This window comes from Exiguobacterium sp. UBA3968 (assembly GCF_002385115.1).
GTDB lineage: Bacteria > Bacillota > Bacilli > Exiguobacteriales > Exiguobacteriaceae > Exiguobacterium_A.
This window is the reverse complement of the sequence record NZ_DGCW01000005.1, coordinates 1,273,863-1,331,533: the sequence shown is the minus strand read 5'-3', so window position 1 is coordinate 1,331,533 and position 57,671 is coordinate 1,273,863. Positions and strand designations below refer to the sequence as shown.

Annotated in this window: 58 protein-coding genes, 2 pseudogenes and 1 other annotated feature (2 of these 61 cut by a window edge); of the genes and pseudogenes, 54 read left to right on the top strand and 6 right to left on the bottom strand. The window is 47.9% G+C overall.

The window, feature by feature from the left end:
- Window positions 1–83, top strand: the final stretch of a protein-coding gene (locus B3S86_RS08745) for a hypothetical protein (RefSeq protein WP_035406757.1). Its footprint begins 175 nt before the window's first position; only the last 83 of its 258 coding nucleotides appear in the window; its start codon lies off the left edge, out of view; it ends in the stop codon at window positions 81–83.
- Window positions 84–226: 143 nt separating this feature from the next.
- Here B3S86_RS08745 and B3S86_RS08740 read toward each other — a convergent pair whose 3' ends face one another.
- Complete coding sequence (locus B3S86_RS08740; RefSeq protein WP_035406760.1) at window positions 227–577, bottom strand: YugN family protein; 351 nt, start codon at window positions 575–577, stop codon at window positions 227–229.
- A gap of 110 nt (window positions 578–687) precedes the next feature.
- Entirely contained in the window at window positions 688–1,464 is a 777-nt protein-coding gene (locus B3S86_RS08735) for an ATP-grasp domain-containing protein (protein ID WP_035406763.1), read from the bottom strand.
- Window positions 1,465–1,556: 92 nt separating this feature from the next.
- Between B3S86_RS08735 and B3S86_RS08730 the strand changes: the two genes are divergently transcribed.
- Genes B3S86_RS08730 through B3S86_RS08710 form a run of 5 tightly spaced genes read left to right on the top strand, consistent with a single transcriptional unit; the run spans window position 1,557 to window position 4,393 of the window.
- Complete coding sequence (locus tag B3S86_RS08730; RefSeq protein ID WP_035406766.1) at window positions 1,557–1,997, top strand: YlbF family regulator; 441 nt, start codon at window positions 1,557–1,559, stop codon at window positions 1,995–1,997.
- A gap of 24 nt (window positions 1,998–2,021) precedes the next feature.
- Window positions 2,022–2,279, top strand: a complete 258-nt coding sequence (locus tag B3S86_RS08725; RefSeq protein ID WP_035406768.1) for a YlbG family protein — start codon at window positions 2,022–2,024, stop codon at window positions 2,277–2,279.
- Window positions 2,280–2,325: 46 nt separating this feature from the next.
- On the top strand, window positions 2,326–2,907 hold the full coding sequence (gene rsmD / locus B3S86_RS08720; RefSeq protein ID WP_081780349.1) for a 16S rRNA (guanine(966)-N(2))-methyltransferase RsmD: 582 nt from the start codon (window positions 2,326–2,328) through the stop codon (window positions 2,905–2,907).
- Complete coding sequence (gene coaD / locus B3S86_RS08715; protein WP_056062364.1) at window positions 2,904–3,398, top strand: pantetheine-phosphate adenylyltransferase; 495 nt, start codon at window positions 2,904–2,906, stop codon at window positions 3,396–3,398. Before rsmD ends, coaD begins: the two co-directional genes overlap by 4 nt.
- Window positions 3,395–4,393, top strand: coding sequence for a SepM family pheromone-processing serine protease (locus B3S86_RS08710; RefSeq protein ID WP_290751570.1), 999 nt, complete (start codon window positions 3,395–3,397; stop codon window positions 4,391–4,393). Before coaD ends, B3S86_RS08710 begins: the two co-directional genes overlap by 4 nt.
- On the opposite strand, the gene B3S86_RS08705 is transcribed toward B3S86_RS08710, so the two are convergent.
- A complete protein-coding gene (locus tag B3S86_RS08705) occupies window positions 4,366–5,517 on the bottom strand; it encodes a tRNA(Met) cytidine acetate ligase (RefSeq protein ID WP_290751567.1) in 1,152 nt (383 codons plus the stop codon). The genes B3S86_RS08710 and B3S86_RS08705 overlap by 28 nt on opposite strands.
- Window positions 5,518–5,673: 156 nt before the next feature.
- Here B3S86_RS08705 and B3S86_RS08700 point away from each other — a divergent pair, with 156 nt between their 5' ends.
- From B3S86_RS08700 to B3S86_RS08530, 35 genes are all read left to right on the top strand, one after another.
- The gene (locus B3S86_RS08700; protein ID WP_023468813.1) at window positions 5,674–6,198 is read left to right on the top strand and encodes a YceD family protein; all 525 of its coding nucleotides are present in this window, start codon (window positions 5,674–5,676) and stop codon (window positions 6,196–6,198) included.
- Window positions 6,199–6,244: 46 nt separating this feature from the next.
- A complete protein-coding gene (rpmF, locus tag B3S86_RS08695) occupies window positions 6,245–6,418 on the top strand; it encodes a 50S ribosomal protein L32 (protein WP_012370841.1) in 174 nt (57 codons plus the stop codon).
- Between the two features lie 84 nt (window positions 6,419–6,502).
- Window positions 6,503–7,312, top strand: a complete 810-nt coding sequence (locus tag B3S86_RS08690; RefSeq protein ID WP_035409503.1) for a ketopantoate reductase family protein — start codon at window positions 6,503–6,505, stop codon at window positions 7,310–7,312.
- On the top strand, window positions 7,309–7,665 hold the full coding sequence (locus B3S86_RS08685) for a DUF3397 family protein (protein ID WP_035406782.1): 357 nt from the start codon (window positions 7,309–7,311) through the stop codon (window positions 7,663–7,665). The genes B3S86_RS08690 and B3S86_RS08685 overlap by 4 nt, the downstream gene beginning before the upstream one ends.
- Before the next feature lie 29 nt (window positions 7,666–7,694).
- Complete coding sequence (gene bshC, locus B3S86_RS08680; RefSeq protein ID WP_290751560.1) at window positions 7,695–9,257, top strand: bacillithiol biosynthesis cysteine-adding enzyme BshC; 1,563 nt, start codon at window positions 7,695–7,697, stop codon at window positions 9,255–9,257.
- A gap of 161 nt (window positions 9,258–9,418) precedes the next feature.
- Window positions 9,419–10,357: a 16S rRNA (cytosine(1402)-N(4))-methyltransferase RsmH gene (gene rsmH / locus B3S86_RS08675; protein WP_056062348.1), complete on the top strand. Its 939-nt coding sequence runs from the start codon at window positions 9,419–9,421 to the stop codon at window positions 10,355–10,357.
- Window positions 10,358–10,370: 13 nt separating this feature from the next.
- Window positions 10,371–10,757 (top strand): cell division protein FtsL, encoded by a 387-nt coding sequence (gene ftsL, locus B3S86_RS08670; protein WP_023468808.1) that lies wholly within the window; start codon window positions 10,371–10,373, stop codon window positions 10,755–10,757.
- A gap of 122 nt (window positions 10,758–10,879) precedes the next feature.
- Window positions 10,880–12,892 carry a penicillin-binding protein gene (locus B3S86_RS08665; RefSeq protein ID WP_290751555.1) on the top strand — a complete coding sequence of 671 codons (2,013 nt, stop codon included), beginning with the start codon at window positions 10,880–10,882 and terminating at the stop codon, window positions 12,890–12,892.
- A 108-nt stretch (window positions 12,893–13,000) separates the two neighbouring features.
- On the top strand, window positions 13,001–14,320 hold the full coding sequence (locus B3S86_RS08660; protein WP_290751551.1) for a UDP-N-acetylmuramoyl-tripeptide--D-alanyl-D-alanine ligase: 1,320 nt from the start codon (window positions 13,001–13,003) through the stop codon (window positions 14,318–14,320).
- Window positions 14,321–14,342: 22 nt separating this feature from the next.
- A complete protein-coding gene (mraY, locus tag B3S86_RS08655; RefSeq protein ID WP_035406797.1) occupies window positions 14,343–15,305 on the top strand; it encodes a phospho-N-acetylmuramoyl-pentapeptide-transferase in 963 nt (320 codons plus the stop codon).
- Window positions 15,306–15,338: 33 nt separating this feature from the next.
- Window positions 15,339–16,685, top strand: coding sequence for a UDP-N-acetylmuramoyl-L-alanine--D-glutamate ligase (gene murD / locus B3S86_RS08650; RefSeq protein WP_290751545.1), 1,347 nt, complete (start codon window positions 15,339–15,341; stop codon window positions 16,683–16,685).
- Window positions 16,682–17,776: an undecaprenyldiphospho-muramoylpentapeptide beta-N-acetylglucosaminyltransferase gene (gene murG / locus B3S86_RS08645; protein ID WP_035406803.1), complete on the top strand. Its 1,095-nt coding sequence runs from the start codon at window positions 16,682–16,684 to the stop codon at window positions 17,774–17,776. Before murD ends, murG begins: the two co-directional genes overlap by 4 nt.
- Before the next feature lie 60 nt (window positions 17,777–17,836).
- Window positions 17,837–18,616: a cell division protein FtsQ/DivIB gene (locus B3S86_RS08640; RefSeq protein ID WP_290751541.1), complete on the top strand. Its 780-nt coding sequence runs from the start codon at window positions 17,837–17,839 to the stop codon at window positions 18,614–18,616.
- A gap of 229 nt (window positions 18,617–18,845) precedes the next feature.
- On the top strand, window positions 18,846–20,150 hold the full coding sequence (ftsA, locus tag B3S86_RS08635) for a cell division protein FtsA (protein ID WP_290751537.1): 1,305 nt from the start codon (window positions 18,846–18,848) through the stop codon (window positions 20,148–20,150).
- Between the two features lie 48 nt (window positions 20,151–20,198).
- Window positions 20,199–21,353, top strand: coding sequence for a cell division protein FtsZ (gene ftsZ / locus B3S86_RS08630; protein ID WP_029342137.1), 1,155 nt, complete (start codon window positions 20,199–20,201; stop codon window positions 21,351–21,353).
- A gap of 84 nt (window positions 21,354–21,437) precedes the next feature.
- A complete protein-coding gene (pgeF, locus tag B3S86_RS08625) occupies window positions 21,438–22,214 on the top strand; it encodes a peptidoglycan editing factor PgeF (RefSeq protein ID WP_290751534.1) in 777 nt (258 codons plus the stop codon).
- Window positions 22,201–22,872, top strand: a complete 672-nt coding sequence (locus B3S86_RS08620; protein WP_035406814.1) for a YggS family pyridoxal phosphate-dependent enzyme — start codon at window positions 22,201–22,203, stop codon at window positions 22,870–22,872. Before pgeF ends, B3S86_RS08620 begins: the two co-directional genes overlap by 14 nt.
- A 193-nt stretch (window positions 22,873–23,065) precedes the next feature.
- Window positions 23,066–23,392 (top strand): cell division protein SepF, encoded by a 327-nt coding sequence (locus B3S86_RS08615; RefSeq protein ID WP_231496839.1) that lies wholly within the window; start codon window positions 23,066–23,068, stop codon window positions 23,390–23,392.
- A 2-nt stretch (window positions 23,393–23,394) separates the two neighbouring features.
- Window positions 23,395–23,670 carry a YggT family protein gene (locus B3S86_RS08610; RefSeq protein ID WP_035406819.1) on the top strand — a complete coding sequence of 92 codons (276 nt, stop codon included), beginning with the start codon at window positions 23,395–23,397 and terminating at the stop codon, window positions 23,668–23,670.
- Window positions 23,667–24,437 carry an RNA-binding protein gene (locus tag B3S86_RS08605; RefSeq protein WP_035406822.1) on the top strand — a complete coding sequence of 257 codons (771 nt, stop codon included), beginning with the start codon at window positions 23,667–23,669 and terminating at the stop codon, window positions 24,435–24,437. The genes B3S86_RS08610 and B3S86_RS08605 overlap by 4 nt, the downstream gene beginning before the upstream one ends.
- A gap of 24 nt (window positions 24,438–24,461) precedes the next feature.
- On the top strand, window positions 24,462–24,983 hold the full coding sequence (locus B3S86_RS08600) for a DivIVA domain-containing protein (RefSeq protein ID WP_023468794.1): 522 nt from the start codon (window positions 24,462–24,464) through the stop codon (window positions 24,981–24,983).
- Window positions 24,984–25,224 (top strand) — a binding site (T-box leader).
- A gap of 57 nt (window positions 25,225–25,281) precedes the next feature.
- Window positions 25,282–28,017 (top strand): isoleucine--tRNA ligase, encoded by a 2,736-nt coding sequence (ileS, locus tag B3S86_RS08595; protein ID WP_035406825.1) that lies wholly within the window; start codon window positions 25,282–25,284, stop codon window positions 28,015–28,017.
- 72 nt (window positions 28,018–28,089) lie between these two features.
- The gene (lspA, locus tag B3S86_RS08590; protein WP_056062334.1) at window positions 28,090–28,566 is read left to right on the top strand and encodes a signal peptidase II; all 477 of its coding nucleotides are present in this window, start codon (window positions 28,090–28,092) and stop codon (window positions 28,564–28,566) included.
- Window positions 28,563–29,486, top strand: coding sequence for an RluA family pseudouridine synthase (locus tag B3S86_RS08585; protein WP_290751524.1), 924 nt, complete (start codon window positions 28,563–28,565; stop codon window positions 29,484–29,486). Before lspA ends, B3S86_RS08585 begins: the two co-directional genes overlap by 4 nt.
- 248 nt (window positions 29,487–29,734) lie before the next feature.
- Window positions 29,735–30,265 (top strand): bifunctional pyr operon transcriptional regulator/uracil phosphoribosyltransferase PyrR, encoded by a 531-nt coding sequence (gene pyrR, locus B3S86_RS08580; protein WP_035409506.1) that lies wholly within the window; start codon window positions 29,735–29,737, stop codon window positions 30,263–30,265.
- Between the two features lie 51 nt (window positions 30,266–30,316).
- A complete protein-coding gene (locus tag B3S86_RS08575) occupies window positions 30,317–31,639 on the top strand; it encodes a uracil-xanthine permease family protein (RefSeq protein WP_056062331.1) in 1,323 nt (440 codons plus the stop codon).
- Window positions 31,640–31,759: 120 nt separating this feature from the next.
- Complete coding sequence (locus B3S86_RS08570; protein WP_035406837.1) at window positions 31,760–32,695, top strand: aspartate carbamoyltransferase catalytic subunit; 936 nt, start codon at window positions 31,760–31,762, stop codon at window positions 32,693–32,695.
- Window positions 32,679–33,950 carry a dihydroorotase gene (locus B3S86_RS08565; protein WP_290751517.1) on the top strand — a complete coding sequence of 424 codons (1,272 nt, stop codon included), beginning with the start codon at window positions 32,679–32,681 and terminating at the stop codon, window positions 33,948–33,950. The genes B3S86_RS08570 and B3S86_RS08565 overlap by 17 nt, the downstream gene beginning before the upstream one ends.
- Complete coding sequence (locus tag B3S86_RS08560; RefSeq protein WP_056062324.1) at window positions 33,943–35,031, top strand: carbamoyl phosphate synthase small subunit; 1,089 nt, start codon at window positions 33,943–33,945, stop codon at window positions 35,029–35,031. The genes B3S86_RS08565 and B3S86_RS08560 overlap by 8 nt, the downstream gene beginning before the upstream one ends.
- A complete protein-coding gene (carB, locus tag B3S86_RS08555; RefSeq protein WP_290751507.1) occupies window positions 35,024–38,233 on the top strand; it encodes a carbamoyl-phosphate synthase large subunit in 3,210 nt (1,069 codons plus the stop codon). The genes B3S86_RS08560 and carB overlap by 8 nt, the downstream gene beginning before the upstream one ends.
- Window positions 38,230–38,961, top strand: coding sequence for a dihydroorotate dehydrogenase (locus B3S86_RS08550; protein ID WP_035406850.1), 732 nt, complete (start codon window positions 38,230–38,232; stop codon window positions 38,959–38,961). The genes carB and B3S86_RS08550 overlap by 4 nt, the downstream gene beginning before the upstream one ends.
- Window positions 38,961–39,890, top strand: coding sequence for a dihydroorotate dehydrogenase (locus B3S86_RS08545; RefSeq protein ID WP_056062795.1), 930 nt, complete (start codon window positions 38,961–38,963; stop codon window positions 39,888–39,890). Before B3S86_RS08550 ends, B3S86_RS08545 begins: the two co-directional genes overlap by 1 nt.
- A complete protein-coding gene (pyrF, locus tag B3S86_RS08540; RefSeq protein WP_290751502.1) occupies window positions 39,865–40,566 on the top strand; it encodes an orotidine-5'-phosphate decarboxylase in 702 nt (233 codons plus the stop codon). The genes B3S86_RS08545 and pyrF overlap by 26 nt, the downstream gene beginning before the upstream one ends.
- Window positions 40,560–41,195 carry an orotate phosphoribosyltransferase gene (gene pyrE / locus B3S86_RS08535; RefSeq protein ID WP_290751499.1) on the top strand — a complete coding sequence of 212 codons (636 nt, stop codon included), beginning with the start codon at window positions 40,560–40,562 and terminating at the stop codon, window positions 41,193–41,195. The genes pyrF and pyrE overlap by 7 nt, the downstream gene beginning before the upstream one ends.
- 81 nt (window positions 41,196–41,276) lie before the next feature.
- The gene (locus B3S86_RS08530) at window positions 41,277–42,086 is read left to right on the top strand and encodes a GNAT family N-acetyltransferase (RefSeq protein WP_035406859.1); all 810 of its coding nucleotides are present in this window, start codon (window positions 41,277–41,279) and stop codon (window positions 42,084–42,086) included.
- Between the two features lie 111 nt (window positions 42,087–42,197).
- On the opposite strand, the gene B3S86_RS08525 is transcribed toward B3S86_RS08530, so the two are convergent.
- Window positions 42,198–43,169 carry a zinc-binding dehydrogenase gene (locus B3S86_RS08525; RefSeq protein WP_290751495.1) on the bottom strand — a complete coding sequence of 324 codons (972 nt, stop codon included), beginning with the start codon at window positions 43,167–43,169 and terminating at the stop codon, window positions 42,198–42,200.
- A 29-nt stretch (window positions 43,170–43,198) separates the two neighbouring features.
- Window positions 43,199–43,661, bottom strand: a pseudogene (locus B3S86_RS08520) (VOC family protein).
- A gap of 282 nt (window positions 43,662–43,943) precedes the next feature.
- On the opposite strand from B3S86_RS08520, the gene B3S86_RS08515 reads away from it, so the two are divergent.
- The 4 genes from B3S86_RS08515 to B3S86_RS08500 all read left to right on the top strand — a co-directional run bounded on the left by B3S86_RS08515 (window position 43,944) and on the right by B3S86_RS08500 (window position 46,802).
- Entirely contained in the window at window positions 43,944–44,078 is a 135-nt protein-coding gene (locus B3S86_RS08515; protein WP_349677888.1) for a winged helix-turn-helix transcriptional regulator, read from the top strand.
- Between the two features lie 19 nt (window positions 44,079–44,097).
- On the top strand, window positions 44,098–44,787 hold the full coding sequence (locus B3S86_RS08510; protein ID WP_290751492.1) for a metal-dependent hydrolase: 690 nt from the start codon (window positions 44,098–44,100) through the stop codon (window positions 44,785–44,787).
- Between the two features lie 204 nt (window positions 44,788–44,991).
- The gene (locus tag B3S86_RS08505) at window positions 44,992–45,894 is read left to right on the top strand and encodes a DUF4097 family beta strand repeat-containing protein (RefSeq protein ID WP_290751489.1); all 903 of its coding nucleotides are present in this window, start codon (window positions 44,992–44,994) and stop codon (window positions 45,892–45,894) included.
- Entirely contained in the window at window positions 45,891–46,802 is a 912-nt protein-coding gene (locus B3S86_RS08500) for an FUSC family protein (protein WP_290751486.1), read from the top strand. The genes B3S86_RS08505 and B3S86_RS08500 overlap by 4 nt, the downstream gene beginning before the upstream one ends.
- 63 nt (window positions 46,803–46,865) lie before the next feature.
- On the opposite strand, the gene B3S86_RS08495 is transcribed toward B3S86_RS08500, so the two are convergent.
- Complete coding sequence (locus B3S86_RS08495; RefSeq protein ID WP_035406875.1) at window positions 46,866–48,557, bottom strand: Rqc2 family fibronectin-binding protein; 1,692 nt, start codon at window positions 48,555–48,557, stop codon at window positions 46,866–46,868.
- A 169-nt stretch (window positions 48,558–48,726) separates the two neighbouring features.
- On the opposite strand from B3S86_RS08495, the gene gmk reads away from it, so the two are divergent.
- The 9 genes and pseudogenes from gmk to pknB all read left to right on the top strand — a co-directional run.
- On the top strand, window positions 48,727–49,344 hold the full coding sequence (gene gmk / locus B3S86_RS08490; RefSeq protein WP_174316772.1) for a guanylate kinase: 618 nt from the start codon (window positions 48,727–48,729) through the stop codon (window positions 49,342–49,344).
- 1 nt (window position 49,345) lies between these two features.
- Window positions 49,346–49,549: a DNA-directed RNA polymerase subunit omega gene (rpoZ, locus tag B3S86_RS08485; RefSeq protein WP_029342114.1), complete on the top strand. Its 204-nt coding sequence runs from the start codon at window positions 49,346–49,348 to the stop codon at window positions 49,547–49,549.
- A 56-nt stretch (window positions 49,550–49,605) separates the two neighbouring features.
- The gene (gene coaBC / locus B3S86_RS08480; protein WP_035406877.1) at window positions 49,606–50,796 is read left to right on the top strand and encodes a bifunctional phosphopantothenoylcysteine decarboxylase/phosphopantothenate--cysteine ligase CoaBC; all 1,191 of its coding nucleotides are present in this window, start codon (window positions 49,606–49,608) and stop codon (window positions 50,794–50,796) included.
- Window positions 50,793–53,117: a primosomal protein N' gene (priA, locus tag B3S86_RS08475; protein ID WP_290751479.1), complete on the top strand. Its 2,325-nt coding sequence runs from the start codon at window positions 50,793–50,795 to the stop codon at window positions 53,115–53,117. Before coaBC ends, priA begins: the two co-directional genes overlap by 4 nt.
- 9 nt (window positions 53,118–53,126) lie before the next feature.
- Window positions 53,127–53,564 (top strand): annotated as a pseudogene (gene def, locus B3S86_RS08470) (peptide deformylase); the annotation flags it as partial.
- Window positions 53,565–53,588: 24 nt separating this feature from the next.
- Window positions 53,589–54,509 (top strand): methionyl-tRNA formyltransferase, encoded by a 921-nt coding sequence (fmt, locus tag B3S86_RS08465; RefSeq protein ID WP_035409509.1) that lies wholly within the window; start codon window positions 53,589–53,591, stop codon window positions 54,507–54,509.
- Window positions 54,506–55,837 carry a 16S rRNA (cytosine(967)-C(5))-methyltransferase RsmB gene (gene rsmB / locus B3S86_RS08460; RefSeq protein ID WP_035406883.1) on the top strand — a complete coding sequence of 444 codons (1,332 nt, stop codon included), beginning with the start codon at window positions 54,506–54,508 and terminating at the stop codon, window positions 55,835–55,837. The genes fmt and rsmB overlap by 4 nt, the downstream gene beginning before the upstream one ends.
- Before the next feature lie 18 nt (window positions 55,838–55,855).
- A complete protein-coding gene (locus B3S86_RS08455) occupies window positions 55,856–56,590 on the top strand; it encodes a Stp1/IreP family PP2C-type Ser/Thr phosphatase (protein ID WP_290751472.1) in 735 nt (244 codons plus the stop codon).
- A 2-nt stretch (window positions 56,591–56,592) separates the two neighbouring features.
- A protein-coding gene (pknB, locus tag B3S86_RS08450; protein ID WP_214854573.1) for a Stk1 family PASTA domain-containing Ser/Thr kinase crosses the window boundary here: on the top strand, window positions 56,593–57,671 show its 5' portion. The gene runs 856 nt beyond the window's last position; the window shows 1,079 of its 1,935 coding nt (coding positions 1–1,079); the start codon lies at window positions 56,593–56,595; the stop codon falls past the right edge of the window.

Sequence of the window (57,671 nt, the reverse complement as noted above, 5' to 3'; positions counted from 1 at the left end):
CGCTCTATCAACATGTACGTCAACAACTTAAGATTCAACTCGGCGATGACGTCGTATCTTACGTACAATTCGTCACGCGCTAAGATAAAACACACGAACGCTGCGCAATCACTATACAGATAGGTAATGAGCCGATGACTTCATAAGTAGTACGAAGTCATCGGCTTTTTTATTGGAAAAAAGACCGAAAAAAATAGAGGTCCCGATTGGAACCTCTACGTGTAGCTTATTTTTCAAGTGTTTCAAGCAGTGCTGCTAAACGACGTTCGCAGTCCTTGACGATTTCCGGTGGGAACGTCTCATCATACTCGACGCCGTGTGGATAGTAATGTTTCCCTAGAAGTGGTGTCATCATACGGACGACAGCGTGACGGTCTTCGATCTCACCTTGGATCGCATAGACTGGAACACGGAGATAGAATACTTCGCCTGTTGATTGTTTTTCGTATTTCATGTCGTACATCGCACGTTCGTAATCCCATTGCCCTTCGCGAACGAAACGGTGATGATCCATAATTGTTTCAAGAAGACCGAACTTCAGTTCCTTGCCTTCGATGCCATATTGTTCAAACTTCATGTTTGAATCCCCCTATACCCCAGTTTGCTAGTAGATACTAGTCTTTCCAAACTATCATACCATAATGAATGAAACGATGACGTAAAAGTTGTGAAGTCATTTTGAAGAATTCATGAACTTCCGTATTTTCGTTCAACGTACTCAAGGATCGTATCTGGTGCATGAATGCCGAGGTGATTAAGTCCTTCACCACCAAAGAAGACGTTGAACTCGAGAACGTACCATTGTCCGTCGCGGATGATAAGATCAAAACCAGCGTGATCGATATCAAGCTGTTTCGCAAGCGCGAGCACGAAATCAATTGCACCTTGAGGCACATCATCGAAATCAAGGACGCCACCTTGAGCGACGTTATTTAAGAACTGTGCACCACCGACGCGCCAATATGCCGCGAGGACTTGATCACCGACAACGACGACACGTAAATCCTTTTCGTTCGGAATGTACTCTTGGATGTAGAACGTCTCGTGTGTATCCGTGTATTTCTTCCAGTCCGCTTCATTTTTGATGAGATGAACACCTTGCCCCATCGAGCTACGGACTGTCTTAGCGACGAACGGAAACGAAAATTCACGTAAGACTCGATCGACCGTGAACTCATTTTTCCCGTAGATGCCTGTCCGAGGGATATTGTCCGGAATGACGGTCTGAAAAATCCGAGTCATCTCGATTTTGTCATGACCTAGGTGGAACGTAGCGGCAGATGGAAAAATCGGCTTCTTCATTCCATAGATGATCGAGTGGATTTGCCAGTATTCCGGGAACAAGACGACGTCCGCCTGTTCAATCTTTTTCAAGGAATCAAAGTGATAATCTGATTTGGCATGTTCCGTCTTGATTCCAATCGTCCGGAACATATTAAAAGAGAGCAGTTGCATAAAGTTCATTCCTTCCTTCTGAACAAATTATACACAATTCAACGGGCTAGGAGGGAGAGAAATGTTATGATAAGATGGTAAAGTTAAGGAGGAGATTCGTTGTGATATATACCGATAAGACGATTGACCTCATCAACGCAGCGGAAGACCTCATTCGATCTCTCGCTCAAAGTGAAACGGGGCAAGCATATAGATGTGCGAAACAAGCACAGCAAGAGTCAGTGGAGGCACAGTCCGTCATTCGAGACTTTCATCAAGTCAAAGAAGATTACGAACTCGTGCAACGATTTGGACGGTACCATCCGGACTATCAGACGATCACAAAAAAGGTCCATGAAGTCAAACGTCGACTTGATCTACAAGAGGAAGTCGCGCAGTTTAAAAAAGCAGAAAAACAACTCGAGACGCTACTTGGACAAATTAGTCTGAAACTCGCTGGTGAAGTATCACCGCAAATCAAAGTACCAACGGGGAATCCATTCTTTGACCAAGGATGTGCCGGAGGCTGTTCGACCGGTGGAAGTTGCAGTTGTAGCGGATAATGAAGATGAAGGGGGCAGGCTGGCGTGATCAAGGAACGAGTGGGACTCATCGTCTATGTCAATGCGATGAAAGCATCCCGTCAATTACGCCGTTACGGGAACGTCTACTTTACGTCTAAACGTGAACGATACGTGCATCTGTATGTCGATTTAGATCAGCATGAACAGGTGATGGAAGTCATTTCGACTCTTCCGTTCGTCGAATCGATCAAACGTTCAGAACGACCGTTCATCACGGAGACGTTCGCGAATAAAAAAGGTAAAATGCAAGAAGAAGCATAATCCAAGGAGCGATGAGGACATCCTCGTCGCTTCTTTGTTGAAAGGAATGAAGGAAATGCGAGTCATTTCAGGGGAACGGAAAGGAACGCGGCTAAAAGCAGTACCAGGGGATCAGACACGACCGACGACGGATAAAGTAAAAGAATCGTTGTTCAACGTCATCGGTCCCTATTTCAATGGAGGACGAGCGCTTGATCTGTTTGCGGGTAGTGGTGGTCTTGGCATCGAGTCTCTTTCGAGAGGATGCGATGAGGCGGTATTCGTCGACCAACACCATAAAGCCATTCAGACCATTCAAGATAACTTGCAGACGACGCACTATACGGATCAAGCACGTGTGTTGAAAAAAGACGTTACGATCGCCTTGACGGAACTAGCCTCCGAAAAGCCATTTAAATTAATTTATTTAGACCCTCCCTATGCAAAAGAACGACTGACGGAACACGTCACGTACATAGAGCAACACGACATGCTGACAGACAATGGTGTCATCGTGTGTGAACATGACTCTGCTGTTGTATTACCGGACCGGATCGGACGGCTAGAGGTCGTTCGTCGACTTCGTTATTCCGCTGTCATCTCAATCACGTTATATGAATTTATGGAAGCGGAGGAAGACCACGTATGAAACGAATCGCCATTTGCCCAGGGAGCTTTGATCCAATCACGAACGGACATTTAGACATCATTGAACGGGCTGTTCCGATTTTTGATGAGATCATCGTTGCCGTATTGAACAATTCTTCGAAGCAACCGCTCTTTTCTGTTGAGGAACGGATGGAGTTGATTGCAGATGTGACGTCGCATCTACCACATATCAAGGTCGATTCCTTCAATGGTTTGCTCGTCGATTACGCAGCGGAAGTCGGCGCAACCGCGATCGTCCGTGGTCTACGGGCGGTCTCGGACTTTGAGTATGAAATGCAGGTCGCATCCATCAACAAAAAGATGAACGATCAAATCGAGACACTGTTCATGATGACGAATAACCAGTATTCCTTCTTAAGTTCTTCGATCGTCAAGGAAGCGGCCAAATACGGTGCTTCCGTCGTTGATCTCGTGCCATCTTCCGTCGAAGAGGCGCTACGTCAGAGATATACGAGAGGAGAACTGCGATGAAAGCTTGGAAACCCGCCTTAGCAGCGGTCATTGCTGCCTTGCTCGTGTTTTTCGTGCCACTTCCGTATTTTATCTCCTATCCAGGTGATGCGACATCGACTGAAGATTTGATTGATGTGTCTGGGGGTGACAAGGAGCCAGGCGATTTGATGATGCTGACGATCGCCCAACGTCGAGCAACCCCTTACTTCCTCGTAGAAAGCCTCTTCCTACCGTTTTCCGAAACGTCGAGCGTAAGTGATTATTTGTACGACGGAGAGTCAGATGCACAGTATGAAACACGTCAGAAACTATACATGGAAGAAGCACAACATAATGCGACGATCGAGGCCTATGAATTAGCTGATAAAAAGGTCGATATCGACTTTAAAGGAGTCTATGTGTCCGGTGTCATTCCAGGTGGTCCAGCCGAAGGGAAACTGAAAGCTGGAGACCGGATCACGGGCGTCGATGGGAAATCGATTACGTCATTTGATGGCTTCATGAAGACGATTCAATCGAAAAAAGCAAAAACAGCCGTTCCAATTCAGTTCACGCGTAAATCGGAAGTCAAGAAGACGACGATTCGAGTGGATCAGTTGTCGAAAGAAGTCAAACGTGTCGGACTTGGTATTTATGAACCATTACCGATCTCAAACGTAACGACAGACCCCGCTATTAAGTTTCAGATCGAGGATGTCGGTGGTCCTTCTGCAGGAATGATGTTCACGCTTGAAATCTATGATCAATTGACGCCGGGTGATTTGGCGAAAGGACATAAGATTGCCGGTACAGGAACGATTGAAGAAGGCGGTAAAGTTGGACCGATCGGTGGTGCGTGGCAAAAGGTAGTCGCTGCTGACGAGGCAGAAGCTGAAATCATGTTCGTACCAGCAGGAGAGAACTACAAAGAAGCAAAACCATCCATTAAAAAACTCGGAACGAACATGAAGCTCGTTCCGATCAAGACAGTTGAAGATGCGATTGATTATTTGGAAGAACTTCCAGCGAAATAAGGAAAACGACGGTGTTCGAGCAACGCGTCGTAGCGAGCCAAGGGCAGTGCGTATGCAGCTGTCACTTGGCTTTCTTTTGTTAGCCAAGGATGGCTCGTGAACGTACTTAAAACAGGGACACGCGTTTTGATACTCTTAAGTGCCAGTCGTCCTTGTTCTGAAAAAGCGAGGGGGCGAACGAAATCAACATGATCATAATCAATCCGTGCGACCTCTTCCGTTGTCGTTGAAGTCAACAGATAGACAATGGCACGCTGCAGGCTTGTACGCGTATAACGACGTGTTTTGACGTGATTTAAAAAGAAATCGAACGTCTCTGCTTGTTTGGCACCTTCGATGAGACGAGGAGCTAGTGAAGCATCAATTCCGGCGATTCGTATCAACTCAGATACGGGAGTCGTCAATAGGCGTTGTCGAATCCATGGATAATAGTGCGAAAAATGAGCGAAAGAAGCGTTTGTAAGGACGTCCTCCGTCTGTTCGGGAAGTGCGAGCAGCTGACCGTGCGTCTGGTAATGGGCGCGTATCGCAGTGGCGCTCATGATAGCTCCGGTTGATAGGTCATGATAGCCACTTCCAATTCGTTTTGTCGTATGAAGCGAAACGGTCTTCGCGGCGCGAGCATAATAATAACCAAGTGTATTGTTCGGTTGTGTCAAATCAAGCGTCTGTGAGACACTCTTGAACGCTTGACTAGCAGCGTGAGCAGAAGAAAGACCAGCTGTTAATCCGTCACGTAACGCTTGCTTATATGCAAGAGTCTCTTCAATTTGTTCCGATGCCGCATGCAAAAAGGGATGGATGTCTCCACATTCGCTTCCGAACGAAAGTGACTCACAACCAATCGTCTCAGCGATCGTCACCCCACCGAGCGCAAACCGATCTGCGCGTTGGACGGCAAAATAAAAGGGGAGTTCAAGAACGAGATCAACGGCACCACTTGCGACTGCTGCTTGAGCACGTGTCCATTTGTCTGTAAAAGCGGGCTCACCACGTTGCATGAACGTCCCGCTCATGATGGCGACGATGACGTCGGCATCCGTTTCCCGTCGTGCTGTCGTCGCTTGATAATAGTGTCCATTATGAAACGGATTGTACTCTGAAATGATAGCTGTCATCCTCATGAAAACTTTCTCCTTTGCAAACCGAATTAAGTGCGGTAATATGGATAAAGACGTCCAAAAGTGTTCGTTCTCTAGCGATTTCAGTGTAAAGAAAAAACATTGACAAAACAAGATGTCCTCTCTATAATTCATATTGTTGCAATTGAGGTGATTCGGATGAAATGGTCCCTGATGCAATTGAATAAATTGCGCAATCTGGGTCAACTTCAGGTTAACGAGACGATCGAGCTCAATGAGCTAGTCGCCCTCCATCCGGATATCCGGGCGGTGCAACCTGTGCACGTTCGTGCAAATGCATCGTTTACATCGAATCAATTAATATTCAATCTCCGGATTACCGGCGAAATGACGCTTCCGGATGCCCGGACGCTAAATGACGTCGCTTATCCATTCGAGATTGAATCCATCGAGCCATTCCTGCTCGAGGTTGATGCTGTTTCGAACGAAGCAGATGACATCAACGTGCCGATCGGGAATACGGTCGATCTTCGACCGCTCGTGCAAGAATTGATTTTACTTCATGTGCCAGTGCAAGTGCATGGGGATGATGAAGAGAATCAGTTGGTTGAGGGGGAAGGCTGGACGATTCTTTCTGAAGAGGATCCAGAGGAAACCGAACCAAAAATCGATCCGCGACTCGCGGGTCTCGCTCAGTTCTTTAAAAAAGATCAGGATTCCTGATTTCTGAAGTAAAGGCGAGTGTATTTTTTCAAGGAGGTGGACAACGATGGCAGTACCATTCCGCAGAACGTCGAAAACACGCAAACGTCTTCGCCGTACTCATTTCAAACTCCGTGTACCAGGTATGGTCGAGTGCCCAAACTGTGGTGAAATGAAACTTTCACACCGTGTTTGTAAAGCATGTGGCTCGTACAAAGGTAAAGAAATCGTCAGCAAGTAAGCTGATTGATCGGTATAAAAGCGACCTTCGAATCGAGAAATCGGTTTTGGGGTCGCTTTTTTCATGAAAGGGGAAATGATGAAGATGAACGTTGGAATCATTGGCGCGGGAGCCATCGGTTTATTGCTTGCCTCTTATTTATCGGAAGAGCATGCAGTCACGCTCTATACTCGACAAGAACAAGAAGAGGAACGTTCGATCATTCGCGATGGACAGGCAAGTCGACTTGTACGAATCCGGAAGATTGATCGACTCGAGTCAGAAGACTTGGTGTTTGTAGCGACAAAGTCGTATGATATAAAAAGTGTGATTCCATTCCTCAAACGGCTGACGTGTCCCGTCATGTTCCTGCAAAATGGAATGGATCATTTGAAATGGAAAGAGCAATTGCCGCAAGTCTTATTCGGTGTCGTCGAACATGGAGCCATGCGCACTGCGCCGTTTGAAGTCAGGCATACTGGACAAGGACGTATTCGATATGGAAATCAAGAAATTTCGAACTTGTCGTCAATACAGCTCCGTTTTGAATTCGAGTCGGATATGGAAGCGGTCTTATTGACGAAACTGTTCATCAACGTCGTCATCAATCCAGTGACGGCATATTACGGTGTTGAGAATGGATCCTTGTTAGAAATGCCTTATCGACAAGAAGCACGTCAATTATTTGACGAAATGCAGACGATTTTTCCGAATCATAGCATTACTTATTCCGAAATCGAGCGAATCATGGAGAACACGAGTAAAAATCGTTCTTCGATGTTACGAGATCTTGAGCAAGGACGCCAAACAGAAGTGGAACCGATACTTGGATACGCGTTACGTCAGGCGACGACTGCGACGCCACGTTTATCTTTTTATTATGAACAGATCAAACAGAGGGAGGGTCCGCAGTGACGGTCTTCATCATTTTTCCTTTATTCAGCCTACTTGCGTTGTATCTCATCTTTTTACTTCTGTTTCGAAAACACGGGAAGGCAGTCCGATTCGCACTCGACGTTGGGACATTCATCGTTCTATATGCCATTCATGTCGCATTGATTGCCTTGACCGGAACAAATTACTTAGGATGGATCGTCATCGTCGTGTTGGTAGTGTTTGCGTTGAACGCGCTCTGGCAACGGATTCGGCAACTTGATGTCGATTTAAGACAAATGATTCGGCACAGTTGGCGGATCATCATCTTGCTAGCGTTACCCGTTCATTTCGTGTTGTTCGTGCTCGGTATACGTCAACTGTTCATCAGCTGACGAGTTAGGTAAGAAAGAAGGGATTTTGTTTGAAGGTACAACCATTTGAAGCCTTATATGATGACAACTCGCTGATGCATCGTGCTTCACGAGAAGAATTCTTAACATATGTCGATCACCTCGGAACGAGTGGTTTAGCGTCGAGAAGCCGCTTACTTGAAGAGCGTCACTATCCGCATCTTGCGGCGCTAACGGACGAACTCGAACGCCAAAATCCAAATATGACGGAGCGATTGCGGGAGCGTGTCGCGAAACTTCGTACAGGTGAGGCACAAGCTGTGGTCACAGGGCAACAAACCGGCATCTTTGGCGGACCATTATATGCCATCTATAAACTGTTGACCTGTCTTAAGGTCGCGCAGCAGGCGGAAGCGACACTTGATCGCCCTGTCGTTCCAATTTTTTGGCTCGCGACCGAAGATCACGATTTTGATGAGATCAATCATGTTTATGTTCCGACAGCAGATTTTCAAACGCGAAAAATCGCAGTCGCCCCTGCGGAAACGATTGCCCGCTCGGTCAGTCGCTTGTCTTTTGATCAGCCGGCACTTCTAGAAATCATTGAAGAAACGTTCCGGGCAATGCCGGAGACGATCCACACGAAACGATTAGTTGCGCGGCTGAAACAACTCGTTGAAGAATGTACATCGTATGGCATGTTTTTCTCACAATTAATCGGCGAATTGATCGATTTCGATATCGTCTTCTTTGATGCTGATACACACCCTGTCCGTGAACTCGAGATTCCGTTTTTTGAACGGTTGATTCAAGACAATGCGGAATTCAGACAGGCATTGACGGACGGAATAACACAGACGAAAGAATTACCCGACACATTCTTGAACGAGGAGGCCGCGCATCTTTTCATCGATGATCACGGTCGTCAGTTGCTTTATCCGACAGCAAGCGGATTTGAGACGAAACAAGGGAAGCAGTATACAGAACTTGAATTAATCGCGTTACTGTACGCCAGTCCGGAACGATTCTCAAACAGTGTCGTGACCCGACCATTGATGCAGGATTATCTGTTCCCGACGCTTGCCTACATTGGTGGACCGGGAGAATTAGCTTACTGGACGCGCTTACGCCCACTGTTTCACCATCTGAAGTGGACGATGCCGTTATTGATCCCTCGTATGGGCGGATTACTCGTGCGTCATAGCGATGAAAAACGGCTTATGAAACTCGACGTATCACTCGAAGAGATCGTCCGGTCAGGCGTTCCGATTCCCGTCTATTCGGAAGAGCAGATGACAGGGCGCCTGCAGACGGCAGCGATGCTGAAAGATAGCTTCGTCTCCGAGTTTCTTTCGCTCGAACATCAGCTACTGCGAACTTCGAGTAAGAGTGAGAAAATCAAGAAACAACTCGAACAATCGATTGCTAGTTTGTTAGCAGAAGATCGACGTCAATTTGATCGACAGACGCGACAGTATAAAGAAACGGCCTATCATTTGCTACCGGATGGAGCGCCACAAGAAAGGATTCACTCCATCTTACCGTGGTTGAATCATCATGGTCCTGATTTTGTTCGGGACTTAAGGAACGCTTATGAGGCAAATGCGGCTGAACAACTGAAAATTTTCCTTTAAACCTGCTGAAACAAGCAGGTTTTTTTGATTTTTTAGCGAAAATTACACAAAAGTTAAATAAATCAAGGAAACTGTCTCATTTTCGTAACGTTTTCATGAGAGAATGTGATACATTGAAAAAGAGTAACGTCCTTCAAGGACAGTGAAAGGTGAGGCAGGACATGTTTGAGCATGAAACGGTATTGAAATGGGAGTCAATCGAAGGACTCGCGATTAAACCCGACGGTATTTACGTCGATTGTACATTAGGTGGAGCAGGACATAGCGAAGAGATCGTCAAACAACTGACGACAGGTCATCTATACGCATTTGATCAAGATGATGTCGCCCTTGCTCATGCAGCAGAACGTCTCGCGGCGTATGAAGGTCGCTTTACTTTAATAAAGAGTAATTTTGCTTATCTAAAAGAGCAATTAGCAGCACATGGCGTCGAGAAAGTAGACGGCATCTTATTCGATCTTGGTGTCTCTTCACCACAATTAGACGAAGGGGAACGGGGATTTAGTTACAATCACGATGCACGTCTCGACATGCGCATGGATCAATCTTCTCCACTTTCTGCCTACGAAGTCGTCAATGAATGGTCTTACAATGATCTCGTACGTATCTTCTTTACATACGGGGAAGAGAAGTTCTCAAAACAAATTGCACGCAAAATCGAAAAAGCGCGGGAAGAGCAACCAATTGAGACGACGTTCGAACTCGTCGAATTGATCAAGGATGCGATTCCAGCACCAGCACGACGTAAAGGTGGTCACCCTGCGAAACGGACGTTCCAAGCGATCCGAATTGCCGTCAATGACGAATTGAACGTCTTTGACCGTGCGGTACACCAAGCAATTGATGTATTACGGGTTGGTGGACGTTTATGTGTCATTACGTTCCATTCACTTGAAGATCGTATGTGTAAACAGGCGATCAAAGAAAAATCATCACTACCCGAGCTTCCACCGGGCTTGCCGATGATACCGGTCGAGATGGAGCCCGAACTCCGACTCGTCACACGCAAGCCGATTACAGCTGGTGTCGAAGAGCTGGATGATAATCGTCGCGCTCGATCGGCAAAATTACGAATCGCTGAAAAAATGAAAGAATCTTGAGAGGAGCATTCCAATGGCAGAACCACTTCGTAAATCGGTCCAAACGGTTCAACCCGTTCGTCAACAACCTGTTCAGGAACCACGGAAGACGGAAGATATCGCACGTCGCGTCGCCGTCCGTCCGAAGTATCGCTTGTATCCCTTTGAAAAATTCTTATACAGTGCGATGATTGGTGGTCTTGTGTTATTTGGGAGTTTGACGATCAGTACGCACAACGAGGCGTACAATGTCAGTCGTGACTTAGCGAAAGAAAACCAAGTCACACAGTCACTCAAAAAAGAAAATGAACGTTTACAACTAGAGGTCACGAACTTAAGCTCTCCGGAACGGATTTATAAGATTGCAAAAGAACAGGGTCTTGATATGCGTAAAGGGAACATCAAGGTGATTCCTAAATGAATCCACTGAAAAAATCCCGTTGGAGAGTAGCCTTTATCATGGTGATATTTGCTACTCTCTTTTTTGTGTTTATTGGCAGATTTTTATACTTAGCGACAACTAAACAATTCCATGGGGAAGATATGATTGCCTATGCTGAGAAAAAGCGATGGGAGTCCCAGGAGACGCTTGGGGCAGAACGCGGTGAAATTTTTGACCGTCTCGGTTCTCCAATCGCCATTAATGTTCCGTCGTATCACCTGATTGGTATTTACCGACTAGGTGGCGTCAAGGATCCGGATGAGACGATCGTCGACTTCAAAAAGACGGCTGAAGGTCTTGCACCGATACTTGGAATGACGGCGAAAGAACTGGAAACCTATTTGATTGAGAACAAAGAACGTTCGCAAATCGAATTCGGAAAAAAGGGAAATGACTTAACACTCGATCAAAAAGAGAAGATCGACAAGTTAAAACTCCCTGGAATCCGGATGATCGAAGAGCCAAAACGATACTATCCGAACGGTATCTTCTTGTCCGATACACTCGGATTCGTCCAAAAGATCACCGAGGAGAATGGTCGTGTCGCGTTACAGGGACAAATGGGGATCGAAAAACAGTATGATAATGCCTTGAGTGAGTCTTACGGTGCACGCGTCTTCGAGAAAGACCGGAGTGGTAATCCGTTGATCCAAGGTTCTTCACGTGTCTCGAATGAACCGAAGGACGGATCGAATCTGTACTTGACAATCGATCATCGCATTCAACAGTCGCTTGAGAAACAGATGCAAAAAATGTACAACACGTATAAGCCGAAAAACGCAACGGGTATCGTCATGGATGCGAAGACTGGTGAAATCCTTGCCATGGCGGATCGGCCATCGTTCAACCCGAATTTACGTGACATGAAAGATTTTACGAACTTCGCCGTATCCTCACGATTCGAACCGGGTTCAACGATGAAGATTTTTACGCTCGCAGCAGCGATTGATGCGGGAGTCTTCCGTCCGAACGAGAAGTATAAATCGGGTAGCTATAATTACAAAGGAACGGTCATCAAGGATTACAATGATGTTGGTTGGGGCACAATTCCGATGATCGAGGGCGTCTATCACTCCTCGAACGTCATGTTCTCGAAGTTGACAGCAGAAAAACTTGGGATCGAACGGTATAAAGAATACTTTAAGAAGTTTCATTTTGACCAACGAACGGGTATAGACATCTCGGGAGAAGTAAACAGTCAGTCTGATTTGTCAAAACCGCTGAATGCGCTCATCACTTCATGGGGACAATCGACTGCAGTCACACCAATGCAATTGCTCCAAGGGGCAACAGCAATTGCTGGTGACGGTGAAATGGTCAAACCGCATATCATCCAAAAAGCTGATCATACGGATAAAGCACCTTACCGAGCGAAAACAGAAGTCGTCGGTAAGCCAATTTCGGCAGAGGCGGCCAAAGCGACGCGGGATGCACTGGACGGTGTCGTCAACAGTAAAATCGGAACGGGTCAAATGTACAAGTTGAAAGACTACCGTGTCATCGGTAAGACCGGTACAGCTCAAATTTCTGAGAATGGAAAGTACATTCAAGGAAAATTCATTCACTCGTTCATCGGCATGGCACCAAAAGATGATCCGGAATTGATCATGTACATCGCGGTCGATCGTCCGTCAAAAAATGAATCATCGGTTTCAGGACCACTCATCATGAGTCCGGTGTTCAAAAGTGTCATGAATACAGCATTACAGTACCGGAGCATTCAACCGGAAACGCAAAAAGATTCGGTGGATGTCAAAGCGAAGATTACGCCGAGCTATATCAAGAAGAGCGCTCGACAAGCAACGGATTTGGCGAAAGAACAAGAAGCTGTTCCAATCATCCTTGGGGATGGAGCGGAGGTCGTTTCGCAGATTCCGTCTCGTGGTCAAGAATTCGTCAGTGGAGAACGTGTCTTGCTGAAGACGGCGAACACATTTAAGATGCCGAATCTGACGGGGTGGTCGCAGCGAGACGTCAAAAAGCTCGTCAGCTTATATGACTTGAAGCTCGATGTCATCGGTAAAGGTTTTGTAACCAAACAATCAGCTCGAACTGGTACACTAGTGAAGGAAAATGGAAAGTTGACGGTCGAACTAGCTGAACCTAAAGAATAACGGTGGGGCAAGTTTCCTGATTTCTACAGGAAGACGAGGACGAACAGGAGTCATTCGTTGACTTTTGCATTCGTCCTCTTTTGCTGTCATCGAATGGAGGTATATATCATGTTAACAATTACGCAAATTGCTGAGTGGCTGCATCTTGATGTCAGAGACGAGCGGGTCGTCCGCCACTTCGCAACGGATTCACGCGCACATCTTGAAGATGGTCTCTATGTTCCGATTCAAGGAGCACGCGTCGATGGTCATCGCTTCCTGGAAGGCGCAAAAAATCAAGGAGCGATCGTCACCTTATGGAAGAGAGGGATTGATCGACCGGACATCGATGTCGTTTTCTTAGAAGTCGATGAACCACTGGTTGCCTTGCAAGAGATCGCTAAGCAATACTTAATGCGGATTGCACCAAAAATCGTTGCCATCACTGGATCGAATGGCAAGACATCGACGAAAGACATGGTCGAAAGTGTACTCAAGACAACGTTCAAGACACATAAGACACAAGGGAACTTCAATTCGGATATCGGGATGCCGTTAACGATTCTCATGATGCCGGCTGACACGGAAGTCGCCGTACTGGAAATGGGAATGAACGGTTTTGGCGATATCGAATTCTTATCGAATCTTGCTGAACCAGATATTGCGCTCGTCACGAACATCGGTGAATCCCATGCGGAGCAAGTCGGTGGACGTAGTGGAATCGCCAAAGCAAAGCTTGAGATTCGGTCTGGTCTTAAACCAGGAGGTCATCTGTTCGTTGATGGGGATGAACCACTTCTAGCAGAAGTCGAAGCGGAGAAAATCGGTTATCAGATTGGGAATACGTACCGGATCGAGACGACAGAAGCAACATTTTTCGGAACAGCCTTTGCTTACGATGGTACTGCCTTTCATCTGCCTGTGTTAGGAAAACACCAAGTCCGAAATGCAGCGTACGCGATTGCGACAGCGCGCGCGCTTGGCGTGACGGATGCCCGGATCCAAGAAGGATTCGACGCGGTTGAACTGACACCAATGCGGATGGAACGACTGCTCTTTGAGGAGACGGCGGTCATCAACGATGCGTATAACGCAAGTCCGACATCGATGAATGCAGCGATTGAGACAATCACTGCATTAGAAGGGTATACGACGCGCGTTCTCGTGCTCGGCGATATGTATGAACTAGGAGACCAGGAACGCTTGTTACATGCCTCGGTCGGAAAGCGGATTACGTTACCGGTCTCGCATGCTATTCTAGTAGGGGAGAAAGGCGCGTGGATTGCTGAAGGAATCAGCGACCCATCCGTCCAAATCCAATTTGCGGCAACTGTTGAGGATGCTGCTGAACAATTGCGTTCGCTGCTTGGAGAACGAACAATCGTTTTATTGAAAGCGTCACGTGGGATGGCGCTCGAACGGATATTGACCTATCTGAACGAAAACTAATTTTTGAAAAAGGGTGTCTGCTATGATCACATTATTCATCAGTCTTATTCTTGCATTTCTTGTTGTACTACTTGTTATGCCAAAGGCAATTCCGTTTCTACACCGATTGAAGTTCGGTCAGGAAATTCGGGAAGAAGGACCTCAATGGCATCAGGTCAAATCGGGAACGCCAACGATGGGCGGAATCGTCATTCTCGTCGCGATGATCGTCAGTGTTCTTGGAGCAATCGTCATGGGTGATTTATCAACGACACAGTTATCGTTACTCTTTTTAACACTTGCATATGGTGCGATTGGTTTCATCGATGACTACATCAAAGTCGTCAAGAAGCGTAATCTCGGCTTGAATTCGAAGCAAAAACTGATTGGGCAAATCGTCGTCGGATTGTTATTCGTTTGGTTGAGTGGTGGATTTACGAGTGACGCGACGTATCTGTCGATTCCATTCACAGACTTCAAACTTGATTTTGGTATCATCTATCCGTTCGTTGCCTTATTCTGGTTAGTCGGATTCTCGAATGCTGTCAACTTGACAGACGGGTTAGACGGTCTCGTATCGTTTACGGCGATTCCGACATTCCTCTTCTTCGGTTTGTACAGTTGGTTCATCGCGGATGAAGTGGGTGCTGCTTGTTTTGCCTTCTCAGCAGTTGGTGCCCTAATTGGATTCCTTTTATTCAATGCTCATCCAGCAAAAATCTTCATGGGCGACACAGGGTCCCTTGCACTCGGTGCCGCACTAGCAGGTCTATCGATTGTCCTAAAACTAGAACTTCTCCTTGTCTTGATCGGCATTGTCTTCGTTGTAGAGACACTATCTGTCATTCTACAAGTCATCTCATTTAAGACGACAGGGAAACGTATCTTTAAAATGAGTCCGATTCATCACCATTTTGAAATGGTTGGTTGGAGCGAATGGCGGATTGTCGGTACATTCGCAGGAATCAGCTGTTTGATGGCATTCATCGCCTACGTATTTATGTGATAAAAACGAAGAGAGAAAGTGAGCGATTCAACAATGGAACAACGACAATGGAATGATCAAAAGGTGCTCGTTCTCGGAACGGCGAAAAGTGGAATCGCAGCCGCTCGTTATTTAGCGAGCGTAGGTGCAGAAGTGACAGTGAATGACGGGAAAACACCGTCCGAGAGTGATCAAGCAGTGCTTGCATCACTCGATGTCCAAACGGTTTATGGTGGGCATCCGCTTACACTACTCGATGACATCGATTTGATCGTCAAGAATCCAGGGATTCCGTATCAGATCGAATTGTTACAAGAAGCATTACGACGCAACATTCCCGTTTGGACAGAGGTGGAACTGGCGTATCACGCAACAGATGCGACGTGGATTGCTATCACAGGATCAAACGGGAAAACGACGACGACGACACTCGTTCATGAATTGTTGAAAACAGGGTCTCGACGTGTGCATTTGGCAGGAAACATTGGATTCCCGGCAATTGAAATCGCACGTCAGGCGAAACGAGATGACATCATCGTCATTGAATTATCGAGTTTTCAATTGATGGGGATCGATCAGTTCCGACCATACACAGCAGCCTTTTTAAATCTATCACCGGCACATCTCGATTATCATGGTGATTTTGAATCATACGGAGAAGCAAAAGCTCGGATTTTCAAAAACATGACATCTTCGGATCGGCTTATCTTGAACGCTGATGATGCATCGGTCAACGAGCTCGGTAAGACAGCAAATGTGACGCCGCTCCTATTCTCACGTCGTCAATCTGCTTATGCAGAAATAGTGAATGATGTGTTGACGATCAATGGATCGAGTATTCTACCCGTCAAAGAACTTGCTCTCGGTGGTGGTCACAATGTTGAGAACGTCCTCGCGGCCTTAGCGCTCGTCGAACCATTCGACTTACCATTAGCGAATGTCCAGCATGTGCTACGGACATTCGGAGGAGTAGAGCACCGGACACAGTTCGTCGGTGAAATTGCTGGTCGAAAAGTTTATAACGATTCGAAAGCGACGAATAACGTCGCGACAGAAGCAGCCCTATCTGGATTCACGACAAACATCATCTGGTTATGTGGTGGGCTCGAGCGTGGAGCGGATTTGACACCGCTACTCGATGCGATGAAGCACGTCAAACATGTCATCGGACTGGGAGAAACCGGACATCGCTTCGGAACGCTTGCATCTGAAAACGGCTATTCATCAACGGTCGTCAAGACGATGGATGAAGCCGTGAAAGTAGCGTTTGAAGTATCACAACCTGGAGACATCATTCTTTTATCACCAGCATCCGCAAGTTGGGATCAGTATAAGACATATGAAGAGCGCGGCGATCATTTCGTTCGTGCCGTACATGAAGTAGGGGGAACAACAGTATGAAAATCGTCGTCTCTGGTGGCGGTACAGGTGGTCACATCTATCCGGCACTTGCCATGATCCGAGAGCTCGAAGAACGCATGCCGTGTGAGGTCCTCTATATCGGAACAGAAAACGGTCTCGAAGCGGATATCGTCCGTCGGGCAGGAATTCCATTTGAATCGATTGAGATCTCTGGCATCCGTCGTTCGCTGTCGTTCGAGAACGTCAAGACGGGTATCCGGTTCGTCAAGAGTGTCCGACGGGTTCGCCGACTACTGCGCCAGTTCCAACCGGATATTGTCGTCGGTACAGGTGGGTTCGTCTGTGGACCTGTTCTGTACACGGCAGCAAAAATGGGTTTTAAGACACTCGTTCATGAACAAAACAGTCTTCCCGGTATCACCAATAAATTTTTAGCGCGTTATGTGGACCGTGTCGCATTATCCTTCAAAGGATCCGGTCATCACTTCGGTAAAAACGAAACAAAGACGGTTCTGATCGGAAACCCACGCGCTTCTGAAGTAGCGGAGTTACAAATCAACCCAACGGAAGAGCGTCAACGTTTCGGTTTCGAGGAAGGGCGTCCACTCGTCGTCATCTATGGTGGTAGTCGTGGTGCGCCTGCCATCAATGAAGCAGTCGTCGACATGATGCCGAAAGTTGAACAAGCCGGATGGTCGCTCCTCTTCGTTACGGGTCAGATTCATTACGATACGATTGTTTCACGCGTTGGCTCAGTACCTGAACGCATTCAACTGCGTCCATTTGTATATGATTTACCGAACATCCTAAAAGCAAGTCAACTTGTCATTTCGCGTTCGGGAGCAAGTACATTAGCAGAACTGACGACGCTTGGGCTACCGAGTGTCCTCATTCCAAGTCCTTACGTGACGGAAAACCATCAAGAAGTCAATGCCTCATCGCTCGTCGAGACAGGTGCGAGTCTATTGATTCGTGAACAAGAACTGACAGGTGAACGGTTATTTGATGCATGTGAAAAAGCATTGGCGCAACAACAAAAGATGTCTGAAGCAGCACTTGCGCTCGGTATGCCGAATGCATCACGAGACTTAGTTGATGAATTGTTACGACTAACAGGACAAAAAAACTAAACTATTGCAGGAAAAGACCGATAGGGAAATGAACTGTTACGTATAGAGGAGGAATGAGACGTGAGGGAACGGAGAGCGGTCGGACGACCGCAAGAGGACAAGAACGTCCGCAGTCTCGAGGATAAGATACCTTATATCCGTGAACAACGTCGCAAAAAAGCTAACCGAAGACTCATTTATGTCCTGATTTTGATTGGTCTATTGGTCGGTGTCGTCTTTTATCTGCAGTCAAGCTATTCCCGGGTCGCTCGATTTGATGTTGATGGTAACGTCAATGTGAAATCAGAGGATATTTTGCAAGCATCCGGGATCAAGGTGAAAGAGACACATGCCTTTAATGTGTCAGAGGAAGACGTTCTTGAACGGATTGAGAAGGTCCCAGGTATTCAAGAAGCAACGATGCAAAAGCAATTTTTGCACCAATATCGCGTGACGGTGACGGAAGAGAAAGAGATTGCCTATGCGAAAGATAAACCGGGAGACCGGATCGTCCTTGCGGATGGAACGATCATTCCCGGTAAGTCGAAGGAAGAATTGTTTGACGCTCCGATCCTGACTGGCTTCACCGATCAATCTCTAAATCGATTGACGAAGGAGCTTGTTAAAATCGAGCCGAAAGTACGGAGCCGGATATCCGAGATCGTCGCTAATGATAAGACTGACAAAGGTGGTCTGAAGTTGTTCATGACGGATGGGAATACGGTTTTGCTAAGTACTTCTGCCTTTTCTAATTCATTGAATGAATATGTAAAGGTCATTTCTGCCTTACCAAAAGGAAAGACAGGAACAATTACAATTGATGGTGGTATCTATTTCAAACCATATAAAGGGAAAAAATAGAAGATTCGTAAAGGGCTGACGAACAAAAAAACAAACATGTGTTTTCATTCGTCGACCTTTATTTGAATCGTCATCAAATCGTAATCTATTAGGACGCTAAGACGGGCAATAACTTCTTTTCGTAAGTATTTATATAGTGTAGACTTAAACGAGAAGAAGCCTGATCTATTCCTAGAATATAATTAGGAATAAAAAGGATTAGTATTATGAAAGTGGAGGTGTCACTCCCATGGAAACGAAAGGTACGATTGCCGCACTCGACATTGGGACATCGGAGGTGAAGCTCATCGTCGGTGAACTACTTGGTGGAACGCTGAACGTTCTTGCTGAAGGTTCTGCACCATCCGCGGGTGTTAAACGAGGTGTCATCGTTGACATCGATCAAACGGTACATGCCATTAAACAAGCGGTCACAGAAGTGGAACGTACACTTGGTGAACCAATTGGTGAAGTATATGTCGCTATTTCGGGCGAGCACATTCAAGTCAAGGATTGCCAGGGGATGACGTCAATCAAAGGTGAGGACAATGAAATCACGGATGATGATGTGAAAGATGTCTTGCATTCTGCGATGGTCATGCGAATTCCAAATGAACTCAGTGTAGTTGATGTCTTGCCGAAGACGTTTACGGTTGATCAGCAAACAGAAATCACTGATCCAAGAGGAATGATTGGTTATCGTCTCGAAGTAACAGGGAAGCTCATCATCGGAGCGAAGACGATCCTACATAGCATTAAACGTTCCATTGAACGGGCTGGTTTAGAGCTTGCTGGATATGTGCTGGAGAGTTTAGCGGTATCTAGAATCGCAGCATCGATTGATGAACTAGAACTCGGTGTTGGGATCATCGATATCGGACATGAGACGACGACGCTTTCCATCTATGAAAAGAACGATCTCGTCTACTCGACGACGTTGCCTTACGGTGGAGATCATCTGACACGTGATTTGACGTACAAGATGAACTGCAAATACCAAGATGCGAAACTCGCTAAAGAAGAATACGGCGTTGCACTCGAAGCACTCGGTGATCCGGAGGAGAAAGTCTCATACGTCACGATCAACGGGGAACATCGTTTCGAACCACAATCAGAGATCGGATTCGTTTTAGAAGCGCGACTTGAGGAAATCTTCGAGATGATTCAAAAACGAATGACGCAAGCGGGATACGCTCACATGAATAGCGGCTTGATCTTATGTGGTGGAAGTTCTTCACTACCTGGCATCGATCAGCTCGGAAAACGGATTTTCAAGCAGAGCGTCAATGTTTATCAGCCTGCTAGTCTTGGTATTCGTCATCCGAAGTATGCCGTTGCAGCTGGTATGTTACGTTATGTACTCTCAAGAAGCGCCGTATCGAAATCAGGTTTCGACCGGGCAGAAGAGAAAGAAGTCGTAACATCCGGACGTGAGCAGGATGCACTGCTCATGAACGAACAGGCATCACCTGCTCGTGAAGAACGACCAACGCGTGAACAGCCTCCAAAAGAGAAAAAGTCATTCAGTAGTTTCTTTGAGAAATTCTTTGGTTAATGCCTACAAAAAAATCCAATGAGTAAAAAATATTAGGGGGCCCTTTTTATGTTGCATTTTGATGAAATGATGGACCAAGTAGCAAAAATCAAGGTCATCGGTGTAGGCGGTGGCGGTTCGAACGCCGTCAACCGAATGATTGAACACGGTGTCCAAGGCGTAGAGTTCATCGCTGTAAACACAGACGCTCAGGCATTGAACATGTCACAAGCTGACGTGAAATTACAACTCGGCGCAAAATTGACACGTGGTCTCGGTGCGGGTGCAAATCCGGAAATCGGTAAAAAAGCGGCAGAAGAGAGCCGTGAACAATTAACAGAAATCCTTTCAGGAGCTGACATGGTCTTCGTCACAGCCGGTATGGGTGGCGGAACTGGAACAGGAGCTGCTCCAGTCATCGCTGAGATTTCAAAAGAAATCGGCGCATTGACAGTCGGTGTCGTGACAAAGCCATTCATGTTCGAAGGACGTAAACGGATGCAACATGCTGTTTCTGGTGTCCAGAACTTCAAAGAAAAAGTCGATACGTTGATCGTCATCCCGAATGATAAGTTGCTTGAAATCGTCGATCGGAACACACCGATGCTTGAAGCGTTCAAAGAAGCGGATAACGTCTTACGTCAAGGTGTACAGGGTATCACGGACTTGATTGCCGTTCCTGGTCTAATCAACCTCGACTTCGCCGATGTGAAGACGATCATGACTGAAAAAGGTTCTGCTTTGATGGGTGTAGGTGTCGCAACAGGTGAACATCGCGCGACGGAAGCCGCTAAAAAAGCGATTTCAAGTCCATTGCTTGAAACATCAATCGAAGGCGCGAAAGGTGTTCTAATGAACATCACGGGTAGTGCGAACCTCAGCTTGTATGAAGTAACGGAAGCCGCACAGATCGTTCAAAGTGCAGCAGATGAGGAAGTTAACTTGATCTTCGGTTCGGTCATCAATGATAACCTAGAAGATGAAATCATCGTCACAGTCATCGCGACGGAATTCGAAAACGAACCACTCGACTTCGAAATTCCATCCGCACAAGAGATGATGAAAAACCTATTGAAGAAAAAACAAGCGACTCCACCACCAACAGAGGAGTCTAAACCACAAGTCGAAGAGACGCCTGTCAGCTCAAATCCTGAACCAGCTAAAGCGCCAGATGTCGAAGAAACGATGGACATCCCATCTTTCCTTCGCCGGAATAATCGTTGATCGATGTTCCAGTGACACGACTGCTAAACCAAGAGGTGTCGCGAAAGCGGCGCCTCTTTTTTTAAAATCGAAGGAGGCATCAACATGTTTGGACAATGGATCAAATGGGATACACCAACAGGTACCGTACGTGCCGCCTTTACGACGAAGTTTGCAGCACCACATGGAAACGGTAACTTAGGATTACATGTCAACGATGATCGTGACGGCGTCATCCAGAACCGACAAGTCATTGCTCGACAGCTTGATCTATCTCTTGAGAACTCAATTTGGGCGCAGCAAATCCATGGGAATCACGTTGAACAGGTGACGACACTTGACTCCGGACGCGGCGCTCTGGATTACGAAACAGCGATTCCGGGTACAGATGGATTGGTGACGACTGATTCGAATGTCTTACTGATGATGCTCTTCGCTGATTGTGTTCCGCTTGTCTTCTGTGATCCGACGACAGGAATCATCGCGAATACGCACGCCGGATGGCGGGGGACTGTTGGCAATATCGTTGAAGAGACAGTCAAACAAATGGAGCGTGCAGGTGCGAGTCGCTCATCGATTCAGATGGTCATTGGTCCATCGATTCGTGATTGTTGTTACGAAGTCGATCAACCCGTCATCGATGCGATCGACGCACTTGAACTCGATGAGTCTTCTTACATACGCAAGGAAGATGGAAAAGCGATGTTATCGCTACAAAAAACAAATGCTGCGCTTGCTGAGCGTTGTGGAGTGGGTGATGTCCTTGACTCAGGTCTATGTACACATTGTCAGGCGGAAGATTACTTCTCTTATCGCCACGGCGACCACGGCGGTCGGTTCGCGAGTTTGATCGTAAAGGAGTCATTGGATGTCAATTCTTGAAAATGTACAAGAGGTTACACGACGGATAAAACAAGCGAGTGAAAAGAGTTCATCCAAAAAGCAGGTACAGTTGATTGGCGTGACGAAATCAGTCTCAAGTCAAGTTGCTTCTGAATTATTAGAGGCCGGTGTAACGCATCTTGGAGAAAATCGTCCGGATGGACTGCTCGAAAAACAAGCAGAACTTGGACGTACAGCCTGTACATGGCACTTCATCGGCACGTTACAGACGCGTAAAGTTCGTCAGATCATCGATGCCATTGATGTGCTGCATTCGCTCGATCGTCTTCATTTGGCAGAAGAGATCAATAAACGAACGAACCGAATCATTGATTGTTTCATTCAAGTCAATATCTCGGGAGAAGAATCGAAGCAAGGTATTGCACCGGAGGATGTACCGTCGTTCTTACACGAAATCGGTCAGTATCCCGCGATTCGTGTCATCGGACTGATGACGATGGCACCGTTGACGGAAGACACGACGCGTATACGTGAGGTATTCCGGTCATTAAAAACATTGCAAGAAGAGGTCAAGGCAAAAAAATTGTCGTATGCTCCATGTACAGAGTTATCCATGGGGATGTCATCGGATTTTGAGATTGCCATCGAAGAAGGGGCGACGTTCGTCCGAGTCGGGACGACGCTCGTTCACACCTAAACGAGAAGAAGGGAGAATGGATATGGGTTTCAAATCAAAAATGCAAAATCTATTTCTCGGCAACAGCGATGATTTAGATGAACTCGAATATGAAAATGATGCTACAATAAATAAAGGTAGAGGTGCTTCACAACAAGAGTACGAAGAGTATTACGAGGAATCTACCCCAAGTGTTACTCAAAAGGAGGACAGCGTGAGACAATCGAATATCGTGCCGCTACATGCGACGAAAAAAACGAAATCGCAGGTCATCTTGAGTGAACCACGTGTCTTTAACGAAGCCCAAGAGATTGGGGAACATCTTCGTCAGAACCGTGCTGTCATCGTCAATATGCAACGTATGTCAAAAGATCAATCACGACAGATGATCAACTTCTTATCTGGTGTCGTTTTCGCTCTCGATGGAACGATCACGACGATCAGTCAGAATACCCTCCTCTGTGTTCCAAACAATGTCGAGTTGGCTGGTAGCATCTCGAATCTCCTAGGAGAAGATGATATTAATCATAAGGGGTGGTAAGTATGGATTCACAAGTGATGTACGCGATTGGTCGTACATTAAGTACGTTATTACAATATTATAGTTATGTCATGATTGTGTACATTCTGCTATCTTGGTTCCCGAATGCCCGTGATTCGAAATTCGGACAAGTGCTCGCGATGTTGGTCGAGCCATTCCTAGCACCCTTCCGTCGTATTATCCCGCCTATCGGAGGCATGCTAGATATCTCGCCGATTGTTGCCTTTCTCGTCTTGAACTTGGCACAATCCGGTATCCGAGCTATCTTCTTCGTATGAGTGTATATGATCATTATCGTGGAAGCGAGCGGGAATTCGTCGATTCGGTCTTGAACTGGATTGATCACGTGGAAGCGACGTATACGTTTAAATTAACGGATTTTCTAGACCCTCGTGAACAGCAAATTACACAAGAACTCGTCGGTTCGAAATGCGCCCTCTTTTTTGAGGGCGGTTTCGAAGGCGCCGAACGTAAACGAGCAATCCTCGCACCAGACTATTATGAATACAACGCGGATGACTTTGACATTTCCATTTATCGCATTCATTATCCTACTAAATTCGTTGAACTATCTCATCGTCAAGTCACCGGTACATTATTGAACGTCGGATTGAAGCGTGCCAAGTTCGGCGACGTCATCATCCAGGATCAAGTGCAATTTGCTGTCGCGGACGAAGTTGCGACATATATCGAAGCAAACGTCGAACGCGCAGGTAAGACGAAGATTCGTCTTTCGCGCGTAGACGCAGAAGATCGCTTGAAAGTGAAGGAACAAGAGTGGGAAGAGACGCTCGGGTTCGTCAGCTCACTTCGGTTCGATACGGTCGTCAGTGAAATTCTCGGCTTCTCCCGTCAAAAGGCACAGACGCTCATTAAACAGGGTGAAAGTAAAGTGAATTATAAGGTAGTCGATGACGTGAGTTTCATGCTTGAAGAAGGGGATCTGCTTTCCTTACGTGGAACGGGACGCGTTAAACTGATTGCGATTCTCGGATCAACGAAACGGGATCGAATCAAACTACAATACGGTATTTTAAAAGGATAAAAAAATGCGGAGGAGGAATTCATCATGCCATTAACGCCACTCGATATTCATAATAAGGAGTTCACACGAAAGTTTCGCGGCTATGACGAGGATGAAGTGAACGAATTCCTAGATCAGGTCATCAAGGATTTTGAGTTGTTGTTACGTGAGAACCGTCAACAACAGGAAGTCATCCAAAACATGCAAGCGCGTGTCGATTACTTTAGTTCGATGGAAGAAACATTGAATAAATCGATTATTGTCGCACAGGAAGCGGCAGAAGAAGTGAAAGCGAATGCTTCAAAAGAAGCAAGCTTGATCTTGAAACAGGCAGAACGCGAAGCAGAGCAATTGCAAGATGCGGCACAACGCCGGGCACAACGGACGGACTTCGAAGTGGAACAGATGCGTAAGAAAATCGAGCTCTATCGCAATCGCTTCAAAGTGTTGATCGATGCTCAAATGGAATTATTGACGAGCCACGACTGGGATGCATTTGATTTCTCTTCTCGTGGAGCGCTTGACGATGTTCCAGCAGTTGCGTATAATGACGACGATGTCGTATAAATAAAATCAATGATAAGGACACGTCGCATCTTGGACAGTTGACAGCGAATCGGGAAATGGTGGAAGCCCGAGCAACGAAAGAGATGGGATATCCCCTTAGAGTGTATGACTGAACGTTCTCCGAACAGTAAGTCATGCCGGTTCACTCCCGTTAGCGAGTTCTTAAGCGGTCCTGCGTCGTCGAACAGACGAGCAGGATTAGTAGGGTGGTACCGCGAGTTCAGCCAAGCTCGTCCCTATCTCAGGGATGAGCTTGGCTTTTTTTGTACTTTTAAAGCGAAAGGTGAGAGATGGTCAGATGGATTACAAAGAAACCTTATTGATGATGAAAACGGAGTTTTTAATGCGAGGCAACTTGCCAAAACGTGAGCCGGATATGCAAGCACGATGGGAAGAGATGAATCTCTATGCTGCGGTCCAAGAAAAGAATGCTGGAAAACCGACGTTCATTCTTCACGATGGTCCTCCTTATGCGAACGGTGACATCCACATGGGTCACGGATTAAACAAAGTCTTAAAAGACATCATCGTCCGTTACAAATCGATGAATGGCTTCCAGTCCCCTTACGTACCAGGTTGGGACACACATGGCTTGCCTATCGAGACAGCACTTCAAAAAGCAGGTGTTGACCGCAAATCGATGACGGTCGCGGAATTCCGTGAGTTATGTGCGAAATATGCGCTCGAACAAGTCGATCACCAACGTGATCAATTCAAACGTCTCGGTGTTCTCGGTGACTATGACAATCCATATATCACGCTTCAACCAGAATTTGAAGCAGCTCAAATTCGTTTGTTCGGGGATATGGCGAACAAAGGCTATATCTATAAAGGGAAAAAGCCGGTCTATTGGTCACCGTCTTCTGAATCAGCACTAGCTGAAGCAGAAATCGAATATCAAGACAAACGGTCAGCTGCGATCTATGTCGCATTCCAAGTCATGGATGGAAAAAACATCCTTGAGCCGACGGATCATTTCGTCATCTGGACGACCACTCCATGGACGATCCCAGCGAACCTTGGAATCTCTGTCAGTGCGGAATTGACGTATGCGCGGATCGAGTATCAAGGAAAAGGATATATCGTAGCGGAAACACTTGTTCCAGAAGTCATCGAAGCGCTCGGATGGGAAGACGCGACAATTGGACGTGTCTTCAACGGTGCGGACTTCGAGTACGTGAAAGCGAAACATCCGCTTTATGACCGTGAATCACTCGTCATGCTTGGCGACCACGTTACAGCTGAAGCGACGGGTGTCGTTCATACAGCTCCAGGACACGGGGAAGATGACTTCCGTATTGGTCAAGCATACGGGCTTGACGTTCTCTGCCCAGTTGACGATAAAGGTGTCATGACGGCAGAAGCTCCTGGATTCGAAGGCATGTTCTATGAAGATGCGAACAAAGAAATCGGTCTCGCACTCGAAGAAGCAGGCGCTCTCTTAAAACTGTCATTCATCAAACACTCGTATCCACACGACTGGCGGACGAAAAAACCGGTCATCTTCCGGGCAACGCCACAGTGGTTCGCTTCAATCAAAGACTTCCGTGCAGAAATCCTTGATGAGATCAAAGGCGTCCAATGGGTACCAGAGTGGGGTGAAACACGTCTCCACAACATGTTCAAAGACCGCGGCGACTGGGTCATCTCCCGTCAACGTGCTTGGGGCGTTCCACTTCCAATCTTCTACGCTGAAGATGGAACGGAAATCGTCACACCAGAAACGATTGATCATATCGCGAATCTATTTGCAACTCACGGATCAAATGTCTGGTATGAGCGCGAAGCAGTCGACTTGCTTCCTGAAGGATTCACACATCCAGCAAGTCCGAACGGTATCTTCAAAAAAGAAACGGACATCATGGATGTCTGGTTCGATTCTGGTTCATCACATGCCGGTGTCCTTGCGACACGTCCTGAATTGACGCGTCCAGCGGATCTCTATCTTGAAGGTTCTGACCAATACCGCGGTTGGTTTAACTCGTCGCTATCGACAGCCGTCGCAACGACTGGGAAAGCACCATACAAAGCGGTCGTCAGTCACGGATTCGTTCTGGATGGTCAAGGTCGCAAGATGTCGAAATCGATTGGTAACACGATTGCACCAATCCAAGTCATGCAACAATTCGGAGCAGAGATCCTTCGTTTGTGGGTGGCATCTGTCGATTATCAAGCTGATGTTCGGGCATCGATGGATAACTTCAAACAAGTCTCAGAATCATATCGTAAAATCCGGAACACGGTTCGTTTCCTTCTCGGAAACTTGGATCAATTCGATCCTGCGACGCACCGAGTCGCATTTGAAGACTTACCAGAGTCAGACCGTTTCATGCGTACGAAACTGGACCAACTTGTTGGAAAAGTAAAAGCGGCTTATGATGCGTACGACTTCATGTCGGTCTATCAATTGCTCCACAACTTCTGTGTCCTTGATTTGTCGTCGTTCTACCTCGATTACACGAAAGATATCCTGTATATCGAAAAAGCAGACGCGACATCGCGTCGTGCGGTTCAGACGGTCATGTATGATACAGTCGTCGCCTTGTTGCAATTGATGGCACCTGTCTTGCCACACACGGCAGACGAAGCATGGGAATTCGTACCAGCTGTTGAGACGAAGAGTATCTTCTTGACGGACCTTCCAGAAACGGTCGAAGTCTCAGAAGAAGGACTTGCTCTCATCGAGAAATGGAACGCGTTCCTGACATTCCGTGATGATGTCTTAAAAGCACTCGAGGAAGCACGCGTCGAGAAACTCGTCGGTAAGACACTTGAAGCAAAACTCTTGCTTGCACCGAAGGAAGAAACAAAAGCATTGCTTAAAACGATTGATCATCTTGAGCAGTTGCTCCAAGTCTCACAACTCGAATTCGTGGATACAACGGATAAGATGTATGAGACGACCGGTATTACAGTTCAAAAAGCTGACGGTGAAAAATGTGAACGTTGTTGGACATATTCGACAGAACTCGGACAAGATCCGGCTCATCCGACGCTTTGCCCACGTTGTACTGAAGTCGTCAATTCTTTATAATGATACAAAGGGAGGGGCGACTGCGACTTCGCAGGACGTCCCTCATTATTTTTGGATGCGGAGGACAATAGGATGTGGCTTTACTTAGGGATTGCTGCTTTACTCGTTGGAATCGACCAGTTGACGAAATGGATCGTCGTTCAAAATATGACGATCGGTCAAGCGATCACAGTCATTCCGGATTTCTTTTATCTCAACTCGTATCGGAACCGTGGCGCTGCATGGGGAATGCTCGAAGGTAAATTCGGCTTCTTCTTCTTCGTCACGATTATCGTCGTCATTGGATTGATTTACTTCCTCTACAAGGAAGGCACGAAAAATAAGGTATTTGCTTGGAGTATCTCGCTACTACTTAGTGGTGCGATCGGAAATTTCATTGATCGAATGGTTCGAGGAGAAGTCGTTGATTTCTTCCACTTCTTCCCGTTCGGCTATAATTTCCCGATCTTTAATGTCGCAGACGTCTGTTTGACGTTTGGTGTCATCACGATGCTGATTAGCGTCATGTTCGAAGAACGGTTGACTAAGAAAGGAACGATGGATAAATGAATGAAGTAGAAACATGGTCTGTACAAGCGGATGGAGCGACAGGGCGCATTGATAAGTGGCTCGCAGATCAAAATGAATGGTCGCGTTCGCAAGTACAGGAATGGTTAAAAGCGGGACGCGTCGAAGTCGATGGTCGTGTCGTTAAACCAAACTATAAATTATCGGGAACAGAATCGATTGCCGTTCATATCCCGGAAGCGGTAGAACTTGAGATTTTACCAGAAGATATCCCGCTTGAGGTCGTCTACGAGGACTCAGATGTCATTGTCGTCAACAAACCAAAAGGAATGGTCGTCCACCCAGCGGCAGGTCATGTCTCAGGGACCCTCGTCAATGCCTTATTACATCATTGTCAAGATCTCTCGGGCATTAATGGTGTCAAACGTCCAGGAATCGTTCACCGAATCGATAAGGACACGTCTGGTCTGTTGATGGTTGCTAAGAACGACTTAGCGCATGAATCACTCGCGCATCAGTTGAAAGAGAAAACGACGGAACGTCTCTACATTGCGCTCGTACACGGTGAGATTCCGCACGAGCTCGGAACGATTGAAGCACCGATCGGACGCGATAAGAACGATCGTCAACGGATGACGGTAACGGATAAGAATTCAAAAACTGCCGTAACCCATTTCCGTGTTCTCGATCGGTACGAAGGGTTTACAGTCGTGGAATGTAAACTCGAAACAGGGCGAACACACCAAATCCGTGTCCACATGCGTTATATCGGTTTCCCGCTTGCCGGTGACCCGAAATATGGTCCACGTAAGACGATGAAAATGAATGGTCAAGCCTTGCATGCTGCGGTTCTCGGCTTCGAACATCCACGGACAGGCGAATGGATGCGTTTTGAAGCACCACTCCCAGAAGAGATGACATTCGAGATTGGTCAACTGAAAAAACTTGAATTAGAGTCTTGACGTTTTTCTAATAAAACGGTAGAGTATCACCTAGAGAGCGATGCGAGACATCCTCTACTGACACTTCGGTCGTCCGAGCGATGATCCTACCAAACTAGTATCACCTTTAATCGAGTCCGGAGAGGCTGCGAAAGGGAGAACCTACCACAAACGTGCGTAGGCATGCATACAAGACGTATGCCATGATTCTGTCTTCGATGACCTTCTGCGGATTTCCGCAGAAGGTCTTTTGTATGAAAGGAGAAACTATGAAACCAGCCGTCATCTTAGATGAAGCCGCGATTGGACGCGCACTGACACGGATCGCCCATGAAATCATCGAACGTAACAAAGGCATTGCTGATTTAATGATCGTCGGAATCAAGACGCGTGGTGAGACACTCGCGCGCCGCCTTGCGAAGCGGATCGAACAGATCGAAGGAAAGCCGGTCTTACTCGGTGTCGTCGACATCTCAATGTACCGAGATGACTTGTCAAAGCGAAGTTTAGAGCCAGAAATAAAAGGATCTGATCTACCGGAAGACATCACCGGAAAAATCGTCGTCCTCGTTGACGATGTGCTCTACACAGGACGCACCGTCCGTGCCGCGATGGACGCACTCGTCGACCACGGAAGACCGAGTATGATTCAACTCGCTGTCCTCGTCGATCGTGGGCATCGAGAGTTACCGATCCGTCCAGATTTCATCGGCAAGAACGTTCCGACGTCACGTGACGAGCAAGTCGTCGTCGCGCTCGCTGAAGTCGACGAAGCCGATCAAGTATTCATTAAACGCTAAAAATCAAAACCTTTAAGGTGGTCCAGAGAGACCAGAAAGGGAGTCATCCATATGGCAAAACATGCCGCAGTACTTGATGTACAAGAAGTACCTACTCACCCTCTAAATTGGCTGATGCTCAGCCTACAACACGTCTTCGCGATGTTTGGTGCGACCGTGCTCGTCCCACTCTTAACGGGACTCAACACATCGGTTGCACTCGTCGCAAGCGGAGTCGGCACACTGATTTTCCTCGCCGTCACTCGCTTCAAAGTACCCACATATCTTGGTTCTAGTTTTGCCTACATCGCCCCGATCATCGCCGTCAGTGAACGGTGGGGTGTCGAGGACGCCTTAATCGGCGGAATGGTAGCTGGACTCGTCTACGGACTTGTCTCACTTCTCATCCGTTACACGGGGGCTGCTTGGTTGCTTCGCTTACTCCCGCCTGTTGTCATCGGTCCGGTCATCATGGTTATCGGGTTATCGCTTGCCCCGACCGCTGTCAACATGGCGATGAACGGAGCGGACGGTAAGTACAACGGACTTTACTTCCTCGTCGCGATGGTCACGCTCGGTGTCACACTTCTCGCAATGACGTATTTAAAAGGAATGTGGAGCACGATTCCGATCCTGTTCGGAATCACGGTCGGTTATCTCGTTGCGGCATCGGTCGGAATCATTGACTTCAAACCACTTCAACAGGCAACGTTCTTCCACGTGCCGGACTTCACGATTCCGTTCTTGAATTACACACCATCATGGAATACAGCTGCCTTGCTTCTGATCGTTCCCGTGACGCTCGTCACACTGACGGAGCACATCGGCGAACAAAAAGTGACATCACGGATCATCGGGCGCGAGACGCTCCTTGATCCAGGGATGCACCGGACAGTACTTGGCGACGGAATCGCGAAGACAGTCGCTTCGATGCTTGGTGGACCACCGGTTACGACGTACGGTGAGAACAACGGCGTCATGTCAATCACACGGGTCTACAGTGTCTTCGTCCTAGGTGGGGCAGCGGTTCTTGCTATCAGCTTCGGATTCCTCGGATATGTCGAAGGATTCATCAAGACGATTCCTACACCAGTCATGGGTGGCATCAGTATTCTCTTATTCGGAGTCATCGCGTCAAACGGTCTCCGGACACTGACGGAAAGTAAGATCGACCTTGCTGATAAACGGAACTTGACGATCACAGCTGTCATTCTTGTCACGGGAATCGGAGGGGCCGCCTTGAAAATCGGGAACTTCTCCCTCGAAGGTATGGCACTGGCGACGATTCTTGGGATCATCCTGAATCTGATCCTTCCGAAAACGACGGAACAGGTCGAAGAAACAGCTGAAACAACGGAAAACTCTACAACTCAATCTGTAGCGAACAACTTTTAAGACGTTCCGAGAGAACGATAAAGTGAAGGCCATGAAAAGATGCAGGGACTCCTCTGTCTTCTTTCGGCGCACCTTCACTTAGAAGGTGCGCCTTTTTCATGACCTGAAGGAGTGAAATACATGAAAACGATCTTGCAAACCCGACATTTCGTCAATTTAGAAAGCTTATCCATAACGGAGATCAATTCGTTGATTGAACGTAGTCTCGCTTTTAAACAAGGCGAACCGGCACCAGACTTTTCCGACAAGACACTCGTCAATCTGTTTTTTGAAAACTCGACGCGGACACGCTCTTCCTTTGAAATGGCAGAGCATCGCTTGAACATGCATCTACTGCCGTTTGAAACAGCGACGTCATCCGTGCAAAAAGGGGAGACGTTACACGATACGTGCAAAACACTCGAAGCGATTGGCGCCGATGGATTGGTCATTCGTCACGGTGACACCGGTTATTATGAAGAATTGATTCAGACACTCGATATTCCGATCATCAATGCAGGAGACGGGAGCGGACAGCATCCATCGCAGTCCTTGCTTGATTTGATGACGATGGTCGAGACGTTTGGAACGATTGTAGGAAAAGTAGTCGTCATCTGTGGGGATTTACAACATAGTCGTGTCGCTCGGTCGAATGCCGATATCTTAAAACGACTTGGCGCTATCGTCTATGGATCAGGGCCACGCGAATGGTATGACGAAGCGATGGGAATACCGTATCTTTCAATGGACGAAGCAGTTGAACAGTGTGACATCTTGATGTTGCTTCGAGTCCAGCACGAACGGCATGACGGAACGACACGGTTTGATCCAGATGTCTATCACGTCACACATGGATTGACGCATGAGCGGATGAATCGACTGAAACCTTCAGCGATCGTCCTACATCCGGCACCGGTCAATCGCGGAGTCGAGATTGCCGACGAACTCGTCGAACACCCGCAATCGCGGATTTTTGAACAGATGAAAAATGGTGTCTTTGCGCGAATGGCGATTCTGGAATGGTGCTTTTCGATGAAAACAATCAAAGGAGACGATGCAGATGACAACACGAATTGAAAATGCGAGATGGTACGAGGCTGGACAAGTTCGAACAGGGGATATTCGAATCGAAGCTGGAAAAATCACGGACTTAGCAGCAATACCGCAAGTTGGGGAAACGGTCATCGATGCTTCCGGATTATTCGTTGCACCAGGATTCGTCGACATCCATGTCCACCTGCGGGAACCGGGCGGCGAACATAAGGAGACAATTGCGACAGGTACGGCAGCTGCGGCAGCTGGTGGATTTACGACGATTTGTCCGATGCCGAATACGCGTCCCGTACCGGACGATCGTCAAACACTTGATGCATTGTTCCAAAAGATTGAAGAGACGGCATCTGTCCGGGTTTTGCCTTACGCGGCGATTTCAAAAAATCAACTCGGACAAGAACTCGTCGCGTTCGATCAATTAACGGATGCCGTGGCATTCACGGATGATGGTGTCGGGGTCCAGACGGCAGCCGTCATGCGAACGGCAATGCAACAAGCAGCACGGCTCGGGAAGACGATTGTTGCCCACTGCGAAGATGATTCGTTAAAAGCAGGATGTGTGCACGAAGGAAACTACAGTCGACGGGAAGGTTTGCAAGGTATTCCATCGCTTGCTGAGAGTATCCACATCGCACGTGATGTCCTGATTGCAGAAGAAACCGGCTGTCATTATCACGTCTGTCATGTCTCGACGAAAGAATCCGTTCGCGTCATTCGTGACGCCAAACGAGCAGGGATCCGAGTGACAGCAGAAGTCACACCGCACCATCTTGTATTGATCGATGAAGACATATCGAATCAGGATCCGAACTTTAAAATGAATCCACCACTGCGGAGTGAGGCAGATCGCCAAGCATTGCTCGAAGGATTAGCAGACGGAACGATTGATTGCATCGCAACGGATCACGCTCCTCATGCAGCAGAAGAGAAGGCACTCGGTATCGAACGCGCCCCGTTTGGCATCACAGGATTCGAGACAGCATTCCCGCTCCTCTATACGAAGCTTGTCGCTGAAGGCAAGATGACACTTGAGACACTGATTCGGAATTTGACGGACAAGGCAGCAGCGATTTTTGAACTACCTTACGGCAAACTCGAAGTGGGGGCGGAAGCAGACTTAGTCCTGCTTGATCTAGAGACGGAGCGGACGGTTTCACCGGAACGGTTCCGTTCAAAAGGTAAGAACACACCGTTCGCAGGAGAACGGTTAAAAGGATTCCCGGTCATGACGTTCGTCAAGGGAGAAATCGTATTCAAGGAGGACATAGCACATGCGTAAACGGACACTGGTGTTAGAGGATGGTATGACGTTTGAAGGAACGGCGTTTGGATCGGACACGACAACAACAGGAGAGGTCGTCTTCCAAACCGGAATGACTGGTTATCAAGAGATGCTATCGGATCCATCTTACTGTGATCAGATGATCGTGCTGACGAATCCGTTAATCGGCAATTACGGAGTCAATCGAGAAGACTATGAAACGACGCGTCCACTCGCTAAAGCATTGATTGTCCGCGAACATTGCCAAACACCGTCGAACTTCCGCAGTGAGATGTCGCTCGATGCAGCTCTTCGAGATCTTGATATTCCAGGATTAAGTGGAATCGATACGCGACAGTTAACACGACATATCCGCTCGAAAGGCGTCATGCGCGGCCGACTCGTTGATGGAGAGTTCGACCTAGAAGAGGAATTAAGCCACCTGCAAGATGCACCAATCGAGACGGATCAAGTCAAACGTGCTTCAACGGAACGGGCGTATATCATCCCAGGAGCTGGACCACGAATCGTTCTCGTCGACTTCGGAGCGAAGCTCGGAATCGTCCGCGAACTTGTCAAACGCGGCTGTGAAGTTGTCGTCGTACCATACGACGTGAGTGCAACGGAAGTCTTACGCTATCGTCCAGACGGTGTGATGCTGTCGAACGGACCAGGGAACCCAAAGGATGTCCCGACAGCGATTCCGCTGATTCAAGAATTAACAGGGAAAGTCGTCATCTTCGGAATTTGTCTTGGGCACCAGTTGATTGCACTAGCACATGGCGCGGATACGTTCAAACTGCCATTCGGTCACCGGGGTGCGAATCATCCCGTCCAAGATATCCGGACAGGTCGCGTCGACATCACGTCGCAAAACCATGGATATGCCGTCGATGAACAATCATTGCAACATACAGTGCTTGAAGTAACGCATCTCGCAATCAACGATGGAACGGTCGAAGGCATCCGTCATACGTCAGCATCCGTCTTCTCCGTCCAGTATCATCCGGAAGCATCACCCGGTCCAATGGATGCGAACGGTCTATTCCAACAGTTTTTAGAAGAAATCACGAAACAACAGGAGGTCTCTCATGCCTAAACGTCAAGATATCCAGAAGATTCTCGTTATCGGGTCCGGTCCAATCGTAATCGGACAAGCCGCTGAATTCGACTACGCAGGAACACAAGCGTGTCAAGCCTTAAAGGAAGAAGGATATGAAGTCATCCTCGTCAACTCGAATCCAGCGACAATCATGACAGATCCAACAGTTGCTGATCGTGTCTACATCGAGCCTCTTCAAGCAGAGTTCGTTTCGCGGATCATCCGGAAGGAACGACCAGACGCCTTACTTGCGACACTTGGCGGTCAGACGGGTCTGAACTTGGCTGTTGAACTAGATCGTCTTGGTGTCCTAGCTGAATACAATGTCGAGTTGCTCGGAACGAAATTATCAGCAATCGAAGAGGCAGAAGATCGTGATTTGTTCCGTCAACTGATGTTTAGACGCGGACATGGCGTACCGGATAGTGAAATCGTGCATTCGCTCGAAGAAGCACAACAATTCCGACAACAGATTGGTCTACCAATCATCATCCGTCCAGCATATACACTCGGAGGAACGGGTGGTGGAATCGCTCATACACCGGAAGAGTTCACGCGAATCGTCGAAGGGGGACTCAAGGCAAGTCCGGCAACACAAGTACTCCTTGAAAAATCAATTGCTGGGATGAAAGAGGTCGAATTTGAAGTCATGCGTGATGCAACGAACCAAGCCATCATCGTCTGTGCGATGGAAAACTTCGATCCGGTCGGTGTTCATACCGGAGACTCGATCGTCTTTGCTCCGACGCAAACGTTATCGGATCGCGATTATCAACTGCTACGTAACGTCTCGCTCGATATCATTCGCGCACTCGGTATCGAAGGTGGATGTAACATCCAGTTCGCGCTGGATCCGACGAGCTTTGACTACTATGTCATCGAAGTCAATCCACGTGTTTCCCGCTCGTCCGCACTTGCTTCAAAAGCGACCGGTTATCCGATCGCAAAACTTGCTGCAAAGATTGCCGTCGGGTATGCCTTATCTGAATTAAAGAACCCGATCACCGAGACGAGCTTTGCTTCGTTCGAACCGGCACTCGATTATGTTGTCGCCAAAATTCCGCGCTGGCCGTTCGATAAATTCGAAACGGCAGATCGGACGCTCGGGACACAGATGAAGGCGACCGGTGAGGTTATGGCAATGGGGCGGACGATGGAAGAGGCATTACTGAAAGCCGTTCGTTCGCTTGAAATCGGTACAGCGGATTTGTACATGCCACGCTTCATCGAAATGGCAGATGATGCTTTGCAACAAGCGATTCGCCAGGCGACAGATGATCGACTTTTCGCCTTATACGCTGGTTTTGTCCGCGGCTATAGCGTCGAACAGATTCATGCTTGGACGGCAATTGATCGCTTATTCCTCGAAAAGCTACAGCACATTTGGCAACTTGAGCAATCGGTCGCTACCGGTTTGACACCTGAACTGCTACTTCATGTGAAGCGGTATGGATTCAGTGACCCAATGCTCGCCCGGATCACAGGACAAACGGAAACAGAGATTCGCCGGATGCGTGAAGCGCAAGCGATTCATCCTGTGTATAAAATGGTCGATACGTGTGCGGCAGAGTTCGCTTCTGATACACCGTACTACTATGGAACATACGAACGCGAAAATGAGGCAATCGCGACGAATCGTTCTTCGATCCTCGTCTTAGGATCGGGTCCGATCCGGATTGGTCAAGGAGTCGAGTTCGACTATGCGACAGTCCATTCGATTCAAGCGATTCGTCAAGCTGGCTATGAAGCAATTATCGTCAACAACAATCCGGAAACCGTGTCGACCGACTTCTCGATTTCCGATCGACTCTACTTTGAACCATTAACGACGGAGGATGTCCTCGAAGTCATCCGAAATGAACGTCCGCTCGGTGTCATCGTCCAGTTCGGTGGACAGACAGCAATCAACTTAGCTGAGTCATTAGCAGCAGAAGGTGTAAAAATCCTCGGGACATCGCTTGAGGATTTAGACCGGGCAGAGGACAGAAAACAGTTCGAAGCAGCGTTGACGGCGCTCGACATTCCACAGCCACCAGGTAAAACGGCCGTCACAGTCGAAGAAGCGGTCACGGCAGCAGCGTCACTCGGTTACCCGGTCCTCGTTCGTCCATCGTATGTCCTCGGCGGTCGGGCAATGGAAATCGTCTATGCACAAGAAGAACTGGAACATTACATGAAACACGCGGTCATCGCCTCACCGGAACGACCGGTCCTCGTCGACCGTTACCTGACAGGAATCGAACTCGAAGTCGACGCGATCTGTGATGGAACAGATGTCGTCATTCCAGGCATCATGGAGCATATCGAACGTGCCGGTGTTCACTCAGGTGACTCGATTGGAGTTTATCCGCCACAACGTGTCTCCCAAGACATCAAGAACCGGATCGTCGACTACACGACACGAATCGCCAAAGCATTCGGCATCAAAGGATTGCTCAACATCCAGTTCGTCTATGCGGACGGCGCACTCTATGTTCTTGAAGTCAATCCGCGTGCCAGCCGGACGGTGCCATTCATCTCGAAAGTGACGGGACTTCCGGTCGCGCGGCTCGCGACGGACATCATTCTCGGTGAAACGCTCGCTTCTTACGGGTTAACAAGTGGTGTCCTACCGGAAGAATCGCTCGTCTCGGTCAAAGTACCGGTCTTCTCGTTTGCGAAGCTTAAAGAAGTCGACCCGACGCTCGGACCGGAAATGAAATCGACCGGAGAAGTCATCGGAACAGACCGAACACTTGAAAAAGCACTCTACAAAGGATTGCTTGCTTCAGGGATGGCGATTCCAGAACACGGTCGTGTTCTCTTGACGGTCGCAGACCCGGACAAAGCAGAAATGACGGATCTCGCACGACGCTTTGCCTCACTTGGATTCACGTTGCTTGCGACGGAAGGAACGGCAGCGTACTTGACGGAGCAAGGGTTACCGGTTCAGACGGTCGGTAAAATCGACTCGTCTTCCGAATCGATGCTCGACGTGATTGAAAAAGGGGAGATCGAGTATGTCATCAATACGATGAGTCGCGACTCACAAGTCACGAAAGACGGCTTCATCATTCGCCGGGCAGCAGCGGAGAATCAAGTCGTTTGTCTAACATCACTCGATACGGCGGAAGCGATTCTACGCGTCATCGAGAGTCGCTCGTTCGAAGCGAGTGCGATTCAAGCCTTCACACACGAAAAGAAAGTGGTGATCCAATGAAGCAACTCTTGACGGTCGTCTCTCGACGAACGGTAGCTCAAGGCGCGACAGAACTCGTCTGTCGCCTCGAGCAACCGCAGGACATTGCGCCGGGGCGATTCATGCATCTACGCGTCGGTCCACTCTTACGCCGACCGATCTCGATTGCTCGGGTCGATCGTGATCTGATTACGTTTCTCTTTAAAGAAATCGGACAAGGGACAGCAGAACTAGCTTCCTTGCGTCCCGACGACAAAATCGATGCCCTCGGACCACTCGGAAACGGTTTTCCGATCGAGGCCATCAACCGAGATCAACGGGTCGTTCTCGTTGGTGGAGGGATTGGGGTACCGCCGCTGTATGAGACGATGCGCCAACTTGTCGCGCGTGGTGTGACGTGTGAAGCGATTCTAGGATTTGATACGGCAACGAGTGTCTTTTACGAAGCGGAATTCCAAGCGCTTGGTAAGACGACGGTCACGACGGTTGATGGAACGCATGGAATGAAAGGGTTCGTTACGGTTGCCTTACATCCGGAAAGCTATGATGTGTTACTCGCTTGCGGACCAGAGCCGATGTTGCGGTCACTCCAGCAACAACCGATTGAGCATAAGTATCTCTCCATCGAAAATCGAATGGGGTGTGGCATCGGTGCTTGTTTTGCCTGTGTCTGTAAAACACCAACAGGAGGGTACGTCAAGACTTGTTCCGATGGTCCAGTCTTTCGGGCAGAGGAGGTCGTATTATGATGGAACGATTACGTGTCGAGTTGCCGGGACTTTCCTTGAAAAACCCGATCATGCCGGCATCTGGATGTTTTGGATTCGGTGAGGAATACGCGAAGTTATATGATCTATCAGAGCTTGGGGCAATCATGATCAAAGCAGCGACGGGCGAAGAACGTTACGGAAATCCGACGCCGCGTGTCGCGGAGAGTGGAATGGGGATGTTGAATGCAATCGGTCTCCAAAATCCGGGTGTCGATGGTATCTTAACGAAAAAACTACCGTTCCTTGAGACGTTTGATACAGCAATCATTGCGAATGTCGCCGGATCGACACCAGAAGAGTATGAGCTTGTCGCAGAAAAAATGAGCCGTCACCCTGGCATTCATGCATTGGAATTAAATATCTCCTGTCCGAACGTCAAATCAGGTGGAATCCAGTTCGGAACGGATCCGTTGCTTGCCGCTGAATTAACGCGTCGAGTCAAACAGGTCTCGACCAAACCGGTTTACGTTAAGCTTTCACCGAATGTCACTTCAATCGTCGAGATGGCACGTGCCGTCGAAGCAGCAGGTGCAGACGGGCTGACGATGATCAACACACTCGTTGGGATGCGAATCGATGTCCGAACGGGACAGCCAATCCTTGCCAACCGGATTGGTGGATTATCCGGTCCATCCATCAAGCCAGTCGCGATTCGGATGATTCATGATGTCGCACAAGCTGTCTCGATTCCTATTATCGGGATGGGTGGCGTGATGGAAGTCGATGACGTCTTAGAAATGATATACGCTGGGGCTTCCGCTGTTGCCGTCGGTACCGCAAACTTCGTCAATCCATACATCTGTCAAGAATTAATCCAGCAGTTACCGGATCGCATGGATGAACTCGGCATCGACCATATTTTAGACATCAGGGGGAAAGCATATGAATCAACTTTACATCGCGCTTGATTTTCCGACCGAAGCAGAAGCGTTTTCGTTCCTCGAACAGTTCGAAGAGACACGACCAGCCGTAAAAGTTGGGATGGAATTATTTTATGCTGCAGGGGGATCGTTCGTCCAAAAACTCGTCGAGCGTGGGCACGCTGTATTCCTCGATGTCAAAGTCCATGACATTCCAGAGACGGCGCGCCGGACGATGCGCATCATCGGGCAATTAGGTGTTGAATTGACGAACGTCCATGTTGCCGGTGGGAAAGAGATGATGATCGCAGCGCGAGAAGGACTTCGTGAAACGAATGCTAAGACACAACTAATCGGCGTGACGCAGTTGACATCGACGGATGAAGCGATGTTACGCGACTTAAAGGTTGAAGGAGCGATGCCAGCAGTCGTTCGTGAGTATGCGCAACTGGCAGAAGCAGCCGGACTAGATGGTATCGTCTGTTCGGCGCTCGATCTTCCTGAACTAATCGAAGTTTGCCGAACGGACTTCCGTTTTGTCACACCAGGTATTCGTCCTTCTAGTAATGAAGCAGATGATCAAAAGCGAGTCGCGACCGTTCTTGGTGCGCGTCGAAATGGAGCGACGGATTTAGTAATTGGTCGCCCGATTACACGTGCCAAACAACCAGAACAGGTCTATCAGGCGTTACTCGAAGAATGGAAGGGGCAATTATCATGTTAAATCCAATTGCAAATGCATTACTCCGTATCAAAGCCGTCACGTTATCTCCAAACGATCCGTATACGTGGGCGAGTGGGCTCCGTTCTCCGATCTATTGCGATAATCGGTTGACACTTTCGTACCCAAAAGTCCGCTCTTTGATTGCCGATGCCCTCGCTGAGAAAGTGAAGGATTTAGGAATCGAAGTCGTTGCCGGAACAGCGACAGCAGGTATTCCTCACGCGGCATTCGTCGCGGAACGATTAGGGTTACCGATGGTCTACGTGCGTAGTGGCAGTAAGAAACACGGGAAAGGTAATCAAATCGAAGGTGTTATTCAACCAGGCCAACGCGTCGTCGTCATCGAAGACTTATTATCAACGGGGATGTCTGCGATCGAGGCAGCGGAAGCACTCCAAGCAAAGGGAGCGAACGTCATTCGGATTCAAGCGATTTTCTCTTACGGGATGGAACGCTTGAAGAACAATCTCCGAGACGCGAAGATTGACGCGGATGCATTACTGACGTTCGAAGCGTTACTCGAAACGGCACAACAACAAGGGGATATCACGGTAGAAGAACAGGAACAATTGGCAGATTGGTCGAAGGACCCAGTTGCTTGGAGCGAACGTTTTACCGCAAACGTGTAAAAACAGATAGATTCCGTCGGACGACCTACGATTTCTAGTGCATGATTTGGTACACTATAGAAATAAAGGAGGTCGTCGACTATGGTGACGCATTATCGTGATTATGAACAATTCAAAATGGTCGTCCTCCCGTTTCTGCTTGAACGTCCAGATACGCATCAGTTGATTCTAGGTATATTAGAACGTGGGGATGAACCGCTCTTGATGGCAACGGCACAAGAAGGCGATCATCGTCTCGTCATATTGCAAACGATACCGGAGCAAGTCATCGTCGCAGGGGATATGTTCTCGCAAGAAGGGATTCGAAAGCTTGCGCGAATTCTGGATAGTCCAGGATTCGTCGGAGAACAGGCCATCTTAGCGCCGCTTTTACTCCCACATTCCATGTATGAGGTACATATGGAACAAGGGATGTATGCATTGACGAAGGTCGAGATGCCACATGTTCCGGAGAACGTCGTCTTCCGACCGGTTTCGAACGATGAAGGACAACAAGCCTTAGAATTTGCGTCCGGATTTTTATATGAGGTCGAAACGCGTCCATCTGATCGACAGCTTACGCAACTCCATCAGTCAATGACGCGACACATTCAGCAAGGAAGCTTGTTCGGATTGTTTAGCGGAAATACGCTCGTCGCGATGGCGGCAGCGACACGTCCCACGCAAACTGGGATTACGATTTCTTACGTCTATACGCCGAAAAAACTACGTGGGAATGGATATGCTTCTTATCTTGTCGCAAAACTATCTGAACACCTCCTACAGTCTTATCCGGTCGTGACGCTCTATACCGATTGGTCGAACCAGACAGCGAATAAAATCTATCAGCATGTCGGTTTCGAGTTAGTCGGACGATCCTTACATATCAAAAAACAAGAACGCTACCGGTGAACATGGCTGATGCTTTTTCAGTCAACGTTCAGGAATTAAAAAATAGAGTACGACAGCAGCCGACCGTCCTATTATCTAAGGACAGTCGGCTGTTTTATGCCGCGGCAAGTATTAGTTAAATTTAGCGATGATTTTACCACGGACGTGACGTTCAGATAGACGTTGTAATCCTTTGACGATGTCCGCTGCTGGAATCTCCTCTGTGACGAGTGGATCGAGTTCTTTCGTTGCGACCAGTTGTAATAATTCACTTGCCATATGACCAAGGTTTCGGATCGCGCGGTCATCTTCGCTTGCATAAGCAGCCGCAAGTGCTACTTCATGGATCGAAGGGGAGAGCGTGAACGGCTTGACGACCGATTGATCAGGACCGCCGGCGATGAAGGCGAGTTGACCCGAGAAGGCAAGACGTCCGAGATCTGCTGTTGCTTCATTTCGACCGACCGTACTGAAAATCAAGTCAGCGCCACGATCATTCGTCCAATCGCGAATGACCTCGGTTACATTTTCTTTTTTGTAGTCGATGGCAAGATCGGCACCGAGTCGCTTGACCCACTCATGGTTTTCCGTCGAAGCAGTCGTCGCGACCTTAAGACCCAGGCGTTTTGCGAGTTGAATGCCGATGCCACCCACACCACCTGCACCAGCATGGATGAGAATCGTCTCTTTACCTGTCGTATTCATCTTTTGGACGATCGCTTCATAAGCTGTCATGCCTGCGCAAAGAATCGCAGCGGCTTCAGCGAATGAGACGTCTTCTGGAATCGGGGCAAGAGCACGTGTATCAACAAGTACGTATTCAGCAAAAGCACCATCGCGTTGCAGGTTCGTATGAATCGCTACACGATCGCCGATTTTCACTTCTGCGCCGGGTCCGATTTGTTCGACGACACCCGCTAGGTCAACGCCCGGAATATGCGGGAACGTCCAAGCTGGATTTTTGGTTGCCTTATAGTCGACGGGATTCAGTGCGACCGTCTTGACGCGAATCAAGGCTTGTCCTTCTCCTGGCGTCGGTGTCTTGACCTCTTCGAATGTCCATTGATCAATGGCTGTACCTGAGTGGTTTAACCATGCTTTCATGTTTAATAAGCTCCTTTCGAATACGTGAGTTAATATGAGTGAGAGTAAATTTCGACGAGATTACCAAATGGATCCTCACAGTAGACTATCCGGTAAGGTTTGTCTCCTGGATAGTATTCGCAGATCGACATCCGTTGTTTACCGCCGTGAGGACGATTTTTTCGACGAACCCTTCGACATCTGGGCCTTGAACCGTATAATGCAAGATACCTGTTTCAGGAATTCGCAATTACTCTCGGATTGTTCATTGTTCGGGAATTCAAACAACTCGATGTCGATGCGATCATCTGACGCCATGTGGGCGATCCGGAACTTGTCCCATCATGTACCAAAGACGTCTGTGTACATGACACCGATGGTAGAATCATCTTCGAGGACATCAAATGGTTCCATGATAATATACCAGTCCTTCATCTCTTGATAAAAACGAACAGCTTCGTCGAGATTCGGCACGGAAAGACCGATGTGCGAAAAATTATATGGATACGTCATGTCTAACACTCTTTTTGCAAAATGATTTAAGCATACTTTAACCTGCGCTACACTCCATTTCATAGTACGCACTTTGAAGTAACGACTTTGGGGGAGAGAACAACATGTCGACTGAACAATTTCCGGTCAATCGGGAGCTCGCCATCATCGGCGGAAAATGGCGTTCACAATTATATTGCACGTTAGAGAAAGATACGAAATATTTTTAAGTTACAACGTGCCATTCCCGGGATTTCTCGGAAAGTCTCGACTGATCAGTTGTAGGAACTTGAACGACTCAAAATAATTGAGCAGATTGAGTATGATGAAGCCGTTCTGCACGTCGAATACAAATTGACAGAGGCGTCATTTACACTACAACCGGTTATGAAAGGTTTATGTGCATGGGGGGAAGGGAATCAATTATCCGAATCCTAATCGAGAGGCAGTGAACTAGATGAAGCTAACTTATCATGGACAGTCAACAGTAACGATTGAAACGAATGGTCACCATCTCGTCATCGATCCCTTCTTTAGTGGTAACGATAAAGCGACGACGAATCCCGATGACGTCAAGGCGGACTTCATTCTTTTGACGCATGCGCATGCCGATCATATGCTTGATGCAGAGCGGATCGCGAAAGCAACGGGGGCGACGATCATCGCTACGCATGAGTTGGCAACGTATTTAAGCTTCAAAGGATTGAATGTCCATCCGATGAACCTTGGCGGACAGTTTGAATTCTCGTTTGGTAAAGTAAAGATGACACAGGCATTCCATTCATCAAGCATCATCGATGAAGAGAAACAAACCATTACGTATATGGGGATGCCGGCTGGATTCTTGCTGACAATCGAAGGCAAAGAAATCTATCACGCAGGCGATACGGCACTGTTCGGGGATTTAGCCCTTTATGGCGCCCATCACGCAATCGATTTAGCCTTCTTACCGATCGGTGATAACTTCACGATGGGTCCGGATGATGCGTTGATCGCTGCAGATATGTTGCAAGCGAAAGCAGTCGTACCGATCCACTACGATACATTTGATTTAATCAAACAAGATGCGAACGTATTCTGTGAACAAATTGAAGCGCAAGGTCAAACTGGTCATTTACTCGCGATCGGCGAGTCACTCGAATTATAATCCGTTCTTAAGCAAAGGAGAGGAAACGTCAAGGTTCCTCTCCTTTTTGTCGATTATTCTTCTGGAATATCTGTAGTTCATCCGATTATGCTTCCTTCTTCCGCCCGATGGCGAAACGGTGAACTTCTTCTATGATAAGAAGGGGCTGTTGACAGCCGATTCAGATATTCGGAATAATGGTAGACATGAGATGGAGGGACTGACATGGAAGAGCATAACAGTAGGAGTGTGCGGAAACGAAAACAATCGTCGTTCACACGCTTAAAAAATAAACAAAAACAAAAGATGGATGCACGGTTGAACCGCATTGGAGAAAAAGGACCAGTGAAGCGACCGCTTTATTTATACGGTGGTGTCGTTCTCGGACTTGTCGTCATCTATTCGATTACATTGCTCGTCTCAACGGAATTGTTATCGCGCGGCGAAACATTCAAAACGACGAATCGCTATAAGTCTCTCGCCATCGAGGCGCCGCACGCAACGGTACAATTCGTTCGAAGCACAGACGGAAACGTCCAAATCAAACTCGTCGATAGTGCATCGAGTGGAAAACGACTGAAAATCAGTACATCGACGAATACGGTAACGGTGACAGGACGAGATGGTTGGCTGTCTCGACTCGGCAATCGTCCGAGCGAAAAAACAGCAGACTATACGATTCAAGTGGGACTACCGAGTTATATGAACCGTGTCGATGTCGATGCTGGAACACTTAAAGGAATGGGCATCTACGCAAAAACGATCGAGATGGACGGAGAAGCGATGAGTCTCGATAAAGTAAAAGGTGATGAGATTACACTGAATGCAACACGTGCGATTTCCATCAAAGAGATGGATGCCGTCCATGCGCAAGTGACAGGTGAAAGTGTTTCTCTTGCGGAATATGTGGCGAAGTTGAGTCTCGACGTCGCAACGATTGACGGCGCGACGAAGCTAAAACCAAATAAATCAGCCGGTACGATTACGATTGACACAGGAGGCGATATTAAAGCCTCTGACCGATATACGAAACAAAAGAATAAGGATGAGACAATTTATGAACTGTCGAAACAAGAAAAACCGGAAGTGACAGTCAATAGTGAAGTCGGGCAGGTGACGCTCGAGTGAAATTAAAGTTTCGGATTGGACTACGAACGGTCAAGACCGGTATCGCGGTAGCTCTTGCGCTTAGTATCTCCTGGTATGTGTTCGATATTTATTCGGGAATGGGGGCTGTCGCAGCAATTGTTGCCATGCAACCGACGATTCATCGGTCGTTTAAAATCGTCTTCAACCGGATTTTCGGAACAGTACTTGGATTAATGTGTGGTCTTGCGATTGTTGCGACACTTGGGGCGAATCCGCTGACGATTGGACTCGCCGTAATTGTCTCGCTCGTCCTTAATTCGATGATTGGAAGAACGGATATGTCGACGTTCGCGGCCTTTGCCATCGTGTTGATGTTCGAGAGTCCGACCGCCGACTACGTCCACTATGCATTATCACGTTCGTTGTTGACTGTCGTCGGTGTGTTATCTGCTGTCCTCATCAATTACATCGTCTTCCCGCCACATTATGAGGATCGTTTACTCTTGCTTGTCAAAAAAACGACGCAACAGTTGATGGAAGATTGGCGGAGTCTTGTGCAAGATGATACGAGGCTGCTTGCCGTTCGGAAACAAATTCTCAAACATGAAGAAATGATGTTGATGCTTCAAGAAGATCAAAAATATCCATTGATGGCAAGCGGTCAAAGTGAAGCGTTCATCCGACTGAAGGAGCTTGTCGATCTTGAAGACAAGTTGCTCGTCTTGCTTGAAAGCATTGCCAGTCATCGGGATATCCCGATGACAGAAGAACAGGAAAAGACGCTCGGCCAGGAAATTGATTTCTTACTCAGCCATCATTACGATGTCATCTTCTCCCACGAACGAAAACAAGCGATGTTCTCATTCAATCAAGAATTAAGCGAGGCGAAGGATATCATCCATGGGCATTTGCTCGATTATCGGGAACAGTTAGAAAAAATGAAGTGAAGATGAAAAAGCGCTGTCTCTCCTAAGTGATATTTAGGAAAAACAGCGCTTTTTTGTGTAGCGTCATTGACGTAAGGATTGGACGACATCTGGATCAGGTGTGACGTAAAGTGTCGTTTGATCCGTATAGATGACGAAGCCGGGTTTTGCACCACTCGGTTTTTTGACATATCGTAACTCCGTAAAATCGACCGGGACTTGGCTCGATTCACGTGCTTTCGAGTAGTAGGCGGCAACAATCGCTGCTTCTTTTAACGTTGTCTCATCCGGTGCATCACTTTGAATGATGACGTGCGATCCTGGGATATCCTTCGTGTGTAACCACGTATCGGACCGACGTCCAAACTTGAACGTCGCGTAATCATTTTGTTTATTGTTCTTTCCGACGAAGAATGGAAGGCCGGTCGAAGAACGATATTCTTCGAGTTGTGGGAGTTGTGGTTTCTTTTTCTTCTTTTGTCGTTCGCGCAGATAACCTTCTTCGACGAGTTCCTCGCGCATTTCCCGGATATCTTCCGGGGATGCGACATCGAGTTGGGCAAGCAAACCTTCGAAGTACGCAATCTCGGCTTGGTTCTTCTCAAGCTGGCGCGCGACTTCGACTTTGGCGGTTTTTAATTTGTTATACCGTTTGTAATAACGCTGTGCGTTCTCGTTTGGCGAGAAGCGGGGATCAAGCGAGATCGTGATTTCAGCACCGTCTGGATCATAGTAATCGACGACGGTTGCTTCCTTCATCCCGCGTTCGAGCTGATAGAGATAAGTCGTCAGCAGTTCTCCTTTATGCTTCCATTCATCCATTCGTAACGTCGCTTCTAAATCTTTTTCGAGTTTTGAGCGCTTTAAGATATTCTTATCGTACTCACTCTTGATGAACCGTTCGAGATCGGCCGCTTGTTGTTTGACACGATCGCGGTTTGCTTTTTGATGGAAGAATGCGTCGAGGACTTGACCACTCGTCGCGAACGTCTTTTCGTCAATGATTGAACCTTCCGTTAAGCGGACCGGTGCAAAGCGTTCCTTGCCGCCTTCCATCCGTTGCAATACATAAGGACCGTTTAGTTCTTTTAAGACGTCCTGGAAAGCGGTAGCAAGATTCGTCCGGTTCGCAAGACCTGCCCGCGTGACGACTTCCTTAGCAATTTGTGGAGACAGACCACTGAAGAGACCAAGTAACTGGCGATCCAGTTTCCCAGCGTTCCAGTCGATTCGGTGGAGTGCCTTTTCGATATCTCCTGTGAGTGGATCCACTTTATCCTGTGCTGGTGGAAGTTGATAGGTCATCCCTGGCATGATCGTCCGGAATGTATTTTGACTGAGTGGTAAGTGTTTGATCGCATCGAGGATCTTATCTTGTCCATCGGTCAAAATGATGTTCGAGTGTCGTCCCATCAACTCGACATAGATTTTTTTCGCTTCCTCATCGCCAAGTTCGTTGCGGGAACGGACACGTAAGACAATGATCCGGTCGCGTTCGAGTTGTTCGATCGATTCGATGAATCCGCCTTCGACATGCTTGCGAAGCATCATACAGAAGAGTGGGGGTTCACTCGGGTTGCTGACCGCTTCCGACGTAATGTGCATCCGTGCATACATGGCATTCGCAGAGGCGAGCAACAATACGTTTTTTCGCTCGGCCCGGACCTGGAATACTAAATCCAATGTATATGGTTGGTATACCTTATTGATCCGTCCTCCGACGAGCGGTTGGAGTTCTTTGACGACGCGTGTCGTCATCAATCCGTCAAAAGCCATACGATTACCTTCTTTCTTGATTTCGTTCTCACTTTCTAAAGGTAACAGAAATGGCATCGTTATGGTATGATAAAGCAGTCGAGCTAAAAAAGATGACTTGCGAACTTCCTATCTCTACTGCTAATATGAAACAATGTGAAGTTTGTGAGATGGAGGGGTTTTTGAAGTGATTTTCAAAGAGCGTGGCTTATTACTCGTATTATCTGGTCCAAGTGGTGTCGGAAAGGGAACGGTCTGTCGTGCCTTGCGCGAAGATCAGGATAACGATCTGCATTACTCGGTATCCTGTACGACGCGCCAACCGCGTGAAGGAGAAGTAGATGGTGTCCACTATTTCTTTAAATCGCGTGAAGAATTCGAAGAGATGATTGCGAACAATCAACTCTTGGAATATGCTGAATTCGTAGGGAACTACTATGGAACACCTGTCGAATGGGTGAACCAGATCCTAGATGAAGGAAAAGACGTCATTCTCGAAATCGAAGTTCAAGGGGCCATGCAGGTCAAAGAACATTTTCCGGAAGCTGTCTTCTTATTCCTTGCACCTCCAAGCCTCCAAGAATTACGGAACCGCCTCGTAGGGCGTGGAACGGAATCGGAGGAAGTCATTAAGCAACGTCTTCTCGTCGCTAAGGAAGAAATCGAGATGATGGATGCCTATGACTATGTCGTGACGAACGACGAAATTCATAAAGCCTGTGACCGGATCCAAGCGATCGTCACAGCGGAACATTGCAGTCGGGAACGTGTCGCGTCCCTATATAAAAAAGCCATGGAGGTTAAGTGATATGTTATATCCATCAGTTGATAAGCTTCAAAAGAAAGTACCGTCGAAATATACAATCGTTACAGTTGCCGCTAAGCGTGCGCGTCAAATCCAAGACGGGAAACGCGTGAAAGTCACGAACCCAAAATCGCATAAACCGGTCGGGAAAGCTTTAGAAGAGCTTTATTTCGAAGAAGTATCCGTCACGAACCAACCGCAAGACTAATTTTGAAGCAGCCACTTGTCATCGTGGCTGTTTTTTTCAATAAGGAGGACACCTACATGTTAACCAACCGAAACATTCTACTGTGTGTCGGCGGTGGAATCGCTTCCTACAAATCAGCAGCACTCGCTTCAAAGCTTGTTCAAGCAGGCGCACACGTTCAAGTCGCGATGACGCGTAATGCGCAACAATTCGTCGGTAAGACGACGTTTGAAGCACTGACGCGAAAAGCGGTCTATGATGACGTCTTCATCGAGCATGATCCGTCAAAGATCGCCCATATCGATTTAGCGGACGAAGCGGACCTGATCGTCGTCGCACCAGCGACCGCGAATTTAATTGCAAAACTCGCGCACGGGATCGCGGATGATTTCATCACGACGACGATCCTTGCAGCGACATGTCCCGTCATCGTCGCACCAGCGATGAATGTCAACATGCTCGAACATCCGGCGACAGTCCGCAACATCGAACAACTGAAGCAGGACGGTGTCCAGGTGATTGCACCGGGAGTCGGAAATCTCGCATGTGGTTGGGTCGGGAAAGGTCGTTTACCTGAACCGGAAGACTTAGTCGCAACACTCTCAACGTTCTTTGAAGAGAAGTATCTAGCCGGACGAAAAGTCTTGATCAGTGCGGGACCGACCGTGGAACGGATTGATCCGGTTCGTTACTTGACGAATGATTCTTCCGGAAAGACAGGAATTGCGCTAGCAGAAGCGGCAAGAGACGCAGGTGCCGATGTCACGCTCGTCCATGGACCACTTCGGATCGGATTACCGACCGGGATAGCGACGATTGCTGTTGAATCAGGAGAAGAGATGCTTGAAGCCATGTTACGTGATTATGAAACGCAAGACATCGTCATCATGTCAGCTGCCGTAGCTGACTATCGACCGTCTATCCAGTACGATCAGAAGCAGAAAAAAATCCACGGACCACTTCGAATTGAACTCGAAGAGACGACCGATATTCTGAAGACGCTTGGTGAGCAGAAACAACATCAGCTATTAGTCGGATTTGCGGCTGAGACGACGGATGTCGAGACGTTCGCTAAACAAAAACTCGTCCGAAAGAAAGCCGATTTCATTGTCGCGAACGATGTGTCACGATCTGATATCGGATTCGTCAGTGATGAAAATGAAGTCGTCGTTTTTGGAAAGAACGATTCCGTCACGCGATACGATCAACAATTGAAATCGACGCTCGCCAAATCGCTCATGCGCCAATTCGCGGAGGCATTGGCATGATAGCCGAAGTCATCGTTGACGTCGCAGCAGCAACGGTCGATCGTCCTTTTGATTATGCCGTGCCGGAACTCTGGCAGGAGCTGATTGTTCCCGGAATGCGCGTAGAGGTTCCGTTCGGTCCACGGGCGTTGCTTGGGATCGTCGTCGGAACGAAAGAAACCTCTGATTTGACGAACGTCAAATCGATCGTCCGTGTCTTAGATGAGACCCCGACCTATACACAGGAATTACTCGAGTTATCGGCGTATCTATCGGAAACGACTTTGTGTTTTCAAGCGACGGCATTGCTTGCGATGCTGCCGGCTGCCTTAAAGGTGAGTTATGATAAACTGGTCATAGTCGAGTCGGGCCCACTTCGGGCATATCATGGCAAGAAAATGAGTCAATTGCCAACGGAAGTCCAACAAATCGTCTTAACAGCGGCGAAACAAGCTGGCGTGACGCTTCAACCGGTCATTCGCGAGAAAAAGACGTCAAAGACGGATAAACGTATTCGTCTCCTAGAGGAACAGGCAACTTTTACGAAACAAGCGAGCCAACAAGCGGCACTTTACTCGTATATTCAAGAATTTCCGGATGCGCTTTGGAGTGAAGTCAAGCAGGCAACGGGCGCAACGAGCGCGACGTTGAACGCTCTCGAGAAAAAGAGCATCATTCAAGTCGAGACGATCGATGTACGGCGAAATCCTTACGAACATCTCGTCCAAGACATCTTTGTGCCGTCCTCTTTGACGGAAAAGCAACAGGAAGCAGTCTCGGCGATTACGGCTGAAGCTGAGACCGGAACGTTTTTGTTACATGGCGTAACAGGAAGCGGTAAGACGGAAGTTTATCTTGAATCGATTCATGCACAACTCGAACGCGGTAGACAAGCGATCTTGCTCGTCCCTGAAATCAGTCTGACACCGATGATGGTCAAACGGTTCAAACGTCGTTTCGGAGAACGGGTCGCTGTCCTGCATAGCGGTCTATCGCTCGGAGAAAAGTATGATGAGTGGCGCAAAATCGCTCAAGGCGAGGTCGATGTCGTCGTCGGTGCACGGTCCGCCGTGTTTGCGCCGCTGACGAATATCGGAATCATCATTCTCGATGAAGAACATGAAACAACCTATAAACAAGAAGAGAATCCGCGCTATCATACGCGTGATGTCGCAAAATGGCGGGCAGCCTATCATCGTTGTCCCGTCGTGCTCGGAAGTGCAACACCGTTACTCGAGACGTATGCACGGGCACAAAAAGGGGTTTATCGTTACTTACCGCTTCGTGAACGATTCGGTGGGGAACTGCCTCCAGTCGACATCGTTGATATGCGTAAGGAACTCGAACGGGGCAATCGTACGCCGTTCAGCCTCGCGCTAGTCGAAGGCATCAAAGAACGCATCGAACGTGGGGAACAAACCGTCTTACTCCTGAACCGTCGCGGATATACGACCTTCGTCTTATGTCGGGATTGCGGGGAGACGCTACAATGTCCGCATTGTGCCGTGAATTTAACCTATCACCAACATGAAGATCGCTTGAAATGCCACTACTGTGGGTTTGAAGCCGCAATGCCGAAAACTTGTCCGTCCTGTGAATCGACGAAAATTCGTCAGTTCGGAACGGGTACGCAAAAGATTGAGGAAGAATTGGCACACTTGATTCCGGAGGCGCGAATCATCCGGATGGATCAGGATACGACGTCGCGTAAAGGTGCGCATGAGAAATTACTCGATGCCTTTGAACGCAAGGAAGGAAACATTCTGCTCGGAACACAGATGATCGCAAAAGGTCTCGACTTTCCGAACGTTACACTCGTCGGAGTGATTGCTGCCGATGCGACGCTTGGTATTCCGGATTTTCGAGCAAGTGAGCGCACGTTTCAGTTGATCACCCAAGTGTCGGGTCGTGCCGGACGGGGTCAACTCGCTGGTCAGTCAATTATCCAGACCTACAACCCGGAGCATTACGTCATTCAAACGGCCAAACAGCATGATTTCGAAACGTTTTATAAGCGAGAGATGCAATTGCGAAAGCTCGGTGGGCATCCACCATTTTGGTTCCTTGGTCTGATTACAGTTTCAGCAGCGCATCCGCTCGAAGCACAAGCAGAAGCGCAGCAAATCGCTTCCGAGCTTCGTGCCTTTGAATCTGAGGATTTAGTCGTCAATGGACCGTTTGATGCACCACTCGCTCGACTCAAAAATATGTACCGGCAACAGGTCTTAATTAAACATAAAGGACAGGAGGATGTCCGGACACATCTCCGTGATATCTTATCCCGTCGTCAAAAATCAAAAACACAAGTCGCGATTGACTTGAATCCATTTGTATTCATGTGAGGTGTCTGTATGTATAAAGTAGTAGAAGTACCAAATGATGTATTACGACAGGTGTGTGAACCTGTCACGAAGTTTGATAAAAAACTCGGTAAAATGATCGACCGGATGTTCGATACGATGTACGAATATGACGGGGTTGGTTTAGCCGCCCCGCAAATCAACCAGCCGATTCGTGTAGCCGTCGTTCATACCGATGATGAGACGGGACCAATCGAGCTGATCAACCCGGAAATCATCGAAGCGGACGGTTCGCAAATCGATGATGAAGGATGTCTCAGTATGCCGGGCATCTTCGGACCGGTTGAACGGTTCGACCGAATCGTCGTCAAGTCTCAAGATCGTCTCGGGCGGACGGTTAAAATCAAAGCAAACGGTTTTTTTGCACGTGCCATCCAACACGAGATGGATCATTTAGATGGTGTCCTGTTCACGGATAAACTCGTCGAGCAAGAAAAACCGCGCGTCGTTTTCATGGGTACGCCTGAGTTTGCGGCAGGAACGCTGCGTGAAGTCATCGATGCTGGGTATGACGTCGTCGGTGTCGTCTCACAACCAGATAAACCAGTCGGACGAAAACGGGAAGTCAAACCGACGCCTGTAAAACTCGTCGCGATGGAACACGACATTCCTGTGTTGCAACCGAAACGAATTCGAGAGGATTATCAAGATGTTCTCGATTTAAAACCAGATCTCATTATCACGGCAGCTTACGGTCAAATCGTCCCGACCGCTATTCTCGAAGCACCACGTTTTGGGGCGATCAACGTCCATGCGTCACTCTTACCGAAATATCGTGGCGGTGCACCGATTCATCAAGCGATCATCGATGGAGAAAAAGAGACAGGTGTGACGATCATGTATATGGTCGATCGGCTAGACGCAGGTGATATGTTGTCAAAAATCATCGTTCCAATCGAAGAGAACGATACAGCCGGTTCGATGTTTGAGAAGTTGGCGGACGCAGGAGCGCGCCTGTTACTTGAAACGTTACCACGTCTGTTAGCAGGTGAATTGACACCGGAAGCACAAGTCGAGGAAGAAGCGACATTTGCGCCGAACATTTCACGTGAGCGGGAACGACTTGATTTTACGCTACCGGGTGAGACACTCTACGATCAAATTCGTGGGATGAATCCATTCCCGAGTACGTATACGATGCTTGGGAACGATCGCTTAAAAGTCTTTTTCGCGACGAAAGTCTCAGGAACGGGACGACCGGGTGAAATCATCGCATTAGAAGCGGATGGTCCCGTCATCGCGACAGGTTCCGAAACAGCGTTGAAGCTGATCGACTTACAGCCGTCCGGCAAAAAACGGATGGATGGTGCCACGTTCATGCGCGGGATTGGTCAATCGCTTGAACTCGGACAACAAGTAGGTGAGAACGCATGAATGTACGCGACGCAGCAGTAACGACACTGATGAAAATCGGACAAGGTGGCGCCTTCTCAACAATTACGGTCCACCAAATGCTTGAAAAACGCGCCATCTCGGCGTCAGATGTCGGCTTGTTCACGGAACTCGTTTACGGGACGCTCAGTCGTGAATTGACGCTTGATTATATTTTAGAACCATATTTAGCGAAACAGAAAAAACTTGATCCATTCATGCGCCCATTGTTAAGAATGAGTGTCTATCAGTTGTTTTATCTCGATCGTGTACCGGATCATGCCGTCATTCATGAAGCCGTTGAAATTGCTAAAAAACGTGGGAAAGTCCATGTCTCGAAAGTTGTCAACGGAGTGCTACGGAATGTATTACGGGCGGGAATGCCTCATTTCGCTGAGATTGAGCCTGCTGCAAAACGAATCAGCATTGAAACGAGTCACCCGCAGTGGCTCGTCGAACGTTGGATCGAACTGTTTGGTCCGGAAGAAACGCTTCAGATCTGTCAATTAAATAACACACCGGCACCGGTCACGGTCCGCATCAATCGCACGAAAACGACGCGGGAGGAAGCAATCGAGCTTCTACTCGATCAAGGTGTGACGGCAAAACCATCTACGGTCGCGCCGGACGGTCTCGAAATCGAACGAGGAAGCGTCCAAAAAACTGATCTGATTGACCGTGGGTATCTTTCTCTTCAGGATGAGAGCTCAATGCTCGTCGCCCGTGCGCTTGGTGCAGAAGCATCCGATCATGTACTCGACAGCTGTGCCGCACCTGGTGGGAAAGCGATGCATATTGCTGAAGGTTTGACGACGGGTACACTACAGGCACTTGATCTTCATCCACATAAGATTAAATTGATTGAACAGCAAGCGACACGATTAGGTCTTACGACTGTTCGAGCAGAAGCGTTAGATGCCCGTAAAGCAGGGGAACGCTTCGAAAGCGAATCCTTTGACCGGATTCTTGTCGATGCACCTTGTTCAGGACTTGGTGTCATTCGGAGAAAACCGGATATCAAATGGACGAAACGTCCAGAACAACTCGAGCAACTCCCAAAAATTCAACGAGACATCTTGACATCTGTCTTACCACTCGTTAAAAAAGGTGGAATCTTCGTCTATTCGACTTGTACGATTGATCCGACCGAAAACGAGGAGCAGACAGCGTTCATTCTCGATCAGGGTTTTGACTTTGATGCATCTTTCGCGGAACGCATGCCAGAATCCGTGCGACATCTGATTGGGAATCGAGCAGAACTCAAGTTGTTACCGACGACAGTCGGAACGGATGGCTTCTACATTGCCGCGTTTAAGAAACGAGAAGATTGATACGAACGGAGGACTGTCATGGAGTTAGCTCACCTTTCGACCACTGGGAAAGTCAGGACTAAAAATGAGGATACGGTATTACTCATCGGGAACGCTGAACGTGGTCTTGCTGTCGTTGCGGATGGTATGGGAGGTCACGCTGCTGGCGATATCGCAAGTGCGATCGTTCGCGAGGTATTTGAAGCATCCTTTTCCCTCATGCCAAATCGCCCGATGGAATTGTCCGAATGGATAGAACAACGTGTAGCCGAAGCGAATGCCCGGATTCTTCAGTTTTCAAAAGAAGAACAACTTGCGATCGTCGGAACGACCATTGCCTGTGTGTGCTGGGTCGAGGATTTGCTCGTCATCGGTCATGTTGGAGACAGTAGGGTCTATGCTCTTGAAGGTACGGCGTTAAAACAATTGACGGATGATCATTCTTACGTCAACATGTTACGACAAATGGGAGAGCTTTCGGACGAGGAAGTCGAAAATCATCCACGTAAAAATGTCATCACACGATCGGTCGGCTCGAACGAAACGGTCGAAGTCGACATTCAAGTAAGAGATGCTCCAGACTATGACCTCGTCCTTGTGTGTAGCGACGGGTTGACCGATGAAGTGCCAGATGATGTCATTGAACAAATCATCTTACGGGATGATCCGCTTGATGAGATCGTCGGACAATTGGTGAAAGAAGCGAATGCTCGAGGAGGCGCGGATAATATTACGATTGCCGCCATCCGGTTCAAAGAAAGAAAGAGGGTCTGAATATGCGATACGGAGATCGATTAAATGACCGCTACCGCATAGAACGGCTAGTTGGAAGTGGCGGGATGGCGAATGTCTATCAAGCCTATGATGAGATTTTAAAGCGTCATGTTGCCATTAAGATTTTACGGACTGAATTTTCGCATGACGAACAGTTCATTCGTCGATTCGAACGTGAAGCGCATGCTGCTACCAGCTTGAATCATCCAAACATCGTTGCCGTCTATGATGTAGGCGAAGAAGATGCCATCTATTACATCGTCATGGAGTATATCGATGGTATGACATTAAAGACATTTTGTGAAAATCAAGCATTACCTGTGCCGCAGGCCGTCGATATCATCGCTCAAATTTGTGATGCGATCGATCATGCCCATGCACACCGAATCATCCATCGCGATATCAAACCGCAAAACATGTTGATTCGAGAGGATGGTACCGTCAAAGTAACGGATTTCGGAATCGCTGTGGCGATGTCGAATGCGACTCTGACGCATACGATGTCGGTCCTTGGGTCTGTCCATTACTTCTCGCCAGAACAAGCAAAAGGTAAATTTGCCGATGAGAAGTCGGATATCTATTCGCTTGGTGCTGTCTTATACGAACTTGTGACAGGACAAGTCCCGTTCGAGGGTGATTCACCGGTCGCTATCGCGCTGAAGCATCTGCAAGATACACCGCGTCGTCCATCCGTCTTGAATCCGAAAGTGCCACAAGCGCTTGAGAACTGTATCATGCAGGCGCTCGCAAAAGCACCGCATGACCGTCAGCAGTCCGTCGCAGCCTTTAAGGCAGATATGGTGACGGCGTTGTCTGACGAACGAGCAAGTGAAGGCATCCGAGGTGCAGAAGAGGATGAGATGGAAAAGACGATGGTCTTATCACCTGTACAAGTGCCAGAAGAATCAAAAGCGGAACCGGACACACCTGTCGTCACGACCGTTCAACCGAAACCGTCAGAAAAGAAAAAGAAAAAACGCTGGTGGGTCATCCTATTATTACTTGTATTACTCGGTGGAGCGGCTACGACGTTTGCGATGTGGCCGGATCCTACCGTTACGGTACCGTCCGTCGTCAAAAC

Excerpts from the sequence above, each read along its gene's own strand:
- rpmF (WP_012370841.1), top strand. The coding sequence starts at position 6,245 with ATGGCAGTACCATTCCGCAGAACGTCGAAAACACGCAAACGTCTTCGC.
- B3S86_RS08570 (WP_035406837.1), top strand. The coding sequence starts at position 31,760 with ATGAAAACGATCTTGCAAACCCGACATTTCGTCAATTTAGAAAGCTTA.
- B3S86_RS08525 (WP_290751495.1), bottom strand. The coding sequence starts at position 43,169 with ATGAAAGCATGGTTAAACCACTCAGGTACAGCCATTGATCAATGGACA.
- B3S86_RS08665 (WP_290751555.1), top strand. The coding sequence starts at position 10,880 with ATGATTGCCTATGCTGAGAAAAAGCGATGGGAGTCCCAGGAGACGCTT.
- B3S86_RS08700 (WP_023468813.1), top strand. The coding sequence starts at position 5,674 with ATGAAATGGTCCCTGATGCAATTGAATAAATTGCGCAATCTGGGTCAA.
- B3S86_RS08600 (WP_023468794.1), top strand. The coding sequence starts at position 24,462 with ATGCCATTAACGCCACTCGATATTCATAATAAGGAGTTCACACGAAAG.
- rpoZ (WP_029342114.1), top strand. The coding sequence starts at position 49,346 with ATGTTATATCCATCAGTTGATAAGCTTCAAAAGAAAGTACCGTCGAAA.
- mraY (WP_035406797.1), top strand. The coding sequence starts at position 14,343 with ATGATCACATTATTCATCAGTCTTATTCTTGCATTTCTTGTTGTACTA.
- rsmH (WP_056062348.1), top strand. The coding sequence starts at position 9,419 with ATGTTTGAGCATGAAACGGTATTGAAATGGGAGTCAATCGAAGGACTC.
- coaBC (WP_035406877.1), top strand. The coding sequence starts at position 49,606 with ATGTTAACCAACCGAAACATTCTACTGTGTGTCGGCGGTGGAATCGCT.
- pyrR (WP_035409506.1), top strand. The coding sequence starts at position 29,735 with ATGAAACCAGCCGTCATCTTAGATGAAGCCGCGATTGGACGCGCACTG.
- priA (WP_290751479.1), top strand. The coding sequence starts at position 50,793 with ATGATAGCCGAAGTCATCGTTGACGTCGCAGCAGCAACGGTCGATCGT.
- rsmB (WP_035406883.1), top strand. The coding sequence starts at position 54,506 with ATGAATGTACGCGACGCAGCAGTAACGACACTGATGAAAATCGGACAA.
- pgeF (WP_290751534.1), top strand. The coding sequence starts at position 21,438 with ATGTTTGGACAATGGATCAAATGGGATACACCAACAGGTACCGTACGT.
- ftsL (WP_023468808.1), top strand. The coding sequence starts at position 10,371 with ATGGCAGAACCACTTCGTAAATCGGTCCAAACGGTTCAACCCGTTCGT.
- murD (WP_290751545.1), top strand. The coding sequence starts at position 15,339 with ATGGAACAACGACAATGGAATGATCAAAAGGTGCTCGTTCTCGGAACG.
- ftsA (WP_290751537.1), top strand. The coding sequence starts at position 18,846 with ATGGAAACGAAAGGTACGATTGCCGCACTCGACATTGGGACATCGGAG.
- B3S86_RS08585 (WP_290751524.1), top strand. The coding sequence starts at position 28,563 with ATGAATGAAGTAGAAACATGGTCTGTACAAGCGGATGGAGCGACAGGG.
- B3S86_RS08455 (WP_290751472.1), top strand. The coding sequence starts at position 55,856 with ATGGAGTTAGCTCACCTTTCGACCACTGGGAAAGTCAGGACTAAAAAT.
- rsmD (WP_081780349.1), top strand. The coding sequence starts at position 2,326 with ATGAAGGAAATGCGAGTCATTTCAGGGGAACGGAAAGGAACGCGGCTA.
- B3S86_RS08510 (WP_290751492.1), top strand. The coding sequence starts at position 44,098 with ATGAAGCTAACTTATCATGGACAGTCAACAGTAACGATTGAAACGAAT.
- B3S86_RS08530 (WP_035406859.1), top strand. The coding sequence starts at position 41,277 with ATGGTGACGCATTATCGTGATTATGAACAATTCAAAATGGTCGTCCTC.
- B3S86_RS08545 (WP_056062795.1), top strand. The coding sequence starts at position 38,961 with ATGGAACGATTACGTGTCGAGTTGCCGGGACTTTCCTTGAAAAACCCG.
- B3S86_RS08710 (WP_290751570.1), top strand. The coding sequence starts at position 3,395 with ATGAAAGCTTGGAAACCCGCCTTAGCAGCGGTCATTGCTGCCTTGCTC.
- lspA (WP_056062334.1), top strand. The coding sequence starts at position 28,090 with ATGTGGCTTTACTTAGGGATTGCTGCTTTACTCGTTGGAATCGACCAG.
- B3S86_RS08495 (WP_035406875.1), bottom strand. The coding sequence starts at position 48,557 with ATGGCTTTTGACGGATTGATGACGACACGCGTCGTCAAAGAACTCCAA.
- B3S86_RS08660 (WP_290751551.1), top strand. The coding sequence starts at position 13,001 with ATGTTAACAATTACGCAAATTGCTGAGTGGCTGCATCTTGATGTCAGA.
- B3S86_RS08505 (WP_290751489.1), top strand. The coding sequence starts at position 44,992 with ATGGAAGAGCATAACAGTAGGAGTGTGCGGAAACGAAAACAATCGTCG.
- coaD (WP_056062364.1), top strand. The coding sequence starts at position 2,904 with ATGAAACGAATCGCCATTTGCCCAGGGAGCTTTGATCCAATCACGAAC.
- murG (WP_035406803.1), top strand. The coding sequence starts at position 16,682 with ATGAAAATCGTCGTCTCTGGTGGCGGTACAGGTGGTCACATCTATCCG.
- B3S86_RS08575 (WP_056062331.1), top strand. The coding sequence starts at position 30,317 with ATGGCAAAACATGCCGCAGTACTTGATGTACAAGAAGTACCTACTCAC.
- ftsZ (WP_029342137.1), top strand. The coding sequence starts at position 20,199 with ATGTTGCATTTTGATGAAATGATGGACCAAGTAGCAAAAATCAAGGTC.
- fmt (WP_035409509.1), top strand. The coding sequence starts at position 53,589 with ATGGGTACGCCTGAGTTTGCGGCAGGAACGCTGCGTGAAGTCATCGAT.
- B3S86_RS08605 (WP_035406822.1), top strand. The coding sequence starts at position 23,667 with ATGAGTGTATATGATCATTATCGTGGAAGCGAGCGGGAATTCGTCGAT.
- B3S86_RS08705 (WP_290751567.1), bottom strand. The coding sequence starts at position 5,517 with ATGAGGATGACAGCTATCATTTCAGAGTACAATCCGTTTCATAATGGA.
- carB (WP_290751507.1), top strand. The coding sequence starts at position 35,024 with ATGCCTAAACGTCAAGATATCCAGAAGATTCTCGTTATCGGGTCCGGT.
- ileS (WP_035406825.1), top strand. The coding sequence starts at position 25,282 with ATGGATTACAAAGAAACCTTATTGATGATGAAAACGGAGTTTTTAATG.
- B3S86_RS08690 (WP_035409503.1), top strand. The coding sequence starts at position 6,503 with ATGAACGTTGGAATCATTGGCGCGGGAGCCATCGGTTTATTGCTTGCC.
- pyrF (WP_290751502.1), top strand. The coding sequence starts at position 39,865 with ATGAATCAACTTTACATCGCGCTTGATTTTCCGACCGAAGCAGAAGCG.
- B3S86_RS08550 (WP_035406850.1), top strand. The coding sequence starts at position 38,230 with ATGAAGCAACTCTTGACGGTCGTCTCTCGACGAACGGTAGCTCAAGGC.
- pyrE (WP_290751499.1), top strand. The coding sequence starts at position 40,560 with ATGTTAAATCCAATTGCAAATGCATTACTCCGTATCAAAGCCGTCACG.
- B3S86_RS08565 (WP_290751517.1), top strand. The coding sequence starts at position 32,679 with ATGACAACACGAATTGAAAATGCGAGATGGTACGAGGCTGGACAAGTT.
- B3S86_RS08620 (WP_035406814.1), top strand. The coding sequence starts at position 22,201 with ATGTCAATTCTTGAAAATGTACAAGAGGTTACACGACGGATAAAACAA.
- B3S86_RS08735 (WP_035406763.1), bottom strand. The coding sequence starts at position 1,464 with ATGAACTTTATGCAACTGCTCTCTTTTAATATGTTCCGGACGATTGGA.
- B3S86_RS08560 (WP_056062324.1), top strand. The coding sequence starts at position 33,943 with ATGCGTAAACGGACACTGGTGTTAGAGGATGGTATGACGTTTGAAGGA.
- B3S86_RS08740 (WP_035406760.1), bottom strand. The coding sequence starts at position 577 with ATGAAGTTTGAACAATATGGCATCGAAGGCAAGGAACTGAAGTTCGGT.
- B3S86_RS08610 (WP_035406819.1), top strand. The coding sequence starts at position 23,395 with ATGGATTCACAAGTGATGTACGCGATTGGTCGTACATTAAGTACGTTA.